This window comes from Rhizobacter terrae (assembly GCF_003852895.1).
In the GTDB taxonomy this organism is placed as follows: Bacteria; Pseudomonadota; Gammaproteobacteria; order Burkholderiales; family Burkholderiaceae_C; genus Albitalea; species Albitalea terrae.
The window spans coordinates 112,700-168,952 of the sequence record NZ_QUSW01000003.1; the positions used below are offsets into that span (position 1 = coordinate 112,700).

Consider the following 56,253-nt stretch of genomic DNA (forward strand, 5'->3'; position numbering starts at 1 on the left):
TAGGCGCCCCAGGCCCAGGCGGCGATCATCAGGTGGATCTTGTTGCCCTTGGGGCTCACGCCCAGCTTCTCGGAGCCGATCCAGGTCAGCGGGCGCAGGTAGCAGCTTTCGAGCTTGTTCTCGCGCACCACTTGACGCTGCGCCTCCATCACCTGTTCCAAGGTGAAGGGAATCTTCATGCGCAGGATCTTGGCGCTGTTGAAGAGCCGCTCGGTGTGTTCGCGCAGGCGAAAGATGGCTGTACCGCCGGCCGTGTTGTAGGCCCGCACGCCTTCGAAGGCGCCGCAGCCATAGTGCAGGGTGTGAGTGAGAACGTGGATCTTCGCGTCTCGCCAGTCGACGAGTTCGCCATCCATCCAGATCTTGCCGTCGCGGTCGGCCATGGACATGGCTTGCCCCTTGAATTTATTCCGAAGGGGGCGATTTTACGGCGCGGGGACGGCGAGCCCGGGTTCAGGGCGCTCCAGCGTCCAGCGCTGCAAGCGGCCGTTGTCGAACACCAGCGCGACGCCCGCGCCTTGCGGGTCGGTCCAGCGGTAGGTCTCGGGCACGTCGCGCACCTTCACGCCCAGGCTCCTGGTGATGGTGAGCACCTGCATGAGCGTCATGCCGACCTTCAGCCGGGCATTGAACGCATCGGTATCTTCCAGGTCGCCCATGGGCGCGCCGGCGGCGTTCTTCATCACGCGCATGGACCGGTTGAACTGCAGCAGCAGCCAGAACACGACCAGGCTGATCGCGAAGAACACGCCCTGCCAGCCATAGGCCTGCCAGGCGGTGATCACGATGAGGACCGCGAGGATCCAGCCGATGGTCGGGTTCATGCGGCGGATGTTATGCGGACGGGTCGGCGAGACAGATGCGCAGTTCCCACATCCGGCGCGGTCTCGTCTCAGGCGAAGAAACCGGTACGCAGCGCGCGGGCCCATTCAGGCCGCCCGCCATCGTCCGCCCGCCGCGCGGCGCTCTCGTGGTCGTAGGGCACGCGGCGCAGCTCGACCTGCCAACCCGCGGGCTTGCGGGTGAGCACGGCATAGCTCGCATGGGGCGAGCCGTTCTCCACGATGTGCGGATGCGGATGGTCGTCGTCGTAGGCCTGCAGGCCCACGCTGCCCGGGTTGACCACCAGCCGGCCATCCGGCAGGCGCATCACCCGCGGGATGTGCGTGTGGCCGCAGAGGATCACGCCGTGCGCCACGCCACGCATGGCATCGCCCGCCCGCCCCTCAGCCTCGTCGAGGGTGGCCATGCGCAATCCGGGCGAGGCCGACCCCGTGAAGCCGGGCACCACCGTCTCCAGGAAATAGACGAGGTCGTTGTCCGGCGTGCCGTGGCAGCAGAACACCTCGTCGCTGAGCTGCAAGGTCTTGGGCAGGCCATGCAGCCAGTCGCGATGCACTGGGGTGACGCGCTCCACGGCGAAGGCATCCGACGCGCCCATCTTCTTCCGCGGGAAGGTCATCACCTGCCGCTCATGGTTGCCCGCGATGGTCGGCAGGTCCAGCGCCATCAAGCGGTCGGCCGTCTCGGCGATCCACAAGGGGCCGGAGAGGATGTCGCCCAGGTTCACCGTCACATCCGCGCCCACCGTCGCGATGTCCGCCAGCACGGCGTCGAGCGCGGGCAGGTTGCCGTGGATGTCGGAAATGGCAGCGATCTTCATGGCTCACAGACTCCTGGCGAGGTCGATGGCTTGCTCGATGCGTTCGACCGAATGGATGGTCAACCCCTCGATCGGCTTCTTGGGCGCATTCGCCTTGGGCACCACCGCCACGCTGAAACCGAGCTTGGCGGCTTCCTTCAGCCGTTCCTGCCCGCGCGGGGCGGGCCGCACCTCGCCGGCCAGGCCCACTTCGCCGAAGGCGATGAAGCCGCGCGGCAGGGGCTTGCCGCGCAGGCTGCTCTGGATTGCGAGCATGACGGCCAGGTCGGCCGCCGGCTCGCTGATGCGCACGCCGCCCACGGCGTTCACGAACACGTCCTGGTCGAAGCAGGCGATGCCGGCATGGCGGTGCAGCACGGCCAGCATCATCGCGAGGCGGTCGCGCTCCAGGCCGACGCTCAGCCGCCGCGGGCTCGGACCACCGGAGTCCACCAGCGCCTGGATTTCCACCAGCATCGGCCGCGTGCCCTCCAGCGTGACCAGCACGCAGGAGCCCGCCACCGGATCGCCATGCGTGGACAGGAAGATCGCACTCGGATTGGCCACGCCCTTCAGGCCCTTCTCCGTCATCGCGAACACGCCGATCTCATTCACCGCGCCGAAGCGGTTCTTGATGGCACGCACCAGGCGGAAGCTCGAATGCGTGTCGCCCTCGAAGTACAGCACCGTGTCCACGATGTGCTCCAGCACGCGCGGCCCGGCCAGCGCGCCTTCCTTGGTGACGTGCCCCACCAGCACGATGGTCGTGCCGCTGCCCTTGGCGGTTCGCGTGAGTTGCGCCGCGCACTCGCGCACCTGCGCCACCGAGCCGGGCGCGGAGCTGAGCTCCTCGGAATAGACGGTCTGGATGGAGTCGATCACGCACACCGCCGGCTTCTCCGCATCGATGGTGGCCGTGATCTTCTCCAGGTTGATCTCCGCCAGCACGCGCACCTTGGAGCCGTCCAGGCCCAGGCGGCGCGAGCGCAAGGCCACCTGCGCCCCCGACTCCTCGCCGGTCACGTACAGCGTGGGCATGCTGCGCGACAGCGAGTCCAGCGCCTGCAAGAGCAGCGTGGATTTGCCGATGCCCGGATCGCCGCCGATCAGCACCACGCCGCCCGACACGATGCCGCCGCCCAGCACGCGGTCCAGCTCGTCGATGCCCGTGGGCTGGCGGTCCACGTCGGAGGCCTCGATCTCCGACAGCGTGGCCACGGGCTGGCTCTTCGCCAGCGACTGGAAGCGGTTCTTCGACGCCCCCTCGGCCACGGATTCCACCAAGGTGTTCCAGGCTCCGCAGCTCGGGCACTTGCCCAGCCACTTGGGAGACGTGCCGCCGCATTCGCTGCAGGTGTAGATGGATTTCTCTTTCGCCATCGGACCATTGTCGCTGCGGGCAGGCCCGCTCCAATTAGGGATGGGCGACACCCCCAGGCAGGCGTATCACTGCTCTTCTCCAGACAACAACCGAGGAGACCGCGATGCCCTTCACCTGCTTCAACCGGAACATCCCCGACGAGGCGCACGAGAAGATCCAGTCCATGGGGCCCGCGGGCGTGCAGGCCTTCGCCTTCACGCCTTCGGGCGGCTGGGTGATCGTCGTGGAAGGCGGCTACTTTGCGCGCGGCATCCCCGACGAGTGCTTCAACAAGCTGGGCGAGTTCGTCAACGCCGGCCACAAGATCCGCAGCATCGCCTTCCCGCACGAGGGCGGCAACCGCTGGGTCATCGTGACCGACAAGACCTACTACGCCCGCAACATCCCCGACGAGTGCTACGACCGGCTGGGCACGATGTGGAACGCCGGCGCGCGGCCCACCTGCATTGCCTTCCCGCCGGCGGGCGGCAACCGCTGGGCCATCCTGGCGGGCAAGTCGCTGTACTGCCGCGGCATCGACGACGAATGCTTCCAGCTGCTGTGCAACTACGCGCAGGGCCTGCGGCCCGCACAGCGCGTGGCCTTCACGCCCTCGGGCGGCTGGGTCATCCTCGCGCAGGACCGCTACTACGCCCGCCGCATCCCCGACGAGTGCTACGACAAGATGGGCGCGATCGGCGCGAACTACTTCGTCGACCAGGTGAACTTCGCCGCCAGTGGAGGCTGGTCCATCATCTCCAACACGCCCAAGGTGGCCCTGGCTGCCGACCCGCTGCGCAACTTCGAGGGCCACATCCTGCAGGTGGGCGGCCAATGGCAGAGCATCCGCGACCGCATGGCTCACTACAAGGTGCCGGGCGTGAGCCTGGCGATGGTGAAGAACAACCAGGTCGCCTGGGCCACCACCTACGGCCAGGTCGAGGCCGGCAGCAGCGACTGGGTGCATGCGGACACGGTGTTCCAGGCGGCCTCGTGCAGCAAGCCGGTCACGTCGCTGGGCTTCCTGCGGCTGGTGCAGGACGGGATCATCGGCCTCGATGACGACGTGCATCCCAAGCTCGGCTGGACGCTGACCAAGCGGCCCTGCGTGCAGGCGTCGTGGGAGGCCAAGGTCACGCTGAGGCGGCTCTTGCAGCACCGCGGCGGCATCATCGGCCGCGGCGCGACCAACCCGACGAACTCGTGCTCGAACTTCGACGATGGCGGCGGCGGGGGCTTCGGGGGCTACCCCAACGTGTCGGGCGTGGGCGTGCCCACCACCATCGAGGTGCTCGACGGCCATTCCAACCGGGCCGGCGTGACGGTGAACTCGCACAAGGTGCAGCTGGTGTACGAGCCGGGCTCGATGTCCGCCTATTCCGGCGAAGGCTTCGTGCTGATGCAGCAGCTGCTGGAGCACCAGCGCGGCGTGGCGCTGCGCGACTGGATGGGCGCGCACGTGCTGGCGCCGGCGGGCATGACGCGATCCTCCTACTCGCTCATCGCACCGGCCTACAGCGGGCCGCCGGCCGCGGGTCATGGGTCCAACGGCGAGGTCATCAACGGCAAGCGCAACCGCTACCCGGAGAGCTCGGCCGCGGGCCTGTACACCACCGCCAGCGACCTGTGCCGCTACGTCATCGCCATCAACCAGGGCGGCACCATCGGCGGCCAGGATCTGATCGACAGCACCCGCTACCAGGCGATGATGAACGACTCGCTGGGCATGCCCACGGGCAACATCGGCGCCGACAGCGAATGGTTCACCCACAACGGGGCGAACGCCGGCTTCCGCTGCATGTTCAAGGGCTACCCGAAGAAGAAGGCGGGCTTTGCGATCCTGACCAATGGGGACGCGGGCGACACGCTGTACGGCGAGATCGTGGCGGCACTGGTCAGTGCCTATTCGTTGGAGTGAGCGTTGGAGTGAGGCTCACTCGGCCGGCTTGCCGCGCAGGGCCTTGACCTCGCTGCGCCGGCTCTTGCCTTCGAGCCGGCGCTTCTTGGAGCCGAGCGTGGGTCGGGTTGCCCGGCGCGCCTTGGGCGGCCGGGCGAACTGGTCCACGATCTCCTGCAGCCGGCGCAAGGCGTCGGCGCGGTTCATGTCCTGGGTGCGGTGAGTCTGCGCCTTGAGCACCAGCACGCCTTCGTCGGTGATGCGCTGGTCGTTCGAGGCCAGCAGCCGGGCCTTCACGTCTTCGGGCAGGGACGACGCGGCGATGTCAAAGCGCAGGTGGATGGCGCTGGACACCTTGTTGACGTTCTGCCCGCCCGCGCCCTGGGCGCGGATGGCCGTCAGCTCGACCTCGGCGGGATCGATGGTGGGCATGGATTCACGGTTCGCCGACAACCTGTGTCGGCACCCGCAGCGCGAGCGCGCACATCAGCTCGTAGCCCACCGTGCCGGCGGCATGCGCCACCTCGTCGATGGACAGCACGCTGCCGTTGGGCCCGCGGCCCCACAGCGTGGCCAGGCTGCCGATGCGGGCCTGGGGCACAGGCGTCAGGTCCACCGTCACCATGTCCATGGACACCCGTCCGACCAGACGCGTGCGAATACCGTCCACCAGCACCGGAGTGCCGGTGGGCGCCAGGCGGGGGTAGCCGTCTGCATAGCCGCAGGCCACGACGCCGATGCGCATGGGCCGGTCGGCGGTGAAGGCGCTGCCGTAGCCCACGGTGCTGCCGGCGTTCAGCGCCTGGATGCCGATGAGCTCGGCCTGCAAGGTCATGGTGGGCTGCAAGTCCCAGTGCGCGATGTCGTGCACCGGGAAGTCGGGCGAGGAGCCGTAGCTCATGATGCCCGGGCGGATCCAGTCGCCGCGCACCTCGGCCGATTCGCCCGCGAAGCGCAGCGTGGCCGCGCTGTTGCACAGCGAGCGCTCGCCCGGCAGGTCGCGCGTGGCCGCCTCGAAGGCAGCGAGCGCTTCGTGAACGCCGCGTTCGCCGTCGGCATCCGCGAAATGGGTCATGAGGGTGATGCCGTCCACCTGCGTGAGGCCTGACAGCCGCAGCCACGCCGCGCGGTAGGCCGCGGGCGGGAATCCCAGGCGGTTCATGCCGCTGTTGAGCTTGAGGAAGACCTGGTGCGGCCACTGGGTCTTGTGGGCGGCCAGCCAGTCGATCTGCTCCTCGCGGTGCACGGTGTGCCACAGGTTCAGCCGGGAGCAGGTCTCCAGGTCGCGGGCGTCGAAGCAGCCTTCCAGCATCAGGATGGGCCCGCGCCAGCCCAGGGCCCGGATCCGCTCGGCCTCGGCGAAGTCCAGCAGCGCGAAGCCGTCGGCGCCTTGCAGCCCGGCGTAGGCACGCTCGATGCCATGGCCATAGGCATTGGCCTTGACCACCGCCCAGACCTTCGCGTCGGGGGCAGCCCGGCGTGCCCGGGCAATGTTGTGCGCAAGCGCGTCGGTGTGGATCAGGGCTTCGATCGGGCGGGGCATGAGCAATTCTGACGCACCCGCGTCCGCGGGGGTATGACTTGCCAGGGAGCTGCCATGACCCGCATGCTATAACCCGCGCCGCGGGGAGACATACCGGCGACCCGGGAGACATCGTTTGTTGAAGCGGCAGTTGGCGTTGGAAAACAGTCCGGGATCGGGACGCAGAGTCGGGAAGAAGGCTGAACCGGCCAAGCGCGGTCCAGCCCGTGGGGCGCCAGGAGTCGAATGAAAAAAGGCTTCTACACCATCATGTCAGCGCAGTTCTTCAGCTCGCTGGCAGACAACGCGTTGTTCGTCGCGGCGGTGGAGCTGCTGCGCTCGTCCCACCAGCCCGAGTGGCAGCGTGCGGCCCTCGTGCCGATGTTCGCACTGTTCTACGTGATCCTCGCCCCCTTCGTCGGCGCCTTCGCCGACGCCGTACCCAAGGGCAAGGTGATGTTCTTCTCCAACCTCATCAAGGTGGTGGGCTGCCTGATGATGCTGTTCGGCACGCATCCGCTGCTGTCCTACGCCATCGTGGGGCTGGGCGCGGCGGCCTACTCGCCGGCCAAGTACGGCATCCTGACCGAATTGCTGCCCAACTCGCAGCTGGTGAAGGCCAACGGCTGGATCGAGGGCCTGACCATCAGCTCCATCATCCTGGGCGTGGTGCTGGGCGGGCAACTGATGAAGCCGGTCATGGCCTCGCACCTGCTGGCGCTGGACCTGCCGTGGGTCGACACCGGCATCGACACCCCGCCCGAGGCAGCCATTGCGTCGATGATCGCGCTGTACGTCATCGCGGCGCTGTTCAACCTCAAGATTCCCCGCACCTCCGCACCGCTGCAGCCGCTGGCGCACTCGGCCAGCGCCCTGGTGCGCGACTTCTCCAACTGCAACGCCCGGCTGTGGAACGACAAGCTCGGGCAGATCTCGCTGGCCACCACCACCTTGTTCTGGGGCGTGTCAGGCAACCTGCGCTACATCGTGCTGGCCTGGGCGCTGGCCGCCCTGGGCTACACCACGTCGGACGCCTCCACGCTGGTCGGCGTGGTGGCGGTGGGAACGGCCTTCGGCGCCATCATCGCCTCCATGCGCATGCGGCTGGACCAGGCCACCGGCGTGATCCCGCTGGGCATCGCCATGGGGCTGGTGGTGATCGTCATGAACGTCATCACCAACGTCTACGTCGCGGCGCCCTTCCTCGTCGCCCTGGGTGCCATCGGCGGATACCTCGTGGTACCGATGAACGCCCTGCTGCAGCACCGCGGTCACAACCTGATGGGCGCGGGCCGCTCCATCGCCGTGCAGAACTTCAACGAGCAGGCCTGCATCCTCGGCCTGGGCGCGTTCTACACCGGCATGACCAAGCTGGGCATGTCAGCCTTCGGCGCCATCACCGTGTTCGGCCTGACGGTGGCGTTCACGATGTGGCTGATCCGCCGCTGGCACCTCAACAACTGCATCAAGCACAAGGACGAGGTCGACCACTTGCTGGCACTGGCACGCCACGACAGGCACTGACTACGCTTCCACCTTCTTGCGCTGCGCCTTGGCCTGGGGCTCCGGCGTGTCGCCGTCCAGGGTGCCCTCGATCTGCGAGGCCCAGGTGACGCCCACCTTGCGGTAGCCGGTGCGGGTGAGGTGGATCTCGTTGATCCAGTCGCCGCTCTGGCCGGTGGTGTTCGGCTCGGCCGCATCCACGGGCACCGTCAGCGAGTTGAAGAAGTGCACGTTCGGGAAACGGGCCGGGTCTTCCGCGATCTCGCCCAGCAGCGTGCCCAGGCGGGTCAGCAGTTCCTTGGCCAGGGCCGGGCCATCGGCCGAGGGGATCTGGAACTTCTGCAGCGAAGGCAGCAGCCACGGCCCCATGCCGAAGCCCGCGCCCGCCGGGCGTGGGGTGGGCACGGCGTAGCCATGCATGAACACCGGCGCGCCGCGCGACAGGCCCTGGTCGCGCAGGCCCAGCAGGTGCTCGAAGTTGGCCCGCAGGTAGCCGCAGAAGGTGTCCCAGCCTTCGTCGCTGAGGAAGCGGCTGGCGCCCTGCTCCGCCGGGCCCCATTCATCAGGTGTCAGCAGCAGCCGCAGGTGTCGCGGCACGGGCTGGCCGGCATCGTCCAGGGCGGGAGAGCCCACCGCTTCGATCAGGTCGTTGCCGCCGCAGGACAGGAGCAGGCCGTCCCAGATGCGCTGGCGGTGGCCACACAGCAGGTCCACGAAATTCGGGTCGGTGTTGATCTGGGACATGCGCTTGAGCGTGTCGCCCGGCTTGGCGCAGTTCACCGCGCAGGCGCTGCGCAGGAACACCATCTCGAACAGCAGGTTGGAATTGGCCACCGGGTTGAGCGTGCCGATGGAGAACCAGGAGTCGCCTTCGGCCAGGAAGCGGAAGCCGAATTCCGAGAACGGGGGCGGCTCGCTGGAGAACGCCTGGGCGGGCTGGAAGATGTCGAGCTTGGGCATCGCAAACTCCTCGTCGCTGGGACTCGCAACTTACTCCCCTGCCATGCCCCGCGCAATCCGGCGAATTAGGGCTGCATGGACAATGCCGCCCGTGCCGACCTCCCGCCCTACCTCCCACCCGATCGTCCCCGTCCTCGCCCTGATGTTCAACGCCCTGGTCTGGGGCTGTTCGTGGTGGCCGTTCCGCCAGCTGCAGGCCCAGGGGCTGCACCCGCTGTGGGCCACGGTGATGGTGTACGTGGTGGCGGTGACGAGCATCGGCCTGGTCCGGCCGCAGGCCTTCAGCCAGCTGGCACGCACGCCGACGCTGTGGATCCTGGTGGTGGCCTCGGGCTGCACCAATGCGGCCTTCAACTGGGCGGTGTCCATCGGCGACGTGGTGCGGGTGGTGCTGCTGTTCTACCTCATGCCCCTGTGGACGGTGCTGCTCGCCCGGGTGCTGCTGCATGAGCCGCTGACGCCGATGGCTGGCATCCGCGTGGTCGGGGCGCTGGTGGGCGCGGGCATCGTGCTGTGGCCCGAGGGACGCGGCCTGAGCTGGGACGCCCTGCCCTACCCGCGGGCGCTGCCGGACTGGCTGGGCGTGGCCGGAGGCTTCTCATTCGCGCTGAACAACGTGATGCTGCGGCGTGAAGCGGCCCGGCCGCAGGAAGGCCGGGCGCTGGCGATGTTCACCGGCGGGGTGGTCGTGTCGGCGACCTTGGCGGCCACGCTCTCCAGCCAGGGCATGGCCCCGTGGCCACCGGCCTTGACCGGCTGGTGGGCGATGGTTGCCCTGGTGCTGGCAGCGGTGTTCATCCTGAGCAACCTGTCGCTGCAGTACGGCGCGGCCCGGCTGCCGGCCAACGTGACCTCGGTGGTGATGCTCAGCGAGGTGGTGTTCGCGTCGGTTTCGGCAGTGGCGCTGGGCGGCGGGCGGCTGACGGTGCCGCTCGTGATGGGTGGGGCGCTGATCATCGGGGCGGCGCTGCTGGCAGCGTCGCAGGGCGGCAATCACTAGGGACCCTACAAACCCCTTGCCCTGCGTTTCTCAAGTCGGCGCGACACCGGCGACTCGGGGTCGCGCCCGGCAAACCCCGGATCCAGCGTGCGCAGTGCGTTCAACAGCTCCGCCTCCACCACCGGCTTGGTCAGGTAGGCATCACAACCGGCGAGTGAGCCGCGCACCTTGTCCATCGCACCGCTCAGGCCGGTGACCATGACCACCTTCGGCGCCACGCCCGCGAATTCCGCGTTGTGCTTGAGCATCTGGCAGATGCGCAGGCCATCCAGCCCCGAGGGCGGACCCAGCACGATGTCCAGGAAGGCCAGCACGAAGCGCTCGCGGCGCAGCAGGGTCATCGCCTCTTCGCCGTCGTGGGCGAGGTGCACGCGGTAGCCCAATTGCTGCAGCCTCACCTGCAAGAAGCGGCGGGCGATGGCGCTGTCCTCGGCCACCAGCACGTCGGGGCCGGAGCCTGTTTCCCCGGAATCAAAGGCGCCGAAGCTGGAGGCGCTCGCATCCACCACGATGCCGCCCAGCTCGTGCGTGGCGGCAATATCGTCGGCGATGGCGGCGCGCAGCTCACCGGGCGCGGACTGGCGGTGCTCCACCAGCGAGTCGAGTTCGCGCAGGATGTGCACCGGATCGATCGGCCGCTGCAGCCAGGCCATCGCACCCTGCGGCGCGTGGGCGCCGACGAAGACGGTCTCGCGGGTGCGGCCGGACTCGATCACGTCCTGCAGCGAGGCAGCGCTGTCGGCATCGGCCACCACGAAATCGCTGCGGATGAGGTCGTCGGCCTGCACGTAGGCCGGCGTGCGGTTGGCGGCCAGGCGAAAGAAGGACGCGAGCGTCTCGCGCTCGAACGCACTGAACCCCTGGAGAGCGACGGTGTAGCGCTCGCTGGTCGGCGCTGTCATGTTGTTATGTCCTCCGGACTGCACCGCTGTCAGCGGCCCGCGAATGGTCGGCGCTGGGCCTTGCCGGGTCAAGCATGAAAGCTAGGGAGTGCCGCGCTACCATGACAAAGTTTGCTCACCCACCCAAGGACACCCCATGGCCGGCAGCGTCTACGACTTCGAAGCGATCTCCATCGAGGGGAAACCCGCTCACCTTTCCACCCAGCGAGGCAAGGTGCTGCTCATCGTCAACACCGCCAGCGCCTGCGGCTTCACGCCCCAGTTCGCCGGCCTGGAAAGCCTGTGGGAGACCTACCGCGACCAGGGCCTCGTGGTGCTAGGGTTCCCCAGCAACGAGTTCGGCAGCCAGGACCCCGGCAGCAACGACGAGATCGCCTCGTTCTGCTCGCTGAACTACGGCGTGAGCTTCCCGATGATGAGCAAGGTCGAGGTGAACGGCGCCAAGGCGCACCCGCTGTGGAAGTGGCTCACCGCCGAGGCGCGCGGCGTGCTGGGCACCCAGTCCATCAAGTGGAACTTCACCAAGTTCCTCGTCGGCCGCGACGGCCATGTCATCAAGCGCTACGCGCCCACCGACACGCCGGAATCGATCAAGAAGGACATCGAGGCCGCCCTCGCCAAGGCCGCCTGAAGCCGCCACGTTTCACTTTTCACCCTTCACGCTTCACACCACCACATGTTTCAGCATCTCGACCCCTACGCCGGCGACCCCATCCTCTCGCTCAACGAGGCCTACGGCAACGACCCACGCCCGCACAAGATCAACCTGTCCATCGGCATCTACTTCGACGATGCCAACCACATCCCCGTGCTGGGGTGCGTGAAGGAAGCCGAGGCGCAGCTGCTGGCCGAGGGCGCGGCCAAGCCCTACCTGCCCATCGAAGGTGCGCCGGCCTGCCGCCGCGAAGTGCAGAAGCTGCTGTTCGGCGCCGAGCACGAGGCGGTGAAGAGCGGACGCATTGCCACGCTGCAGACGGTGGGCTCCAGCGGCGGCCTGAAAGTGGGCGCCGATTTCCTCAAGCGCTGGTTCCCGGCCAGCCAGGTGTGGGTGAGCGACCCGACCTGGGACAACCACCGCGCGATGTTCGAAGGCTCCGGCCTCACGGTGAACACCTACCCGTACTACGACGCGGCCACCGGCGGCCTGAAGTTCGACGCCATGCTCGCCGCGCTGCGCACGCTGCCGGCCAGGAGCATCGTGCTGCTGCACGCCTGCTGCCACAACCCGACGGGCGTGGACCTCACGCCTGAGCAGTGGAAGGCGCTCATCCCCGTGCTGCGCGAGCGCGAGCTGCTGCCCTACCTGGACCTGGCCTACCAGGGCTACGGCGACGGCATCGACGAAGACGCCTTCGCGGTGCGCGAGCTGGCCAGTTCCGGGCTGTCGTTCTTCATCGCGAATTCCTTCTCCAAGAGCATGAGCCTGTACGGCGAGCGCGCCGGCGCCCTGAGCGTGGTGTGCCCGAGCGCGGCCGAAGCCGAGCTGGTGCTGGGCCAGCTCAAGGCCACCGTGCGCCGCAACTATTCGAGCCCGCCCATCCACGCCGGCCTGGTGGTGGCCAAGGTGCTGTCCGAACCCAAGCTGCGTGCGGCCTGGGAGGCGGACGTGGCCGCGATGCGCGAGCGCATCCTCGCGATGCGCAAGGCCCTGCACGGCGTGCTGAGCAAGAAGCTGCCGGGCCGCAACTTCGACTACTTCCTGACCCAGCGCGGCATGTTCAGCTACACCGGGCTGACGGCCGCCCAGGTGGACCGCCTGCGCGAGGAGCATGCGGTCTACCTCGTGCGCTCGGGACGGATGTGCGTGGCGGGACTGAATACCCGCAATGTGGAAGCCACGGCTGTGGCAATGGCGGCGGTGCTGGCCTGACGGGTGCCCGGTTGCAGCCGGCTACAAACCGGCTGCCCCTCTTGCATCCAGTTGGACGCCCCCGGCGTATCTTTCGCCGCGAGCCGAGATTTCTCGCAGGTGCCGTGTAAGAAGTCCGCGGCCCCGGCGACATAACACTCGCAAGCTCCAAGGTGACATTCATCGAACCGGTGCCTGCAACCTTGCTGAATCAAGCGTCCAACCAACTTTTCAAGAGGAAATCATCATGCTGAACCAACTCAAGTCGGGCGTTGCCCTCGCCTCCGCCGCTGCCGCCCTGTTCGCCGTGACCGCCAGCGTGTCCACGCAAGTCCAGGCTGCCGACGAAGCCACCGTGAAGTGCGCCGGCGTCAACACCTGCAAGGGCACCTCCGAGTGCGCCACCGCCAAGAGCGGCTGCAAGGGCCAGAACGGCTGCAAGGGCCAAGGCTGGGTCAGCAAGACCGCCACCGAGTGCAAGGCCGCCGGCGGCACCGTCCTGAAGTAATCCTGGTTTCAGCCAGGGAAGTCTCCAAGAGCGACCAGAAGTTCCGGCGCGTGGCCCAGTCCCGCGCCGGCTTTTTGCATTTCAACTGACACTTCCGAGATGAGCGCCCTCACCGGTTTCGGCCTCGGGCTTCGCACCGAGCATTACGCCGACTTCGTGGACCACAAGCCGCGCGTGGACTGGCTGGAGGTCATCTCCGAGAACTACATGGTGCCCGGCGGCAAGCCGCTGCACTACCTGGACACCATCCGCCGCGATCACCCGATGGTGATGCACGGCGTGTCGCTGTCCATCGGCTCATCCGATGAGCTGAACCTCGGCTACCTGCGCGACCTGAAGGCGCTGGCCGACCGCATCCAGCCGGCGTGGATCTCCGACCACCTGTGTTGGACCGGCGTGGACCACCACAACCTGCATGACCTGCTGCCCATGCCCTACACCGAGGAAGCCTTGCAGCACCTCGTGCGGCGGGTGTCGCAGGTGCAGGACGTCCTCGGCCGCCGGCTGCTGCTGGAGAACGTGTCCAGCTACGTGGCATTTGCCGGCGACGAGATGAGCGAGTGGGAATTCATTGCCGAGCTCGCGAAGCGCGCCGACTGCGAGCTGCTGCTGGACGTGAACAACGTCTACGTGTCCAGCCGCAACCACGGCTTCGACCCGAAGCGCTTCATCGACGCGATGCCGCGCGAGCGGGTGCGGCAGATCCACCTCGCCGGCCACGAGGACAACGGCACCCACGTGATCGACACCCACGACCACCCGGTGTGCGATGCGGTGTGGGACCTGTACGGCCACACCGTACGCCGGCTGGGCGCGGTGCCGACGATGATCGAACGCGACGACAACATCCCGTCGCTGGATGAACTGCTGGCCGAGCTGGACGTGGCACGGCGCATCCAGGCCGAGGCCTTGGCTGCCGAGGTCACGGCATGAACACCCTGGCCGAACAGCAGCGCGCGATGCAGCGCGCCATCACCACCCGGCAGGACGCAGGCGGCCTGCTTCGCGGCCTGCGCGGCGAGCCGCCGATGCTGCGCATCTACCAGCATGCCTACGAGGTGCGCCTCGTGGCGGCATTGCGCGACAACTTCGGCGTGCTGCCGCAGGTGATGGGCGACGAGGCTTTCGACACATTGGCCCGCGCCTACGTCGAGGCCCACCCCTCGCAGTTCCCGTCGATCCGCTGGTTCGGCGACGAGCTGCCGGCTTTCATGGCCGCGCACGAGGACCTGGTGCCGCACCCGGCGCTGGTCGACCTGGCCCGCATGGAGTGGGCGCTGCGTGGCGCCTTCGACGCCGCCGACGGCACGCCCATCGATGCGGGTGCACTGGCTGCGATCGCACCTGAGCAGTGGGCGGACCTGGTGTTCACTGCGCTGCCCAGCGTCCATTTGCTTCCCATGCACTGGGCGGTGGAGCCGGTGTGGCGCGCCCTGCAATCCGTGGACGAGGGCGAGGAGCCCGAGCTGCCCGAGCCTGTCGAACATGCCCACGCCCTGCTCGTGTGGCGACAAGGTTTGGAGAACCGCTGGCGTTCGCTGGAGGTCGCCCAGGCCGACCTGCTGCAGGCGGCGCTGGACGGCGCGGACTTCGGCCGCCTGTGCGAGCTGGCCGCGACGCAGGCGGGCGACGACCAGGCCGCTCAGGTGGCCGTCCAGGCCTTGCAATCGTGGCTGGCGGACGGATTGCTGCTCGGCACGCGCGTGGCCGACTGACCCCGACGTCACGCCGCCAGCTCGATGTGGCCGGCGATGGCAATCCCCTCGCCCAGGGCTTCATGGGTGGCGACGATCCAGACGCGCAGGCCCTCGCTCGCGTGCCGGGCCAGGCTGGACCGCAGGTGCATCAACGAGGCCGCGTCCAAGGCATTCAGCGGCTCGTCCAGCAGCGTGACCGGCGTGCCGGCGCACAGCGCCGCCGTCAGCCAGGTCTTGCGCTGCGTGCCGGTGGACAGCGTACGCAGCGGCGAATGCAGGTGCGGCGCCAGCCCGAAGCCGGCGATGTGATGCGCCATCGCCGCGTCGTCCCAGCCCGCATACAGCCCTCGGATGAACGCGAAATACTCCTGCGGCGAGAGATGGTCGAAGGCCACCGGCCCCGGCCCGCACCAGAAGACGCGCCGGCGGTAGTCCATCGGTTGCGTTTCCTGCACCACGCCCTCCACGGCCACCTGCCCGGCCGCCGGGCGCAAGGCGCCGGCCAGGAGCTTGAGCAGCGTCGACTTCCCGCTGCCGTTGCCGCCGCGCAGCCAGGTGAGCCCGCTGCCGAATGCCGCGGACCAGCCGTCGAACATCGGCCGGTCGCCGTACGAGAAGCTCAGGTCGCGCACCTGCAGTTCGGTCATGCCAGGATCACCTCGGAAGCCAGGGACAGGATCAGCACCAGCGTGAACAGCCATTGGCTGACGCGGTGCGCGGGGTCGGTGGGGCGGTGACCGGACGGCTGCGTCGTGAGCAGCACCTGGACGGCCGAGCCGGCCAGAAGCACGGACATGAACGCCGCAAGCACACCGGGGCGCAAGGCGCGCGGCTGGTTCATCAGCGCGGCCGTGCACAGCGCCTGCGCCATCAGTTGCGGAACCACCACCGCCAACCGCCGCGCGAGCAGCAGGCGGCGCGGCGAGACCGGCAGCGCAGCAGCGTGCAGGTGCAAGGGCGCCAGCTCCTGGCTGGCCAACACGCTGAGCCGCGAGGTGAGCATGAAGGCCGCGGCGCCGAAGCCCGCCAGCCACCAGGACGCCCAGCCCGGCCATGCCACCATCGCCAGGCAAGGAACGCCGAGCGCGATCAGCACCAGGACCATCATCCGCCCGGTGCGTTGAGCGGGTCCGCGCCACAAGGGCAGCATGGCCAGCGCCGTGAGCGGCGTCATGGCGCGGCGCCATCCACGCCGGCTGCGCCGCGTGCCAGCCGGCCTGGCAGGCGACACCCGGCGCATCGCGCCCAGGATGAGCACGCCCCAGGCCACCGACAAGCCCATGGACAGGCCCAGCCCGGCAAGCGCCTCCACCCAGCCGTGGTGCATCCACGCCGGCGAGCGAGCCAGCCACACCAGCACGCCCGCTGCGTAGATGGCGAACAGCGGCGCCAGTCCCAGCACGACCACCAGCAGATCGGCACGGCGCCGCTCACGCGGTGCGATGGGCAGGGCGTTCTCCGACTCCATCCATGCGCGCTGCCAAAGTACCGGCCGCAGGCCCCAGATCGCCACCGCACCCACCATCGAATGCGCGAGACCGGTGAGCAGCACCGATGCCATGCTGACCTGCGTCGCCTGCAACAGCGGAAACACCGACCACGCCGTCATGGCAGACATCGCCGCCAGCGCACCATTGCCTGCGCTGCCCAGCACCAGCAGGCCCACGACGATGTAGACCTGCCAGCGCTTGAGCAGCTCCACGAGCGCGCGCAGGCTGGCCTGCAGCCGCACCTGCACGTAGCCGCGAGGCGGCGCCAGGGCACTCAGATGCATCGTCCGCCGTCGACTTCCATCGCCACGCCGGTGATCATCGACGCTTCGTCGCTGCACAGGAAGCAGGCGGCGTTGCCCAGGTCTTCCGGCGTGGAGAAGCGGCCGATGGGAATGGTCGAGAGGAACTTCGCGCGCATCTGCGGCGTGTCCTCGCCCATGAAGGTCTTGAGCAGCGGCGTCTCGCCCGCCACCGGGTTCAGCGCATTCACGCGGATGCCGAAGGGCGCGAGCTCCACCGCCATCGCCCGCGTGGCGGTGATGACCCAGCCCTTGCTCGCGTTGTACCAGGCCAGCCGCGGCCGCGGACTCACGCCGGCGGTGCTCGCGATGTTGAGGATGACGCCCTTCTTCGCCGCCTTGAAGCGCGGCACCGCCTCGCGCGCAGCGAGGTAGATGGATTTCACGTTGACGGCGAGGATCTTGTCGAACTCGTCCTCGGGCAGGCCTTCCAGCGCCTGCGGCAGATGGCCGATGCCGGCGTTGTTGACGAGGATGTCCAGCGTGCCGAAGCGCTCGTGAGCGGCATCGACCATGGCCTTCACGTCAGCGGAGAGGGTCACGTCGCAGCGCAGCCACTGCGCGCCGGTGGCCTCGGCCACGCGCCTCGCGTTGGCTTCGTCGCAGTCGGCGATCAGCACCTTCGCGCCCTCGGCAGCGAACTTGCGCACGATGCCTTCGCCGAAACCGGAACCGCCGCCGGTGACGATGGCGGCCTTGCCGGCGAGTCTGGATGTCATGGGATGTGTCTCCTGCATCAGCCGTGGTGGATGGCCACGGTCTTCAAGCTCGAAAAGCCGTACAGCGCCTCGAAGCCTTTCTCGCGGCCGTGCCCCGAGCGCTTCACGCCGCCGAAGGGCAGCTCCACGCCGCCGCCCGCACCGTAGTTGTTGATGAAGACCTGCCCGCACTTCAGCGCACGCGCCATGCGCAGCTGCCGGCCGCCGTCGCGCGTCCACACGGCGGCCACGAGGCCGTAGTCGGTGCCGTTGGCGATGCGCACGGCATCGGCCTCGGCGTCGAAGGGGATCAGCACCTGCACCGGGCCGAAGATCTCTTCCTGGGCGAGGCCATGCGACTCGGGCACGTCGGCCACCAGCGTGGGCCGCACGTAGTAGCCGCCGGCCGGTGCATCGGGCACGAGTTCCGCCTGTGCCGCGATGGGCAGCCCGCTGTCGCGCGCCACCGCGAGGTAATGCGACACGATGCCGTGCTGGCGCCGGGAGATGACCGGCCCCACGTCCAGGTCGGACAGCGCCGGCCCGACGCGCAGCGCACGATAGCGCTCGGCCATGCGACGCATCACCTCGTCGTACACGCCGCGCTGCACCACGATGCGCGACGCCGCCGAACAGGTCTGCCCCGCGTTCTGGATGCCCGCGTTCACGAGGTAGGGCAAGGCGGCATCGAGGTCCGCATCGTCGAACACGATCTGCGGGCTCTTGCCGCCCAGCTCCAGCGTCACGGGAATGGTGTGCTTCGCGGCGGCTGCCTGCACCAGCGATCCGGTCGCCACCGAGCCGGTGAACGAGATGTGGTCGATGCCGCCATGCGCCGACAAGGCCGCGCCGGCTTCCTCACCCAGGCCCGTCACCACGTTGAGCGCACCCGGCGGCAAGCCGGCCTGCTGCGCGATGCGTGCGAAGGCCAGCACGGTCAGGCAGGCCTCCTCCGCCGGCTTGAGCACGCAGGCATTGCCCATGGCCAGCGCCGCACCCACGCTGCGGCCGACGATCTGCATCGGGTAGTTCCACGGCACGATGTGCGCCGTGACGCCATGGGGCTCGCGCCAGGTGAGCGCGGTGAAGCCGGCCTGGTAGGGCAGCGTGTCGCCATGCACCTTGTCGGCCGCGCCGCCGTAGAACTCCAGGTAGCGCGCAAGGGCCAGCGCATCGCCGCGGCCTTGCCTGAGCGGCTTGCCGACGTCCAGTGCCTCGAGCCTGGCGAGTTCGTCGGCATGCTCGATGACGGCACGGCCCACGGCACTGAGCACGCGGCCGCGCTCCGTGGCCGTCATGCGGCCCCAGGCACCGTGGTCCAGCGCGTGGCGGGCGGCAGCCACGGCGGCATCGACGTCCTCGGCGCCGCCGCGTGCGATGTTCGCCAGCACGCTGCCGTCCGACGGGTTGCTCAGGGGCAGCGTGTCACCGCCAGCCGCATCGCGCCAGGCGTCGCCGATGAGCATCAGCCGCGGGTCGAAGGGAATGTTCGAGATCATCGACGGGCTCCCGCGCGGCAGACGTCGCCGCGTTTTGAGACATGATATTCACACCTCACCGGGGATGCCGCCATCAGCCTCTTCCTCATCAAACGCCTGCTCACCTTCGTGCTGACGCTGTTGGCCGCGTCGGTGGTGATCTTCGCGGTGCTGGACGTGCTGCCGGGCAACGTCGCCGAGGTGATGCTGGGCGAGAGCGCGACCCCGGAGTCACTGAAGGCCCTGAGCGCCAAGCTGGGCCTGGACCGGCCGCCCACCGAACGCTACGCCGCCTGGATGCGCGGACTCGCCCACGGCGACATGGGCAACAGCCAGTCCTACGACTCGCCGGTGGCCGATCTGGTCAAGGAACGCGCGCTCGTCACCGTGCCGCTGGCGGTGATGGCCATGGCGCTGACCACCGTGATCGCGCTCGCCCTGGGCCTGTACGCCGCATCGCGCCACAACCGGTTGGGCGACGTGTCGGTGATGGTCGCCAGCCAGGTGGGCATCGCGTTGCCGAATTTCTGGTTCGGCATCCTGCTGAGCCTGGTCTTCGCGGTGCAGCTGCGCTGGTTCTCCGCCGGCGGCTTCCCAGGGTGGGAGGACAGCGTGCTCGATGCATTGAAGGCGCTGGTGCTGCCTGCCGTCGCGCTGGCTGCGGTGCAGGCGGCCATCCTCGCTCGCATCACGCGGTCTGCCGTGCTGGACGTGCTGCGCGAAGACTTCGTGCGCACTGCCCGCGCCAAGGGCCTGAGCCGCCGCCAGGTGCTGTGGGGCCACGTGCTGCGCAATGCCTTCGTGCCGGTGCTGACGGTGATGGGTCTGCAGTTCGCCAACCTGCTGACGGGCACGGTCATCATCGAGCGGGTGTTCAGCCTGCCGGGCCTGGGGCGGCTGGTGTTCGAAGCCATCGCCAACCGCGACCTGATCGTCGTGCGCAACGTGGTGATGCTGTTCGCGGGCGCGGTGATCCTCATCAACTTCGTGGTGGACGTGCTGTATGCCGTCGTCGATCCGCGGCTGAGGAGGCACGCATGACCTTCAGCGACCGCGCCATGCGGCATGCGAGCTTCGTCATCGGGTCGGTCCTCGTGGCCCTGCTGCTGTTCACGGCCGCGTTGTCCTTCGTGTGGACACCCCACGTCGCCTCGGACATCGACGTGGCCTCCAAGCTGCAAGGCCCCTCGTGGTCGCACTGGCTGGGCACCGACAGCCTCGGGCGGGACATCGTGTCGCAGCTCATCGTCGGCTCGCAGAACTCCATCGCCGTGGGCCTCATCGCCGTGGGCATCGGCATGGGCTTGGGCGTGGCGCTGGGCCTGCTGGCCTCGGCGCGGCGCGGCTGGGTGGAGGAGCTGGTGATGCGCCTGTCGGACTTCACCTTCGCCTTCCCCGCGCTGCTCAGCGCCATCATGCTCACCGCCATCTACGGGCCGGGCCTGGTGACCAGCATCGTCGCCATCGGCATCTTCAACATCCCGGTGTTCGCGCGCATCACGCGGGCCGCGGCCAACGGCGTGTGGGCACGCGACTTCGTGCTGGCTTCGCGCGCCTGCGGCAAGGGCGCGTGGCACATCACCTTCTCGCACGTGCTGCCCAACATCGCCAGCGGGCTCATCGTGCAGGCCACCATCCAGTTCGCGACTGCCATCCTGGCCGAGGCGGCGCTGAGCTACCTGGGCCTGGGCACGCAGCCGCCGCAACCGTCATGGGGACGCATGCTCAACGAGGCGCAGAGCATGATGTTCCAGGCACCGCAACTGGCGGTGTGGCCGGGTCTCGCGATCGCACTGAGCGTGCTGGGCCTGAACCTGATGGGCGACGGCCTGCGCGACCTGCTGGACCCACGGCTGGCGAGGGCACGATGAGCACACTGCTGGCGATCAAGCAACTGCGCGTGCGCCTGAACACCGCCCGCGGCCCGGCCGATGCGCTGCGCGGCATCGACCTCGCGCTGGACCGCGGCGAAACCCTGGGCCTGATCGGCGAGAGCGGATGCGGCAAGTCGATGACCGCGCTGGCGCTGATGGGCCTGCTGCCCGAGGGTGCGCAGGTCAGCGGCAGCATCCGCTTCGATGGGCAGGAGCTGGCGAATGCCGATGAGGCGGCGATGTGCGCCCTGCGCGGCAGGCGCATCGGCATGATCTTCCAGGAGCCCATGACCGCGCTGAACCCGCTGCACACCGTGGGCGCACAGGTGGCCGAGCCGCTGCGGCACCACCTGGGCCTCAGTCGGCAAGAGGCGCGCAAGGAAGCGCTGCAGCTGCTTGAACGCGTGAAGCTGCCGCAGGCAGCGCAGCGGCTCGACGCCTACCCGCACCAGCTCTCGGGCGGGCAACGCCAGCGGGTGATGATCGCCGCGGCACTGGCCTGCGGGCCGGACCTGCTCATCGCCGACGAACCCACCACCGCGCTGGACGTGTCCATCCAGCGCGACATCCTCGACCTGATCGGCGAGCTGGTGGCCGAGTCGGGCATGGCGCTGCTGCTCATCAGCCACGACCTGGGCGTGATGGCACGCACCGTGCAGCGCGTGATGGTGATGTACGGCGGCACCGTGGCCGAGAGCGGCCCCACGCAGGCGGTGTTCGAGCGGCTGGCGCATCCGTACACGCGGGGGCTGTTCCGCGCCCGGCCGCAGCTGGGCCTGGGCCGCGGGCAGCCGCTGGCGACCATCCCCGGCCGCGTGCCGGAGCTGGTGGACATGCCGCGCGGCTGTCCGTTCATGGACCGCTGCCAGCGTGCCGTCGATGCCTGCCGCGAACCGCCGCCGGCTTTCGCCGTGGCGCCGGCGCACGAGGCGCGCTGCTTCAACATGGAGCCGGGCCATGGCTGAGGCGCTGCTGGAAGTCACCGACCTCACCAAGGACTACCGCCTGCCGCGCGACAGCCTCTTCTCGCCCGCGCCGGTGGTGCGTGCACTGCAAGGTGTCAGCCTCACGCTGGAGCGCGGCAGGAGCCTGGGCATCGTGGGCGAATCCGGCTCGGGCAAGTCCACGCTGGCACGGCTGGTGATGGCCCTGGAAGCACCGACCTCGGGCACGGTGACGCTGCTGGGCCGCGACCTGCATGCCCTGCTGCCTCACGAACTGCGCGAAGCCCGCCGCGATTTCCAGATGGTGTTCCAGGACCCCTACGGCTCGCTGGACCCGCGCCAGCGCGTGGGCCGCATCGTGGCCGAGCCCTTGCCCGCCATGTCCGCCAGTGAACGCCACCAGCGCGTGGCCGAATCGCTGGACGCGGTGGGCCTGCGCGCCACCGATGCCGACAAGTTCCCGCACGAGTTCTCCGGCGGCCAGCGCCAGCGCATCGCCATCGCGCGGGCGCTCATCACGCGGCCCCAGCTCATCGTGGCCGACGAACCGGTGAGCGCGCTGGACGTGTCCGTGCAGGCGCAGGTTCTCAACCTGCTGCAGGACCTGCGGGCCCGCTTCAGCATGGCCTACCTCTTCATCAGCCACGACCTCGCGGTGGTCGACCACGTCTGCGACGAGGTGGCGGTGATGCAGCATGGCCGCATCGTCGAGCGCGGTGCGCCCGAGCGGCTGTTTGCGCAGGCCGAACATCCGTACACGCGATCGCTGATTGATGCTGCGCCGCACGCGCGCTTCCAGTAGAGTCGCCGCAGGCCGGCCCACCGGTTCTTCACCAGGAGCACGCAGAAGATGATGACCACCGCCTCTCGCCTGATCGCCTCGCTCGTCCTCGTGACCGCCGCCTTCGGCGCCGTCCAGCCCGCCGCCGCCCAGGCCCGCAAGGACAGCGTGATCCTCGGCATGGTGCTGGAGCCGCCGGGCCTGGACCCGACCGCCTCCTCGGCCGCGGCCATCGGTGAGATCGTGCACTACAACGTGCTGGAAGGCCTCACCAAGATCAACATGGACGGCTCGGTCGTGCCGCTGCTGGCCGAGAGCTGGACCATCGACCCTGACGGCAAGGTCTACACCTTCAAGCTGCGCAAAGGTGTCAAGTTCCACGATGGCGAGGCCTTCGATTCGAGCGACGTGAAGTTCAGCTTCGAGCGCGCCAAGGCCGAGGGCTCGACCAACAAGGCCAAGAAGGCGGTGTTCGACAACGTGAGCCGCGTGGACACGCCCGACCCCTACACCGTCATCCTGGTGCTCAACCAGGCCGACGGCAACTTCCTCTTCCGCATGGGCGAGAACACCGCCGTCATCCTCGACCCCAAAAGCGCGGGCACCACGGCGAGCAAGCCCATCGGCACGGGGCCCTTCAAGTTCGACAGCTGGTCCAAGGGCTCGTCGGTGACGATGAGCCGCTTCGACGGCTACCGCGACGCGGCCAAGGTGAAGCTCAAGAAGGTGACCTTCCGCTTCATCAACGACCCGGCCGCGCAGGTGGCTGCGCTGCTGGCCGGGGACATCGACGGCATGCCGCGCTTCGGCGCACCGCAGAACCTCAAGCAGTTCCAGGGCGATGCGCGCTTCACCGTGGCCATCGGCGGCACCGAGGGCAAGACCATCGTCAGCATCAACAACAAGAAGAAGCCCTTCGACGACGTGCGCGTGCGCCGCGCCATCGCCGCGGCCATCGACCGCAAGGCGGTGATCGACGGCGCGCAGGAAGGCTTCGGCGCGCCCATCGGCAGCCACCTGGTGCCGAGCGACGCGGGGTACATCGACCTGACCGGCGTGAACCCGTACAACCCCGAGAAGGCCAAGGCCCTGCTCAAGGAAGCGGGCGTGGCTGTGCCGCTGAACGTGACGCTCACACTGCCGCCGCCGCAGTACGCGCGCAAGGGCGGCGAGATCATCGCCTCGCAGCTCGCCAAGGTGGGCATCAACGCGAAGATCGAGAACGTGGAGTGGGCGCAGTGGCTGTCGGGCGCGTTCAAGGGCAACTACGACCTGACGGTGATCAGCCACGTGGAGCCGCTGGACTTCGACCGCTACGCCGACCCCAACTACTACTGGGGTTACGACAGCAAGGCCTACAAGGACCTGTTCGCGAAGTACAACGGCACGACGGCGCCCAAGGAGCGGCTGAAGGTCATCGGCGACATCCAGAAGCAGCTGGCCAACGATTCGGTGAACGCCTACCTGTTCCAGTTGCCGCAGTTCATGGTGAGCAACAAGAAGCTCAAGGGCCTGTGGAGCAGCTCGCCGATCTTCGCCAACGACATGGCGAGCGTGAGCTGGCAGTGAAGCTGCACGAGCTCAGCGCCGCCGAGCTGCTGCGGCACTACGCGGCGAAAACGTTGTCGCCGGTGGAAGTAACGCGCGCCGTCATCGCCCACATCGGGCGATGGGAGCCGCACCTGCATGCCACCTATGCCTTCGATGGCGAGGCCGCCCTGAAGCAGGCCGCGGACTCGGAAGCACGGTGGCTGAAGGGCCAGCCTCAAGGCGCTCTCGACGGCGTGCCGGCGATGATCAAGGAGAACATCGCCACCCAAGGCACGCCCACGCCTTTGGGCACGGCGGCCACGGAGCTGAAGCCGGCCGATCGCGATGCACCGCCCGCGGCGCGGCTGCGCGAGGCGGGCGCGGTCATCCTCGGCAAGACGACCATGCCCGACTACGGGATGCTGTCGTCGGGGCTGTCGAGCTTTCATCCGCTCACTCGCAACCCGTGGGACCTGAGCAAGAACCCCGGCGGCAGCAGCTCGGGTGCAGGCGCCGGCGTGGCCGCCGGCTACGGACCGCTGCACGTGGGCACCGACATCGGCGGCTCGGTGCGGCTGCCGGCAGGCTGGTGCGGCATCTTCACGCTCAAGCCGAGCCTGGGGCGCATTCCGATCTATCCACCCTACGCCGGGCGCGTCGCCGGTCCGATGACACGCACCGTGGAGGACGCCGCGCTGATGATGGGCGTGCTCAGCCTGCCCGATGCGCGCGACACCATGAGCCTGCCTTACCAGGACATCGCCTGGTCGTCGCTGGACCGCGACCTGCGCGGGTTGAAGATCGGCCTGCTGATGGACGCCGGCTGGGGTTTCCCGGTCGAGCCGCAGGTGCGTGATGCGGTGGAAGCCGCCGCCCGCGCCTTCGAGGCCGAGGGCGCCATCGTCACGTCCATGAAGCCCTTCATGACCCGCGAGATGGCCGACGGCATGGACCGCTTCTGGCGCACGCGCTCGTGGATCGACATCTGCGCCCTGCCCGCGGAGCGCCGCGCCAAGGTGCTGCCCTTCATCGTCGAATGGGCCCGCGGCGGCGAAGGCCAGTCCGGCGAGGCGGTGTTCAAGGGCTACAGCCAGATGGCCGCGATGCGCGAAGCCGCGGTGGCCGCCTGCGCGCCTTTCGACGTGGTGTTCTCGCCGACCTGCCCCATTCCGGCCTTCGCCGCCGGGCTGCCGTGCCCGACCAACGACCCCTCGCGGCCCTTCGAGCACATCGCCTTCACGCTGCCGTACAACATGAGCGAGCAGCCGGCCGCGTCCATCAACTGCGGCTACACATCGAGCGGATTGCCGATCGGGCTGCAGATCATCGGCCACCGCTTCGACGACCTGGGCGTGCTGCAGGTGTCTCGCGCCTGGGAGCGCCTGCGGCCGGCGCAGCGAGACTGGCCCACGCCGCCATGAAGGACCGGCGCGGCAACCCCGTCTCCACACGGTCGGGCCAGGCGCTCGACCATGCGGAGATGGCCTTGTGGCGCATGATGTCCTTCTTCGATGCGCCGCTGGGCGACATCGACGCCGCCATCGCGCAGGACCCGGACTGGATGCTCCCGCACGTCATGCGTGCGGCCTTCATGCTCACGCTGACCGAGCCCTCGCTGATGGCGCAGGTGCACGCCGCCCTGGACCGGGCGCAGGCCCTGGCGACGCATGCGAGCGAGCGCGAGCGCGCCCACCTCACCGCGGCCAGGCAATGTGCTGCCGGTGATTGGCACGGCGCCTGCGGGGCCTGGGGCCGCATCCTCGAAGCCCATCCGCGCGACCTGTACGCGCTGCAATGGGCGCACCTGTTCGACTTCTACCGCGGCGATGCCGCCCAGCTCGAACATCGTCCGCACACCGCCTTGCGGCATCTCGATGCCGACGACCCGCTGCGCCCCTACGTGCAGGGCATGCAGGCCTTCGGACTGGAGGAAAGCGGCTGCCACGACCACGCGGAATCCCTCGGCCGCCAGGCCTGCGCGACGCTGGCCAAGGTGCCCTGGGCCACCCATGCCGTGGCCCACGTGATGGAGATGCAGGGCCGCTTCGCCGACGGCCTGCAGTGGCTGTCTGACACCGAGCCGGTCTGGTCGGAGGGCAACGGCTTCTCGGGCCATCACTGGTGGCATCGCGCGCTCTTCCACCTCGAAGGACTGGACATCGGCTCGGCCCTCGCGCTGTACGACGCCCACCTCGCCGGCAACGAGGACCTCATCACCCTGCAACGCCTGGACGGCGCGGCCCTGCTGTGGCGTGTGCACCTGCTGGGCGGCGATGTGGGCACGCGCTGGGGCGGGCTGGCCCAAGGCTGGGACTTGTCCGCCGCGCCCGTGGGGCATTCATGCTTCAACGACCTGCATGCGCTGATGGTGCTGCTCGGGCAGGACCGCATGCACGACGCGCAGCAGTTGATCGAAGCCGCCCAGGCGCGGGTCGACTCGGCCGGCGACGACAACGCCGCGATGGCCCGCGACGTCGGCCTGCCGCTCATGCGCGGCTTGCTCGCGCAGGCGCAAGGCCGCCTGGACGACGCCGTGCAGCTCATCGCCCCCGTCCGCCCCATCGCCCACCGCTTCGGCGGCAGCCATGCGCAGCGCGACCTCATCACCCAGACCCTGCTGGCCTGCGGCGCCGGCCGGGCCGTGCTGGACGAACGTCCGCAGACACAGGCGCAAACACCCCTGACGCAGCACTGGTCACGCCTGAACGCTTGACCTCGAGTGCACTCCAGGTGCTCCAATGGCGTGCATGACCATGCCCATGCTCCACATCGGCGAACTGTCGCGCCGCACCGGCCGCTCGGTCCACACCATCCGCTGGTACGAGCAGCAAAAGCTCGTGCCCGGCGTGCGCCGCGACGATGCCGGCCGGCGCATCTACCGCGAGCAGCACGTGATGTGGCTGGACCTGCTGGACCGGCTGCGCAAGAGCGGCATGTCCATCCGGCAGATGCGCGAGTACGCGGTGCTGGTCAAGCGCGGCGACTCGACCCTGGCGCAGCGGCGCGAGATGCTCATCGAGCACCGCCGGCGGGTGGACGCGCAGATGGCCGAGCTGGCCGCCTCGCGCGAGGTGGTGGACCGCAAGATCGAGTTCTACGGGGAGTGGATCCAGACCGGGGTGAGGCCGCCGGGCTACTGACGGGCGTGACGAAGCTCACGCCCTGAGCCACCGGCGCCGCGGGCCACGCCGGGCTGTCCCGCGCCAATGCAGCCTGTCCGACCCGCCGCGCAGTCCGTCACCCACCCGTGGAACGGGGCCGGACCGGGCCTTACAGTGGCCCCCATGGTTTCCGATCCGTCTTCTTCCGCAGTGCACAACGCCCAGAGCAGCGTGGGCGCGTTCTTCTCCAGCGTCCGGCGTGGCTTCATCGCCTACGCGCGCTGGCTGGACAGCATCACCTGGACACGCTTCTTCCTGTACGCCCTGCTGGCGATGATCATGACCGGCATCGCCTCCGAGCTGCCGCCGTTCAGCCTGAAGTGGGGCGACGACATCGTGGTCTACGACCCGCCCAAGGCGCCGAAGGCCGCCAAGCCGGTGAAGATGCCCCCCGTGCCGCCGTCGCCCTCCGCCTCGGGCAGCGCCACCCCGCCCATGCCTCCCAGCTCCGAGAAAACTCCCAAGGACAAGCACAAGCAGCGCTACGACATCTCCATCGACAAGGACGGCGTGCACATCACGCCCGTTCCCGAGTCGGGCGCCAGTGCGCCGGCCGGCAAGACGCTGCCCAGCGTGTCCATCGACAAGGACGGCGTGCGCGCCCCGGGCGTGCTGATCGACAAGCATGGCGTACGCATCGGTCCGTCGGCACGGGCGGCTGCATCCGCCGCATCGGCAGCCGCGTCGGCCGATGCCGGCAAGACCCAGGTGTCCGAGACGCAGTCCGGCACCCGCGTGGACGTGCACCTGCCGCCCAACGCGACCACCGACGAGATCCGCGACGCGATCGAGGAAGCCAAGGACGCCATCCGCGAGGCGATCGAGCAGGCGGCCGAGGACGAGGCCGAGGCGGCGAAAGACGCAGCCCGTGCCGCGGAGGACGCCGCTGTCGCCGCCGAGGACGGCCGCGGACGCCGCCGCGTGATCTCGGCCTTCCGCCCCGGCGACCACATGCCCGGCTTCATGATGCTCATCATCGTGATGTCCATGGTCATCAAGATCATGGCCGCGGGCCGCTTCAAGGCCGAGGCGCAGGCGGTGGAAGCCACCGAGATGGCCGAGTCCGAGGCGCTCAAGCGCCAGGTGGTGGAGGCCCGCATGGCCGCCATGCAGGCGCAGGTGGAGCCGCACTTCCTGTTCAACACGCTGGCCAGCATCGACCACCTCATCGAGACCGACCCGCCGCGCGCCTCCAAGATGCAGAAGAACCTCATCGCCTTGCTGCGCGCTTCCATGCCCACCATGCGCGAGGCCAATGCGCAGGGCACGCGCGACCTGGGCCGCGAGCTGGCCGTCATCCGCCCGTACCTGGAGATCCTCAAGGTGCGCATGGAAGAACGGCTGCAGACCGAGATCAACGTGCCCGACGGGCTGCTCTCGGCCGACTTCCCGCCGATGATGCTGCAAGGCCTGGTGGAGAACGCCATCAAGCACGGGCTGGAGCCCAAGGCCGAGGGTGGCAGGCTGACGGTGAAGGCCGAGATCGTGCACGGCAAGCTGCAGGTCACCGTGGCCGACACGGGCCTGGGCTTCGGCAAGGCCGCCACCGCGGGCACCGGCATCGGGCTGAACAACATCCGCGAACGCCTGCAGCTGTTGTACGGCCGCAAGGCCAGCCTCGTGATCTCCGAGCCCGAAGGCGGCGGGACCGCCGTGTCCATCACCGTGCCCTACGCCACCAGCAACCACCCGGGAGCCGACGCATGATCCAGCCCATTCCCACCGTGAGCCGCCGCCGCACCAGCATCTGGCTGTGGGTGCTGCTGACGCTTCTGGCCCTGTCCGTCCTGGTGGTGATGACCGCCTTCCAGTGGGTGGGTTCGCTGGAGGCGCTGCCCGCGCATGTCGTCATCGACGGGCGGGAGATCAGCATCGACCCGGCGCTGTTCGGCGGCTGGACCGCCACGGTGCTGTTCATCCCCGCGGTGATGGTGGTGTTCTGCGTCCTGGTCATCGTGCCGCTGGTGCTGCTGTTCGCGCTGGCCTGCGCGCTCATCGGCGTGGTGCTGGGCGTGGCGCTGCCGATCATCGCGGTGGTGGTGGCGCTGTCGCCGATCTGGCTGATGGGCATGTTCTTCTGGTGGCTGGCGCGGCGTGCCGTGCCGCGCACCGCGCAGGCCGCGTGAGCCCCGCCCGGCCGCCCGAAGGGGTTCGCACCGCAGTGCGCAGCACGGAGGTTTCCCAATGACCGTGCAATGGCACAACGCAAGCTCTAAGATCGCGCGATGACACGAGCACTCCTGGCCGACGACGAACGCCTGATGCGCGAGCAGCTTCGCGCACGACTCACCGAGGTCTGGCCCGACCTCGACATCGTGGCCGAAGCCAAGAACGGCATCGAGGCGGTGGAACTCACGCGCGAGCACCGGCCCGACATCGTCTTCCTGGACATCCGCATGCCCGGCATGACCGGCGTGGACGCGGCGAGGCAGATCGCGCAGTTGCCCACGCATGACGAGGCCGAGGGCTGGCCCGGCTGCGAGATCGTGTTCATCACCGCCTACGACCAGTACGCGGTCGAAGCCTTCGAGCAGGGCGTGGTCGACTACGTGCTCAAGCCCGCCGAACGCGAGCGGCTCGTGCTGACGGTGGAGCGCATCAAGAAGCGCATGGCGCAGCGCGAGGCCCAGCAGGACAAGCCCGATGCCGCGCCGCTGCCCGCCCACACGCCCGACATGCAGGCCCTGCTGCAGAAGCTGGCCTCGCAGCTCAACCCGAATGCGCCGCCCAAGCTGAAGTGGATCCAGGCCACGGTGGGCCAGCAGATCCAGATGATCCCGGTGGAGGATGTGCTGTTCTTCATCTCCGACGAGAAGTACACGCGGGTGCAGACGGCCACGCTGGAGGCGCTGATCCGCAAGCCGATCAAGGAGCTGATCGAGGAGCTGGACATGGACCTGTTCTGGCAGATCCATCGCTCCACGCTGGTCAACACCAAGGCCATCTCCGGCGTGTCTCGCGACCTGCGCGGACGTCAGCTGGTGGCGGTGAAAGGTCACCCGGAGAAGCTGGAGGTGAGCCGCAGCTTCACGGGGTTGTTCAAGGGCATGTGAACCCGGAGCTACCTATGAGCGTCACCGTGATGTTGGGTCTGGGATTGGCCGCAGGTTTCGTGGCATTGGCGCTGGTGCTGCATCGGCTGTCGAACGCCGCATCGAAGCGCATGCGATGCGTAGACGACGGCAGCACGGTGGCTGTGATCGCGGGTGTCGATGGTGGTGGCGGCGCTGCCGGCTGCGATGGCGGTGGCGCCGCTTGCAACTGACACGTCGGCGAAGCTGAAGGGGCCAGGCCTGATCCGCCGATGTTCTATTGCCCCAACTGCAGTGCAAGGCTGCGCTCTTCCACCGAAACCGAGTGCTGGAACTGCCAGGCTCTTTTCGGTGCAGACAGTGGATGGTCACCCACCCGCAACCCCAAAGCTCCGTTCAGGCGCTTTCATGGCCGTGCCGAGCCCCCGATGCAGGGAGATGGCAATGGCGCAGATGGCCAGAAATCCAAGAGAGACTCCAAGAGCGGGACAGGATGTGGCTGCGCGGTGCTTGTCCTCGCGTTTGTGATCTTCTTTCTCTACAACATCCTGTCGAACCTGTGCCTCATCTGCAAATAGGCCTCGGCCCGGGCGCCGAGATGAGGTCATCGACCATCTACCCGTGAAACTCCCGCGGCCTCAGCCACGACGCGATGCACCACTGCGCGGCCCAGTAGGTCGCGAGGATCCACAGCGATGACAGCGGCAGCGCCATCGCGAACTTGTTGGTTGCCAGCAGCGCATCCGAACACACGAACAGCAAACCACCAAACGCCAGCACGCCGCCCCGCCCGGCATCCGGCCCATGCTGCGATGCCCTCCACACCACCGCCGCCTGCGCAGCCATGCTCGCCAGGCACAGCACGTAGGCCACCACCGGCGCACGCAATGCACCCGGCACACCGGGCCACAGCTGCGAGAGGATGCCGCCGGCCACCAGCGCATAAACCACGAACGGCCAGCGCCGCGACAGGAACGGCGCGGTGCGGGTGAACGCAAAGAGATAGCTCAGGTGGGCCAGCAGGAAGCACACCAGCCCCGGCACAAAGCCCTGCTGCGGCCACAGCAGCGCCACGTCGCCGCCCAGCGAGAGCAGGAGCCCGATCAGGATCCATCGCCGCACGGTCGGTGACCCGCCGTCGCGCCGCAGCGCATGCACGATCACCAGCACGGTGGTCAGCGGCTTGAACACGAAGAGCCAGTCCGCCGGCAGCCAGCCCACCCCGGCCCCGATGGCCAGCCAGGCGCAGACCGCCACGGCCAGCGGCAGCAACAGCCGCGTGGCCCTCACTTGACGGAACCCGCTTCGGCGGGAGCAGGAATCAGCGGTGCGATGCGCATGGGCAGTCCGGAATCGAGCAGCTTGATGAATTGGTCGGGCGCGATGGCCTTGCTGAAATGGTAGCCCTGCGCCGCCTCGCAGCCGTGCGACTTGAGGAACAGCGCCTGCTCGGCCGTCTCCACGCCTTCGGCCACCACGTGCAGGCGCAGGCTGTGCGCCATCGCGATGATGGCGGTGACGATGGCCGTGTCGCCCGCATCCGAGCCCAGCCCGTCGGTGAAGCTGCGGTCGATCTTCAGCACGTTGATCGGGAAGCGCTGCAGGTAGGCAAGGCTCGAATAACCGGTGCCGAAGTCATCGATCGCGAGGCCAATGCCCATGGCCGCCAGTGAATCGAGCGCGCTGGCGTTCTCCGCCGTCTTGGCCATCAGCACGCCTTCGGTGATCTCCAGCTCCAGCGACTGCGGCGGCAGCCCCGTCTCGGCCAGCACGCGCTGCGCCATCTCCGGGAAGCCGGGCCGCAGCAGCTGCTGGGGCGAGAGGTTCACCGCCACCGTCACGCCCTCATGGCCGCGCGCATGCCAGCGCGCCGCCTCGGCGCAGCTCTCGCGAAGAATCCACTCGCCCAGCGGAGCGATGAGGCCGGTCTCCTCGGCCACCCTGATGAACTCGTTGGGCCCGATGAAGCCGCCGCCCGGCTGCGGCCAGCGGATGAGCGCCTCCGCGCCGAAGATGCGGCCGGTGCTCAGCTCGATCTTGGGCTGGTAGTGCATGACGAACTCGCCGCGCTGCAGCGCTTCGTACAGGCGGTTGGCCACCTCCAGCCGGCGCTGTGCCGCCTGGTTCAGCTCGGCGGTGAAGAAGCGGAAGCTGTCGCGGCCCTTCTCCTTGGCGTGGTACATGGCCGCGTCGGCCGCGCGCATGAGGCTGTCGGCATCGATGCCGTCGCCCGGGTACAGGCTGATGCCCAGGCTGCCGCGCACGTGCAGCTCGTTGCCGTCCAGCGAGAAGGGCTGGCGCAGCGCATCCAGCACTTTCTCGGCGATGCTGATGGCGTGCTGGGCTTCGCTGAGCGTGGGCAGGCAGATCACGAACTCGTCGCCGCCCAGCCGCGCCGCGGTGTCGCCGGCGCGCAGGCAGTTGCGCAAGCGCTGCGCCGCGGACTTCAGCAGCTCGTCGCCGGTCTCGTGGCCCAGCGAATCGTTGACGTTCTTGAAATGGTCCAGGTCCAGGAACATCACCGCCACCTGCGCACCGCTGCGCTGGGCCTGGGCGATGGCCTGCGAGACGCGGTCGCGGAACACCGTGCGGTTGGGCAAACCGGTGAGCACGTCGTACTGCGCGAGGTAGCGGATGCGCTCCTCGCTGGCCTTGCGCTCGGTGATGTCGGTGGCCACGCAGCCCACGGCGAACATCTCGCCGTCGCTGCGCTTGAGCGGGAAGCGCTGGGCCATGTAGGCGCGCAGGCCCTGCGCGTTCGTCACCTCGACTTCGGTCTGCACGTAGCTGTCGGCCCGCAGCGTGCGCTGGTCGGCCAGCAGGTAGCTCTCGGCCTGGTCGTGCGGGAAGACCTCTTCCAGCGTCTTGCCCACCACGTCCACGCCACCGGTGAAGAATTCGCGGTAGCTGCGGTTCACCAGCAGGAAGCGCGATTCATGGTCGCGCACGAAGATGGCCGCGGGCGTGTTGTCGATGATGGCCTGCAGCAGCCAGCGGTTGTGCTCGTAGGCGGCGAACAGCCGCTCGCGCTCGGCATCGGCCGCCGTGCGGCGTGCCAGCTCGCGGCCCAGCTCGCGGCTCATGTCGTTCAGGGCGGCGGCCACCTGGTCGAGTTCATCGCCGCGGCGGCCGGTGCGCTGAAGCCGCAGCGGCTCGCGCCCGAGGCGGTCCAGGCTCATCTCGCGGGTGTAGCCCGCCATGGTCTCCAGGTGCCGGGTGATCCAGCGGTTGACCAGCACGAGGATGACCAGCGCAATCAGGAAGGCCTTGGCCGATTCGGCCGCGAGGATGACCAGCCCGCGATCCAGCAGCCGCCGGTAGACGCCGTCCAGGCTCGCCTCCACCGTCAGCGTGCCGATGGACAGCGCCGGGCGGCTGGGCTCGTGCAGCTCGAAGCCGCGGCGGATGGCGCGCTCCTTGACCCGCTGGCCCGCCTCGAAGCGCTCGCTGTTGGCCTTGACCTCCACATGCGCCACGTCGCGCAGCTGCATCAGGCCGTTCAGCGTCAGGCGGATCTGCGTCTCGTTGTACGACCACACGCTGTTGGCCAGCGCATCCAGCGTGGTGCGCTCGATCTGCGCGAATTCCTCGTCGATGGTGCGCAGCTCGCTGCGGTAGTCGCCGTACAGCTGCAAGGCGGTGGACAGCAGCGCCAGGGCCACGCCGACCAGCACCACCGCCGCAATGAGGCGCGGGGCCAAGCGACGGGGACGAGCCCGTGCCAGCCAGCGCTTCCATGCAAGCAGCGATGTGTTCAACGCGTGTTTCCCGACCGGGCACCCCGGCATGACCACGGGGCGCAATTCATCGTCGGGGCGGCAAGACACCTGCCGCCCGGGGTGACGCAGGCAGTATGGCAGCCGCGGCCGGCGCCAGTGGGGATTTTGGCGGCCCGGCGTCCGGGAAACTCGCATTGCCTGCCAAGTGCATCACGGGAAAAATCCTCTGCACAAGAACAGCCCCGGGGGTCGGCATGAAACGCGTCGTCGTGTGCTGCATTCTGGTGGTCGCCGGCTGGGTGTCCCTGGCAGCGGCGGCCGCCGAGAGCACGGTGCTGGTCTACCCCCGTTCGGAGTCGGCGTCCGACTCGCAGGTGGTCTACGACTACGAGCTGCTGCGCCAGGCGCTGGAGGCGACCGTCGCCACCCACGGGCCCTACGAACTGCGGCCCCCCGCCGCGGCGATGAACCAGGCCCGCGCCGCCGACGAGATCGCCACAGGCAGCGGGCTGGTCAACGTGCTGGCGCGCTCGACGACGCAGGAGCAGGAGCAGCGCCTGCTGCCGGTGCGCATCCCCATCGACAAGGGGCTCATCAGCTACCGCGTCTTCCTCATCCGTTCCGACATGCAGGACAGGTTCGCCGCGGTGAACACGCTGGACGACCTGCGCGGCTACAGCGTGGGCTCCTACCCCACCTGGGCGGACACGCGCATCCTGCGCGAGGCGGGCTTCAAGGTGGTGACGGGCGACAGCTACGAGGGCCTGTTCCGCATGCTGGTCGCCCGCCGCTTCGACTTCTTCTCGCGCAGCGCCGACGAGGCCTACCGCGAGTACGATGAACGACGGGAGCTGCTGCCCGAGATGCGCGTGGAAGACCACCTGCTGCTGCACTTCCCGACCACGCGCTTCTTCTTCGTGCGACGCAGCGATGAAGGCACGAAGCTGGCCGCGCGCATCGAGGCCGGGCTGAACCGGATGATCAAGGACGGCAGCTTCGACGCGCTGTTCGTGAAGTACAAGGGGCCGCTGATCGAACGGGCACACCTGAGGACGCGGCGCACCTTCAACATCGAGAATCCGGCACTGTCGCCCGAGACATTGGCCGCGCGCAAGGCGCGACCCGAGCTGTGGTTCGATCCGGCGCGGGGGCGGTAGTCAAGCCAGCTTGCGCTTGCTCGGCGGGATGCCGCCGGCGAACTCCCAGCAATCGATGCCCCACAGCGCAGCCAGTGCACGCGCAAAATCGTGGGCCTCGGATTCCTGATCGGCCGAATGGATGATGTTCAGGCAGCCCGGGACGTCACGCTCGGACGCCTTCAACTCGCTGAGCTTGCACAGCCCCACGTCGTAGGAATCGCTGTGCTCCCACTGCTGCACGAAGCAAAGGAGCACCAGTTCATCCATGGGCACAGTGGCCCTCTGTTCGGGCAGGCGGCCATCCAGGAAGGACCTTCTGGCTTCCCAGGTGCGGGCCTCGAAGTCCAGCCAGTGAACGCGTTCCCAGGCCTTTTCCGGATCGCGGATGACCTTCCAGTAGCCCTTCATCATCAAGCCGATCATCACGGCCACGAAGCAAGTCCCGGCGAAGCCCCTGGAGGCGCCCATGTACTGGACCAGGAACCCCAGCGCGAAAAGGACCGGAAACACACCAAGCAAGGCGTACAGCCACGCTTGGGCCATCGCTGACTTCTTCCTGTCCTGCAGGGTCTGGATGGCATGAGACAGGAGCAGTCGTGCAGGCAAGGGTGTGCAGGCGGCCAGCAATTCGCCGGACCGCAGGCCACCGAGCACGGATGTGCCGCCATGGACCTGCGACAGGATGGCGCCGGCCCCACGTCCCTGGACAAAGGCGTCATCCAGCCTGCCGTCCTTGCCGACGGGCGGAAGCGCCGTCGGTCCTCCGCTCAAGTCGCTCACCGCTGGGTATCGGCCTGCGCTGCCGAATCCGCCGCCCGCTTGGCTGCCGCCTCGCGCAGCGCCTTCAGCTTCTCGCGCGGGTCTTCCTTGACCGTCACCTCGTGCAGCTTCATCTCCTTGATGAAGCGGCTGGGAATGGCCTGCACCGTGTCGCGGCCCTTCTTGCGGCGGCGCAGCGTGTTCACCGCCAGCGTCTGGCGTGCACGGGTGATGCCCACGTACATGAGGCGACGCTCCTCCTCCAGGCGCTGAGGCGTCATCTCCTCATCGTCGCTCTTGAAGGGCAGCAGGCCCTCGTTCACGCCGGCCAGCACCACATGCGGCCACTCCAGGCCCTTGGAGGCATGCAGCGTGGACAGGGTGATCACGTTCTGATCGTCACCGCGTTCGGCCAGGCTGATGATGACCGAGATGGTCTGCGCGACTTCGAGCACGCTCTTCTTCTCGGTCTCCACCGTGAGGCCGCCGTCGTTCTCGATCTCGCCGCCGCATCGCTTGGCGATCCAGTCGACGAAGTCCAGCACGTTGCTCCAGCGCGATGCGGCGAGCTTCTCGCTGTCCTCGCCTTCGTAGAGGTGCTTCTCGTAGTCGATGTCCTTGAGCCAACCCATGAGCAGGGCCTTGGCGTCTTCGGAGCCGGTGGTGTTGCGCGCACGGTATTCGAGGTCGTTCACGTAGCGACCGAACTCGTGCAGCGACCCGATGGCGCGCGCGCTGATGGCCGTGCCCAGGCTCTCGGCGAAGAGTGCCTCGTACAGGCTCACCTTCCACTTGCCGGCGAACTCGCCCAGGTTGCCCAGCGTCTGGTGGCCGATGCCGCGCTTGGGCGTGGTCACGGCGCGCAGGAACGCGGGGTCGTCGTCGTTGTTCACCAGCAGGCGCAGCCAGCCGCACAGGTCCTTGATCTCGGCGCGGTCGAAGAAGCTCTGGCCGCCCGAGACCTTGTAGGGCATCTCGGCCTTGCGCAAGGCCTTCTCGAACACGCGCGCCTGGTGGTTGGCGCGGTAGAGGATGGCGAAGTCCTTGAACTGCACGTCGCCGCCCTGCGCGCGCAGCGACTGGATGCGCGCCACCGCCCGCTCGGCCTCGTGCTCCTCGCCGTCGCACTCGATGACGCGCACCGGCTCGCCGTCGCCGAAGTCGCTCCACAGCTTCTTCTCGAACAGCTTGGGGTTGTTGGCGATGACGCAGTTGGCCGCGCGCAGGATGGAGCCGGTGGAGCGGTAGTTCTGCTCCAGCGGAATCACCTTGAGCTGCGGATATTCCTCGGGCAGCCGGCGCAGGTTCTCGATGGTCGCGCCGCGCCAGCCGTAGATGCTCTGGTCATCGTCGCCCACCGCGGTGAACATGGCGCGGTCGCCCACCAGCGACTTCAGCAGCTCGTACTGGATGGCGTTGGTGTCCTGGTATTCGTCGACCAGCACGTAGCGCAGCGTGTTCTGCCACTTGGTGCGGCACTCTTCGTCGCGCAGCAGCAACTGGTGCGGCAGGCCGATGAGGTCGTCGAAGTCGACCGCCTGGTAGGCCGACAGGCGTTCCTCGTAGCGCTTCATCACGCGGGCCGCGACGCGCTCGTTGTCGTTGCACGCCGCGGCTTCGGCGCCGTCGCTGTTCAGGCCCTGGTTCTTCCACAGGCTGATGGTCCATTGCCAGCTTCGCGCCAGTGCGTTGTCGCTGGAGCCGCCCGCGTCCTTGAGGATGCCCAGCACGTCGTCGCTGTCGAGGATGCTGAACTGCTCCTTCAGCCCCAGCCGCGCGCCTTCACTGCGCAGGAAGCGCACGCCCAGCGAGTGAAACGTGCTGATGGCCAGGTGCTTGGCCGCCTTGGGGCCCACGAGCTGCTTGGCCCGCTCACGCATTTCCGCCGCGGCCTTGTTCGTGAAGGTGATGGCCGCGATCTGCGCAGGCTCATACCCGGCCTGCAGGAGCCGCGCGATCTTGTGCGTGATGACGCGCGTCTTGCCCGAGCCCGCGCCGGCGAGGACGAGGCAGGGGCCGCCCAGGTAGTGGACGGCTTCAAGCTGGGCGGGATTGAGGGAAGGGGGCGCAGAGGACACGGAAAAGGGACGGCAGGTACTGCGGCAGGGCGCGCCATCATAGCCAAGCGCCGAACCGGAGCACCCCGCCGGCCAGGACTTCCTTCACACGGACACGGCCTGGCCGGGTTCTGCCCCTCAAACAGGGACGGTGACTACAAAAAATTGTACTCATCAGCCAGCGTGGCCTGCCGATAACGCAAGCACGGGTCCGCTGGCTTCCCCGGACCTTTTGCGCTGCAACAAGGAGCGGTCCATGCGAGTCTCGAATCTGAAAATCGGCGTGCGCCTGTGGTTGGGCTTCGGCCTGGTGATCGGGCTGATGGCCGGCATCGTCGCCATGTCCCTGAGCCGCATGGGCCTGGCGGAACAGCGGGTCGACAACATCCTCAACGACCGCTACCGAAAGATCGCTCTGGCCACCGAGGTCAAGTACAACGTCGCGCTCATTCACCAGCACATGCGCGGCGCGCTCATTGACAGCGACCCGGAAGGCATCAAGAGACACACCGATGCCATGGGCGCCTTGCGTGCGACGAACAGGGAATTGCTGGACACCTTCGACAAGATCATCAACGTGCCTCGGGCACGGGAGATCTTCGACGCGATCATGGCGGCGCGCAAGCAGGACCTGGCCGCACAGACGGAGCTGCTCGCCGTGATCGCCAGTGGCGACCGGGCGAGTGCGCAGCAATTGCTCAACACTCGGGTACAGGACACCGAGCGCGCCTATGTGAAGCTGCTCAACGACATGACGCAGCTGCAAAAGGGCAAGATGGACGAGGAGTCGCGCAACCTGACCGCCGAGTTCGGTTTCGGCCGCACGATGATGCTGGCCCTGGCGGCCGGGGCGCTCGCGCTGGGCATGTTCGCCGCCTGGTACGCCACGCGCAGCATCACCCGTCCCATGGGCCATGCACTGGTGATGGCGCGCCGCGTCGCCGATGGCGACCTCACGGCGCGCATCGACATCACGTCACAGGACGAGACGGGCCAGCTCATGCAGGCCTTGAAGGACATGAATGCCAGCCTGGCCAGGATCGTCAGCCAGGTGCGCGACGGCACCGACCAGATCGCCACGGCATCGAGCCAGATCGCCGCGGGCAACATGGACTTGTCTTCACGCACGGAACAGCAGGCGAGTTCCCTGCAGGAGACGGCGTCGTCCATGGAGGAACTGACGGGTACCGTCCGGCAGAACGCCGACAACGCGCGGCAGGCGAGCCAGCTCGCCGCATCCGCCTCGCAGGTGGCGGTCAAGGGTGGCGCGGTCGTCTCGCAGGTCGTCGACACCATGGGCTCCATCAACGACTCTGCCCGCCGGATCGCGGAGATCACCAGCGTGATCGACGGCATCGCGTTCCAGACCAACATCCTTGCCTTGAATGCCGCAGTGGAAGCCGCCCGTGCCGGCGAGCAGGGCCGCGGCTTCGCGGTGGTGGCCTCCGAGGTGCGAAACCTGGCCCAGCGCTCCGCGCAAGCTGCCAAGGAAATCAAGACCCTGATCGGCGACTCGGTGGACAAGGTCGAGGTCGGCAGCAAGCTGGTGAACGAGGCGGGCGCGACGATGCAGGAAGTGGTTCAGAGCTTCAAGCGCGTGACCGACATCATCGGAGAGATCAGCCACGCCAGCGAAGAACAGACCAGCGGCATCAGCCAGATCAACCAGGCCATCAACCAGATGGATGGCGTGACGCAACAGAACGCCTCGCTGGTCGAGGAGGCGGCGGCAGCGTCGCAGTCTCTCAACCACCAGGTGGCCGGCCTGGTCCAGGTCGTGGGGGTCTTCAAGTTGTCGAAGGAGCCCGGCGCGTTGGCTCCGGTTGCTGCGTGAGCCTCGCACCGGAGTTCAAGCCTCTCAGGCCCTGCTGATTTCCTCCGCCACGAGCCGCGCGATCCAGCCCATGAAAACCTGCACACGTTGCGGCAGGTGGCGGCGGTTGGCGTAGACGATGTTCACGGGCAGGTCGGGCGCTCGATGCCTGGGCAGCACTTCCTTGAGCAGACCCTGTTTGACGAGCGGCCTCACGCCCACTGCGGGCGCCTGGATGATGCCCAGCCCTGCCAGGCAGGCCGACTGGTAGGACTCCGCGTTGTTGACGGTCAGTGCGCCGGCCATCGCGATGCGGCGCAGGCCGCCGGTGTCGGCCACCTCGAAGCCGCCGGACTTCGCGCCCAGCGTGCTCACGTAGTGCACGAGGCGGTGCCTGGACAGGTCTTCCAGCGAACGCGGCGTGCCGTGCTCGCGCAGGTAGGCGGGACTGGCGATGTTGATCTGGCGGAACACGCCCAGCGGCCTCGCGATGAGGCCCGAATCGCCCAGCGCGCCCACGCGCACCACGCAATCGAAGCCCTCGCGCACGAGGTCGACCCGGCGATCGGTACTGCTCAGTTCCAGCTCGATGCGCGGGTGCGCGCGCAGGAACTCGTCCAGCCGCGGGATCACCATGTCGCGCGCCATGCCGGTGGACATGTCCACGCGCAATCGGCCCCGCAGCGTCTGCTCGCCCTGCTGGAACATGGACTGCAGTTCCTCCATGTCGGCCAGCAGGTCCTTGCATCGCTCGTAGAAGGCCTGGCCGTCCTGCGTCATCTGCACGCGGCGCGTGGTGCGGTGGAGCAGCCGCGTGCCCAGCAGCGCCTCGAGCGTGGCCACTGCGGTGGAAACGCTGGCCTTGGGCAGACTCATCTGGTCGGCGGCCTGGGTGAAGCTGCTGAGTTCGGCCACGCGCACGAAGATGTGCAAAGCGTCCAACCGCTGCAGAGGAATGGTGTCGTTCATTGTTCTTCCAATCCGAACAAACAAATCGCTTTCAGGCAATTTATCTGCAATCGACCGATCAATAAAGTGCCCTCCATCGCAACTCATTTCACGGAGCGCACCATGACCACCACCCCCATCGCACTCATCACCGGCGGCAGCCGCGGCCTGGGCCGCAATGCCGCGATCCGCCTGGCCGAAGGCGGCAGCGACGTCATCCTCACCTACCGCGGCAACGCGGCCGAAGCGCAGGCCGTGGTCGGGCAGATCGACAGGCTCGGCCGACGCGCCGCGGCCCTGCAGCTGGACGTGAGCGACAGCGGCAGCTTCGCCGCCTTTGCGCAATCGGTGCGCGACACGCTGGCCCAGGTGTGGAAGCGCGAGCAGTTCAACCACCTGGTGAACAACGCCGGCGTGGGGGCCCATGCCGGCTTCGCGCAGACCACGCCGCAGCAGTTCGACGAGATGATGAACGTGCACCTGAAGGGTCCGTTCTTCCTCACGCAGGCGCTGCTGCCGCTCATCGCCGACGGCGGGCGCATCCTCAACGTGTCCAGCGGTCTCACGCGCTTTTCCATCCCGGGCTACGCGGTCTACGCGACGATGAAGGGCGGCATCGAGGTGATGACGCGCTACCTCGCCCGCGAGCTGGGCGCGCGCGGCATCGCGGTGAACACGCTGGCACCGGGCGCCATCGAGACCGACTTCAGCGGCGGCGCCGTGCGCGACAACGCGCAGCTCAACGCCTTCCTCGCGTCGCAGACGGCCCTGGGCCGCGTGGGCCTGCCCGATGACATCGGCGGCGTGGTCGCCTCGCTGCTGTCGCCGGCCAACGGCTGGATCACGGCACAGCGCATCGAGGCCTCGGGCGGCATGTTCCTGTAAGCCCGATCAGCGCACGACCAAGGCGCGATGGGGAAGGGTGGCGGCGATACTTCGGTCTGCATGGAAGCGATCCTCGCCGTCACCATTCCGTTTTTTGCGCTTGTGCTTTGCGGCTACCTCGCTGCCTGGCGGGGCGTGCTACCGGAGATGGCGATCCCCGGGCTCAACATCTTCGTGCTCTTCTTCGCGCTGCCGTGCATGCTGTTCCGCTTCGGGTCCAGCATGCCGTTTGCGCAGCTCATCGATCCCACGCTGATCGGCATCTACGCACTCAGCGCGCTGATGATGGTCTTCGTCACCGTGGCCGCCACCTGGCGTCGCCACGACGACGGCCACGGCGTGGACCTGAAGAACGCCGCCTTCGGTGCGCTGGTGGCCGCGTTTCCCAACAGCGGCTTCATGGGCGTGCCGCTGCTGGCGGCCCTGTTCGGCGACCGCGCCGCCGGCCCGGTCATCGGCACGGTGCTGATCGACCTCATCTTCACCAGCACGCTGTGCCTGGCCATCGCGCAGTCGCACCTGGCCGTGGGCGGCACGGCGCCGGCGCATCCCATCGCGGGAGCCCTGCGCTCGATGCGGGGCGCCATGACGAATCCCCTGCCCTGGGCCATCGCGCTGGGCGCGGTGTTCGCGGCCACGGGGCTGCAACTGCCTGGGCCCGTTGCGCAGATCATCAAGATGTTGGCCGATGCCGCGACGCCCGTGGCGCTGTTCACCATCGGCGCCGTGCTGTGGCGCGCCGGGCAGCATGCACACACCCGCACGCCGGTCATCAACTACCTGCCGGTGGCGCTCATCAAGCTGCTCATCCACCCGCTGCTGGTGTGGAGCCTGGGCATGCTGGCGCGCAAGGCGGGGCTGCCGGTCCCGCCCTTCGGCCTGGCCATGCTGGTGCTGGCCGCCGCCCTGCCCAGCGCCAGCAACGTCTCGCTGCTGGCCGAGCGCTACGGGGCGGACAACGGACGCATCGCCCGCATCATCATGGCCAGCACGACGCTGGCGTTCGTGAGCTTCTCGCTGCTGGCCTGGGCCTTCCGATAGGCGCATTAAAATCTATCGATATCATTTGTTTGATTGAATTTACACATCAAACAGGCATCCGCAGAATTCTCTCCATCGCAGTGAATTGCAACGGAGAAACCCATGAGCAGCCCCTTCCACAACCCCGAGTCGGTCACCATCAAGAACCTCGAATCGGCCTTCGCCGGCGAGTCGATGGCGCACATCAAGTACCGCTACTTCGCCAAGCTGTGCCGCGAGATGGGCGACGAAGCCACGGCCAAGGTGTTCGAGGACACGGCCGAGCAGGAGATCCTGCATGCCTTCGGCCACGCCGACCTGCTGTTCCCCAAGGCCAACATGACGCCGGCCAAGGCGCTGCAGTTCGCCATCGAGGGCGAGACCTACGAGTACACCGAGATGTACCCGAGCTTTCGCAATGCCGCGGTGGCTGAAGGCAACGACGCGGCGGTGAAGGAGATCGACGAGCAGATCGCCGAATCCAAGGAACACGCGCAGATGTTCAAGGCCGTGCTCGAGAAGGCCGCCAAGCGCTTCGCCGCGCTGGCCAAGGTGGAAGAGCGCCACGCGAAGCACTACCAGAACACCCTCGACAAGATCGCCGCCTGAACCGCGCCTGCCACTTTTTTTGATCCAATCCGAACCATGAAGACTTTCCAATGCATCGTGTGCGGTTTCATCTATGACGAAGCTGCCGGCCTTCCCGACGAAGGCATCGCCCCCGGCACCCGCTGGGATGACATCCCCGCGGACTGGGAATGCCCGGACTGCGGCGTGGCCAAGTCCGACTTCGAGATGGTCGAGATCTGATGCCACTGCCTGTCGTCATCCTGGGCAGCGGACTCGCGGGCTACACCGTCGCGCGCGAGTTCCGCAAGCTCGACAAGGACACGCCGCTCGTGGTGGTCAGCCGCGACGGCGCGGGCTTCTATTCCAAGCCCATGCTGTCCAACGCGCTGGCCAGCAAGAAGACCGCCGCGGCGCTGGTGATGAAGCCGGCCGACAAGATGGCCGCGGAGCTGAATGCCACGGTCAAGGCGCGCACCCGCGTGCTGCGCATCGACACGGCCGCACGGCATGTGGTGCTCGACAGCGGCGAGGTCATCGAATACCGCGACCTCGTACTGGCGGTGGGAGCCGATCCCATCCGGCTGCCGCTGGACGGCGATGCGGCGGGCGAGGTGTTATCGGTCAACGACCTGGACGACTACGCCGTGTTCGCCGAACGGCTCGAAGGCGCGAAGACGGTGGCCATCCTCGGCGCCGGGCTGATCGGCTGCGAGTTCGCCAACGACCTGCTGGCGCGCGAGATCCGGCCAGTGGTGATCGATCTCGCCGAGCGCGCATTGCCGCGGCTCCTGCCGCCGCAGGCCTCGGCTCGGCTGCAATCCAGCTTCGAAGCGCTGGGCGTGCAGTTCCACTTCGGCACGGCCGCAACGCGTGTGGACCGGCAAGGCGCCGGCGTCCGCGTCACGCTGGCCAACGGACAGACCGTCGATGCCGACCTCGTGCTTTCCGCCATCGGCTTGAAGCCGCGCACGCAGTTGGCACTCGATGCCGGCCTGGCGGTGAACCGCGGCGTGGTGGTGGATCGGCTGCTGGAGACCTCGTCGCCCCACGTCTACGCCGTGGGGGACTGCGCCGAAGTCGAAGGCCACACCCTGCCCTTCGTGATGCCGCTGATGCAGCAAGGGCGCGCCCTCGGCGCGAGCCTGGCGGGAACACCCACCCCCGTGTCCTACCCGGCGATGCCCGTGGTCGTGAAGACACCCGCCTGTCCGACCGCGGTGTGCCCGCCGCCGATGAACGCCACCGGCGAATGGGTCAGCGAGGTCACCGAGGAGGCTTGCGTGTCGCTGTTCAGTGCGGCCGACGGCACCTTGCTGGGGTTTGCTGTGATGGGGACGGCCACCACGCAGCGGCAGGCCCTGGCGACCAAGATCGCAGGCTGGTTGGTCTAACCCAGAAGGACTCGCGGCCGAAGTTCATCCGGTGGCAAGCGTGGTGATGAACCACTGGCTCACTGGATTCATGCCCGGCCTTCCACCAGCCGCGCCAGCTTGTCCAGCGCCATGCGCCAGCCCGTGTCGTTGTCGGCAAGCGAAATGCCCGGCGGCACGTTCAAATGCTCGCCCACCACATCGGTACCGCCGGCCGCGTCGGCCAGCGTGAACTTCACGGTCATCTCGCCTTGCATCGCCGGGTCATCGGTCTCGAAAGCCATCATCTGCACGACCTGGCGATCGGGCACGAGGCGCACGAAGTGGCCGTGGTAGGTGTCGGTGCGATCGTCCGTCTTGCCGCGCCCATCGCCGTGGTAGGTCAGCGAGATGCGGAAGTGCCCACCTTCACGCGCATCGAACTCGTGGACCTGGCTGCTCATGCCGTCGGGCACCATCCAGGCCGCGACGGCGTGGGGATCGATCAGTGCCTGGTACACCCGGTGGCGCGGCGCGTTCACATGCCGGGTCATGCGCGTGACGCCTGGGGCGGTTGCAGCCAGCGGTGGCATGGAGTCTCTCCCTGGGACGGGACCGCAGATTGTGGACGCGTTTCAGAGCAAGCGCTCTGAAATCACCTTGAAGGGGACCTTGTCTACTGCGAAGCACAGCGGCGGCGGCGAGACGCCCAAGGCTTCCACGAAGGGGCAGGCCAGGCTGTCGGCGACGAGCACCAACGGCCGGACAGTTTGCGTCTCGATGGGCAAGTCGATCTCCGCGAAGGCGAGCCGGTCCAGGCCGTCCACGGCGGCGACTGCGGCGTCCTGCAGGCACAGGAAATCGATGGCGTTGTCCCAGCTGGCGAACATCGTCTTGAACGCCCCGGGCAGTTCCTTCGTGGCCGTGGACTCCAGCGTGCAGCGCAGGTCGGGCGCACTGCCCTGGCCACCGGCGATGTGGGTCACCTGCAGATCGCCATGCCGCGCATGGGAGAAGCGCAGCGGCAGGTGCGTGGGCAATGCATCACTGAACAAGCGCGTGCCGATGGCATACAGCGTGCTGCTCATGATGTTCTTGATGAACAGCACCACCCGCTGCCCCGGCCGGTTCTGTGGCAGCGGCTCCAGGTACAGCCGCCAGTTGCTTTGCAGCGGCGAGGGGAACACCGAGCGCAGCGCACCGATGCCGGCCGGGCCGAAATGGCCGTGGGCGTAGGTGAGGATGGTGAAGGGCGTGAGCCCGTCGCGCTGCCACAGCGTCACGCCGGGTGGCACGAGGTGCTTCACCGCATCGGCCTTCACGAGCCAGGTGAGGTAGACCACATCGCGCACGTCGCTTTGCAACTTGAGGAATGGCAGCACCGACATCAACCGGCGCCTGGCCCCCAGCAACAGCCGCGAGTTGGCGATGGCGCCCAGCAGCCGGCCGACCAAGCCAGGGCGCGGGTGGACGTATCGGTTGGAATTCATGGGTCAGATTGACAGCGGGTCCACATCCACCGCCCAGCGCAGCACACGCTGCTCGGGCGCCTTGCGCTGCAGGCGCAGCTCATGCAGGGTGGGCATCCACAGCGACAGGAAGCGCTGCAGTGCGACTCGCGAGGACGACTCCACCAGCATCTGCATGCGTTCGACATCGGCCACGCGCGCAACGTGCAAGGGCACGGGCGGGTAGACCATCACCGCGTCGGCGCCGGGAAGCTCGCTGGCGACTTCGGCCGCGGCCTGCAGGAAGCCTCGTGCGGCCTCCACCGTCTTGGCGTCGGCGCGCAGCATGGCCAGGTGCGCATAGGGCGGCAGGCCGGCCATCTCGCGCTCCTTGGCCTGGCTTTGCGCGAAGGCCTCGAAGTCGTGGCGGCGCAATGCGGCGTACAGCGGATGCGTCGGGTACCAGGTCTGCACCCACATCTCGCTGCGCTCGGCCTGCGCGGCATCGCGGCCGGCGCGGCCCGCTGCCTGCATCAGCAATGCGAACAGCCGCTCGGGCGCACGGAAATCGCTGCTGAACAGGGAGCTGTCGGGGTTCACCGCGGCCACCAGCGTGATGCGCCGGAAGTCGTGGCCCTTGGTCACCATCTGCGTACCGACGAGCACGTCGACATCGCCCGCGTGCACGGCACCCAGCTGCGCCTCCAGCGTGCCCTTGAGCCGTGTCGAATCCGCATCGATGCGTGCGATGCGTGCCGCACTGCCATCGGGCGTCTGCAGCATGCCGGCGAGCTGCTCCTCCAACCGCTCGGTGCCGCGGCCAATGGGCGCGATGTCCAGGTTGCCGCACTCCGGGCAGGCGCGCGGCACGCGCTCGGTGAAGCCGCAATGGTGGCAGCGCAGCGTGCGGTCGAGCTTGTGGAAGACGCGCCAGGCACTGCAATGCGGGCAGCCGCTCTTCCAGGCACAGTCGCCGCAATGCAGCACGGGCGCGTAGCCTCGGCGGTTGAGGAACACGAGGCTCTGCTCGCCGCGCGCGATGCGCTCCTGGATGGCGGCCACCAGCGGCGGCGCCATCGCGGTGGTCACGCCGCGGGTCTTGGGCAGCAGGTTCATGTCCACCAGCCGCACCCGAGGCAGCGCGCCGCCGCCGATGCGCGAGGACAGCGACAGCCGCACGTAGCGGCCTTCGTTGGCGCGGTGCCAGGTCTCCAGCGACGGCGTGGCCGAGCCCAGCAGCACCGGCGCACCCTCGCGCTTGCCGCGGTACACCGCGAGGTCGCGTGCCGAGTAGCGGGCGCCTTCCTGCTGCTTGTACGAAGGGTCGTGCTCCTCGTCGACCACGATCAGCCCGAGCCGCGGCATGGAGGCGAACACCGCCAGCCGCGTGCCCAGCACCAGGTCCGCCAGCCCCAGGTGCGCCGCCAGCCAGTTGCGCAGACGCTGGGCCGGCGTCAGGCCGCTGTGCAGCGAGACGATGCTGCGGCCAACGAAGCGTTCGGCAAATCGCGCTTCGAGCTGCGGCGTGAGGTTGATCTCCGGCACCAGCACCAGCGCCTGCTTGCCGGCCGCCAGCGCCTGCTCGGCGGCACGCAGGTAGACCTCGGTCTTGCCGCTGCCGGTCACGCCGTGCAGCAGCGCGGTGGGGGCCGAATCGCTATTCAGCTGGGCCAGTCGGTCCAGTGCCGCGGACTGCTCGGGGCTGAGCGGCGGCGTCTGCGGCCGGGCTGCCTGCGGGTCCGGCTGGGGCCACTTCCTGTGCAGCTTGGCGATGCGGTTGGCGACCTGTTCGTCGTCCAGCTTGCGCAATTCGGGCGGCAGTACCGACAAGGCCACCTCGCCCACGCCGCGCTGGTAGTACGCGGCTGTAAATTCGACAAGCTCGCACCAGGCGCGTGGCAGCGGCGGCAGCGCGGACAGCACGCGCGACACCGGCTTGAGCACCACGTCCGCCGCGTCTTCCGGTTCGCCCGGCCACACGACACCGGTGACCTCACGGCGCCCCAGAGGCACATGCACCAACGTTCCAGGCGCAAGCTCACGCTCACTTTCATAGGACAGTGGTGCCCCCAGGCCGGTGTGCTGGGGGGTTTCGACCGCGACCCGGATGCGCACCGTCACCGCGGACCGATCCACGGTTCAGGGTTGCCGGCAAAAGCTACAAGCCTCATGAAGGATCCGTCCTAAGTCGTTGATTCGGCTTGTCTTTCGATTCTGTCCACGGCAACTGTGGATAACTTTGTGGGCAAGCTGGCAACAGCGGCGCTAAATGCTTGATTCACGGGCGTTGCGCTTGGACTGCCCAGTTTCGCAGCAATGACCCGCTCCTAGGAAAATCAACAACTTAGCAGCGATTGGTAGAAACCTCATGCTGCACTGCAGCTAGACTTTTCGGTCCACCCCCACCTATCGGGTTTTGGGGATAAGTCAAGCCCCGTGTGCGGATTCAAAGAAAAAAATCACACATCGGGACTTCCCGGGCGATTGACGTTCAGGCCGTCTTGCGCAGACGCCTGGAATGGGCGTGAACCGTGTTAACGAGCACCGTCACGCTCTCCGGCGGCGTGTGCTGGCTGATGCCGTGGCCCAGGTTGAAGATGTGCCCATGGCCAGGCGCACCGAAGCTGTCCAGGGCACGGATGGCTTCGGCCTCGACCGCCTCCGGCGGCGCGAACAGCACGTTCGGATCGAGGTTGCCTTGCAGCGCCACACGGTCGCCGACGCGGCGGCGGGCAGCACCCAGGTTCATCGTCCAGTCCAGTCCGAGCACGTCGGGACCGATCGCGGCCATCTCTTCCAGCCACAGTCCGCCGCCCTTGGTGAACACGATGCGCGGGATGCGAACACCCTCATGCTCCGTCTTCACCTGCTGCAGCACGCGCTGGGTGTAGGCCAGGCTGAACTGCTGGAACACGCCGTCGGCCAGCACGCCGCCCCAGCTGTCGAAGACCATCACCGCCTGCGCGCCGGCGTCGATCTGGGCGTTGAGGTAGGCGGCCACCGCATCGGCGTTGATCGCGAGGATGCGGTGCATCAAGTCGGGCCGGCCGTAGAGCATGCTCTTGACCAGCCGGTAGTCGTCCGAGCCGCCGCCTTCGACCATGTAGCAGGCCAGCGTCCAGGGGCTGCCGGAAAAGCCGATCAGCGGCACCCGGCCATCGAGCGCGCGGCGGATGGAGGCGACCGCGTCGAACACGTAGCGCAGCTTGGCCATGTCCGGCACTTCGAGCTTGGCCACGTCGGCCTCGCTGCGCACGGGCGAGGCGAACTTCGGGCCTTCGCCCATCGCAAAGCTCAGGCCCAGGCCCATCGCGTCGGGCACGGTGAGGATGTCGGAAAACAGGATGGCCGCGTCCAGCGCGTAGCGCTCCAGCGGCTGCAAGGTGACTTCGGTGGCGAAGTCGGTGTTGGTGGCCAGGCCCATGAAGCTGCCGGCGCGCTCGCGCGTCGCACGGTATTCGGGCAGGTAGCGGCCGGCCTGGCGCATGAGCCACACGGGGGTGTAGTCCGTGGGTTGGCGCAGGCAGGCGCGCAAGAAGGTGTCGTTCTTCAGGGGCGCGTGCATCCGCGGGATTATCGCGCCCCATAATGACCGCACCCTGCCGGCGCCGGCCATCGGCATCGGGGCAGTCCATGGAGACAAACGAATGCTCGCCAACGACATCCTGCACACCATCGGCAACACCCCGCACATCCGCGTGAACCGGCTGTTCGGCAACAAGCACACGGTCTACATCAAGAACGAGCGCAGCAACCCGGGCGGTTCCATCAAGGACCGCATCGCGATGGCGATGATCGAGGCCGCCGAGGCCTCGGGCGCGCTCAAGCCGGGCTCGACGATCGTGGAGCCGACCTCGGGCAACACCGGCGTGGGGCTGGCGATGGTGGCCGCCGTGAAGGGCTACCGGCTCATTCTCGTGATGCCCGAGAGCATGAGCATCGAGCGCCGCCGCTTGATGCTCGCCTACGGCGCGAAGTTCGTCCTGACGCCGCGCGAGAAGGGCATGAACGGCGCGATGGCCAAGGCGCAGGAGATCGTGGCCGAGACGCCCGGGGCATGGATGCCTCAGCAGTTCGAGAATCCGGCCAACATCGACGTGCATGCACGCACCACCGCCGAGGAGATCGCGGCGGACTTCCCGAGCGGCATCGATGCGCTCATCACCGGCGTGGGCACCGGCGGCCACATCACCGGCTGCGCGCAGGTGCTCAAGAAGCTGTGGCCCAAGCTGCGGGTGTTCGCGGTGGAGCCGTCGGCCTCGCCGGTCATCAGCGGCGGCAAGCCCAGCCCGCACCCCATCCAGGGCATCGGCGCGGGCTTCATCCCGAAGAACCTTCACACGCAGTTGCTGGACGGCGTGATCCAGGTCGAGGCGGAAGCCGCCAAGGAGATGGCCCGCCGCGCGGCACGCGAGGAAGGCATGCTGGTGGGCATCTCCTCGGGCGCGACGCTCGCGGCCATCGCGCAGAAGCTGCCCGACCTCCCCCCGGGCGCCACCGTGCTGGGCTTCAACTACGACACCGGAGAGCGCTACCTTTCCATCGAAGGCTTCCTGCCGAACGACCAGTGAGACCCGCAAGAGCACTGCAACGCCCATGAAGCCGCGCATCCTGATCGTCGAAGACGAACCCGGCATCGCCGACACCCTGCAGTACGCGCTGCGCACCGATGGCTTCGAGCCGGTATGGGCCGCCACCGGCGAGGAAGCCCTCGCGAAGATGGCCGCCCAGGCACCCGCGCTTGTCGTGCTGGACGTGGGTCTGCCCGACATCAACGGCTTCGAGCTGTTCAAGAAGCTGCGCGAGATCGGCGACGTGCCGGTGATGTTCCTCACCGCGCGCAGCGACGAGATCGACCGCGTGGTCGGGCTGGAGCTGGGCGCGGACGACTACGTGCCCAAGCCCTTCTCGCCGCGCGAGCTGGTGGCACGCGTGCGCACCATCCTGCGCCGCGCGGCGAAGACGCAACCCGCGCCGCTGCAGGCGGCCACTGCCGCGCCGACGCCGACCCCCATCGCCATCGACGACGGCCGCCGGCAGATCCGCTTCTACGGCAAGCTTCTGGAGCTGTCGCGCTACGAATACGGCCTGCTCAAGACGCTGGCCGCGCGGCCAGGGCATGTGTTCACGCGCGACATCCTGCTCGAACAGGTGTGGGACGACCCCGGTGAAAGCCTGGACCGCACGGTCGATGCGCACGTGAAGACGCTGCGCGCGAAGATGAAGCTGATCGCGCCCACGCTGGACCCGATCCGCACACACCGCGGCACCGGCTACGCGCTGGCCGAAGACCTGCCCGCGCAACTGCCGCAGGCGGGCAGCGGCGGCGCTTGAAGCGGCTATCCTTGCGCGACCACAACAGGCGCCAAGCGCCAAGCCCACGGGAGTCCCAGACATGAATGCCACCTTGCCGCGGATCGGCCGCGCCTTCGCGCTCGCCCTCGCCGGCCTGATGCTCCAGGCGGCCGTGTACGCCGAGCCTCGCCTCTTCGCGGTGCTGTCGCTGACCGGCGACACCTTCACCCTCGTTCAGCCGCAGATGACCACCGGAAGTTCGCTGGACCGCAACCAGCGCACCATCGTGAAGGTGCCCAACGACAGCCTGGACATCGCTGCCGTGCAGGCCGCCGAGGTCGCACTGAAGACCGCGGACCGCAACACACAGGTCGACCTGTTCGTCACGGCCGACCCCCAGCTCTACGCCCTGCAGACCTTGTCCGATGACTCGCCCGAGACGCTTGCCACGCGTGCGCGGCTGCTCAAGGCGGTGGTGGGCGGCACCCGCGCGAAGCAGCTCATCCTCATCACCAAGCACCGAGGCGATGCCCAGTTTCCGGTGAGCGACGGCATGATCGGCATCGGTCGGGTCGAGGGCCTGGGGTTCTACGTCGACCTGAACTACGAGTTGCACAACAAGGAAACCGGCGTCCAATCCCGCGGCTTCGTGGCGCCCTATGCCTTCGTGCGCATCCACCTCATCGACATCGCCACCATGCGCACCCTTCGCACGGCCAGCATCCACGAGTCCAGTGTGCTGCCGGCGCCGGTTCAGCAGAAGGAAAACGCCTGGGAGCACCTGACACCCCAGCAGAAGATGGACGCGCTGCGGACCGAACTGCAGGCCGCGGTCGACCAGGGCCTGCGGCAGCTGATGGCCGACGCCGCCCACTGAGACCACGGATGCGGTGGGTGTTCCCCCGGCCATGACCCCATGACCAAGCGCACCCGCATCTTCATCGGCATCCTGCTGGCCTATGCGCTGGGCGTGGGCGTGCTCATGTACCGGCTGCTGGGCGACATCGACCCGCGCTATCGCGAGTCGGCCGAAGAGTCGCTGGTGGAGGCGGCCTACCTCATCGCCTCCAGCGTCGAGTCCTCGTCGCGCGACGGCGTGCTGCAGACGGACTCGCTCGGCCCCCTCTTCCAGAACCTCTACGCCCAGCGCTTCAAGGCGGACATCTTCGGCTTCGAGAAGACCCGGGTGGAGTTGCGCGTGACGGTGGTGGACCGCAGCGGCCGCGTGGTGTTCGACTCGCGCGGCAAGAGCGTGGGCGAGGACTTCTCGCAAAAACGCGACGTCGCCCGCACGCTGCGCGGCGAGTACGGCGCCCGCACCACGCCCGACGTGGAAGACCAGCCCAGCACCTCAGTGATGTACGTGGCCGCGCCCATCCGCATCCGCAACGAGATCGCCGGCGCGGTGAGCGTGGGCAAGCCTGTGCAGGCCTTCGGCCAGTTCGTGGACGCCGCGCGTCGCAAGACCATGCTGGTGGGCGCGACCTCGGTGGTGGCGGTGCTGCTGCTGGTGGTCATCGTCTCGATGTGGCTGGTGCGGCCCTTCGGCGTCATCGCCGACTACGTGGCCTACGTGCGGGCGCAGCGCTCGTTCAGCCTGCCGCGGCTGGGGCGTCGCGCACTGGGCGCCATTGGTGCGGCCTACGACGAGATGCGCGATGCGCTGGCCGGCCGCAACTACGTGGCCGACTACGTGCAGACGCTCACGCACGAGGTGAAGAGCCCGCTGTCGGCCATCCGCGGCGCGGCCGAGCTGCTGCAGGAGCCCATGCCCGATGCCGACCGGGCGCGCTTCACCGGCAACATCGTGCGCGAGACGCAGCGCATCCAGGAACTGGTGGACCGCATGATGGAGCTGACGGCGCTGGAGTCGCGCCGCAAGCTGGAGAGCATCGCGCCTGTCGGGCTGCGCACGCTGGTGGATGAAGTCGCCGCCAGCGCCGAGGTCAGCGGCACCGCGCGCGGCATCCGCATCGAGGTGGAGCCCGGGCCTGACGCCATCGTGGATGGCGACGTCTTCCTGTTGCGCAGGGCCATCACCAACCTCGTGGACAACGCCCGCGACTTCTCGCCGCAGAACGGCACCATCACGCTCAGCCTCAAGCGCCACCGCCGCACGGTGGATGTCGTGGTGCGCGACCATGGCCCCGGCATTCCCGACTACGCCGAGGACAAGGTGTTCGAGAAGTTCTATTCCCTGGCCCGGCCTCATTCGAAGAAGCGCAGCACCGGCCTGGGCCTGGCCTTCGTGAAGGAAATCGCCGAGCTGCACCAGGGGCGCGCCTCGCTGGCCAATGCGGCTGACGGCGGTGCCCTGGCCACCCTGTCGCTGCCGCTGGCCGACAACGGTTCCTGATTCAGTTCACGCAGACTTCACACAAGCCTGCGCTTCCCCTTCGAACTGCCTTCTCACACGCGACCGATCCTGCACGCCATGCCGCACCACGCGGCCGGATCCTGGAGAGTCGCATGTTCTTCTTTCGCTACCCGCTTCGCCCGCTGTCCCACCTGGGCCGCGTGATGCTGTGCATCGCCATGTCGCTGATGGCCGCGGTGCTGATGCTCGTCAGCCCGCCGACGCAAGCCGACGATTCCGAGGCCCGCAAGGCCGAGAGCCCGTACTTCGACGTCGCCAGCAGCGACCCGTCCACCGACAGGCTGCCGCTGAAGTCCACCAGCGTGGACGTGCGCATCGCCGGCGTCATTGCCGACGTGACGGTGACCCAGCACTACCGCAACGAAGGCCAGCGCGCCATCGAGGCGCGCTACGTCTTCCCCGGCTCCACCCAATCCGCCGTCTACGCCATGACGGTGCGCCTCGGTGACCGCCTGCTCACCGCGAAGATCAAGGAAAAGCAGCAGGCGCGCATCGAGTACGACAACGCCAAGAAGGAAGGCAAGACCAGCGCCTTGCTGGAGCAGCACCGCCCCAACGTGTTCGAGATGAACGTCGCCAACATCATGCCCGGCGACGACGTGGCGGTGGAGCTGCGCTACACCGAGCTGCTGACGCCCACCGATGCGCAGTACGGCTTCGTGTTCCCGACGGTCGTGGGCCCGCGCTACAACAGCCCGCAAGGTGCGGCCGCCAATGAGAAGTGGGTGGCGACGCCCACGCTGCACGCCGGCACCGCGTCGAACACCTCGTTCGACCTGAAGCTCAGCATCGATTCGCCGCTGGCGGTGAAGGACATCACCTCGCCGTCGCATGCGATCGAGGTCGAAGGCCTGAACGGCAACCGCGCCCGTGTGACGCTGGCCGACAAGACGGCCGTCAACAACAACCGCGACTTCATCCTCGGCTACCGCCTGGCGGGCGACAAGATCGAATCGGGCCTCATAATGTTCCGCGGCGCCGAGGAGAACTTCTTCCTCGCCATGGTCGAGCCGCCCAAGGCCATTCCCACCCAGCAGATCAGCCCGCGCGAATACATCTTCGTCGTGGACATCTCCGGCTCCATGCACGGCTACCCGCTGGAGACGGCCAAGGAGCTGCTGCGCCACCTGATCGGCGGCCTGCGTGCGTCCGACACCTTCAACGTGATGCTCTTTTCCGGCAGCAGCAGCATGCTCGCGCCCACCTCGGTGCCGGCCACGCCCGCCAACATCGAGCAGGCGATGGAGACGATCCGCCGCCAGCGCGGCGGTGGCAGCACAGAGATCGTGCCGGCCTTGAAGCGCGTGGCCGCGCTGCCCAAGAACCCCGACGTGTCGCGCAGCATCATCTTCGTGACCGACGGCTACGTGACGGTCGAGAACGAGGTGTTCCAGCTCATCCGCAAGAACCTCAACCAGTCCAACGTGTTCGCCTTCGGCATCGGTTCCAGCGTGAACCGCCACCTCATCGAGGGCATGGCGCGCGCTGGCCAAGGTGAAGCCTTCATCGTCACCAAGCCGGAGCAGGCCGCCGCGCAGGCCGAGCGCCTGCGCCGCATGATCGACTCGCCGGTGCTCACGCAGGTGAAGGCCCGCTTCGAAGGCATCGATGCCTATGACGTGGAGCCGATGCAACTGCCCGACGTGATGGGCGGCCGGCCGGTCATCCTGTTCGGCAAGTACCGCGCCGATGCCGGTGCGCCGGTGCGCGGCAAGCTCATCGTCGAAGGCCGGGCCGTCGACGGCGCCTTCCGCAGCGAGCTGAGCGCCGACGGCCGCGAGAACCAGACCGCCTCCGCCCTGCGCCTGCTGTGGGCCCGCCAGCGCATCTCCTCGCTGAGCGACCAGGAGGCGCTGGAAGGCGGCGCGCAGCAGAAGGACGCCATCACCAGCCTCGGCCTGCGCTACGGCCTGCTCACGCAGTACACGAGCTTCATCGCAGTGGACCAGGTCGTGCGCAACAGCAACCCGGCGCAGACCGAGACGGTGAAGCAGCCCCTGCCCATGCCCGAAGGCGTGAGCGACCTGGCCGTGGGCGCGGAAGTGCCCAGCACGCCGGAACCTGCCGCGTGGCTCGCGCTGCTGGTGGTGATGGGCATCGTCGTCGCCACCGTGATCACCCAACGCCGCCGCTCCTGATCCGACCATGCATCCGGCAAGAGGCCACACCATGGACCACGTCATCACCACCACCTCCGCTGCGCGATGGGAACGCCGCATCGACGCCGTGCCGCCGCTGGCCTGGCTCGCCGTGCAGGCCGCGGCGCTGTGGACGCACTGGCAATGGGCGGCCTCGCGCATGGCCGACGGCTCGGACGACCCGCTCGGGCTGGCCGCGCTGGCGGTGCTCGCCTGGGCGGTGTGGCGCGTGGCGCCGCAGCTGCGTGGCACGCCGCGCCCGGGCTGGCTCGCAGGCGCGCTGGGCTTGAGCGTGCTGGCCACTGCGTCGGTGTTCTGCGCACCGCCCTTGGCGGGCGCCGTGCTGGCGGCGCTGGCCTTGGCCTGCGGGCTGAGGGCCTTCCTGCCGCATGGGCAGGCATGGCTGCCGCTGTCAGGCCTGATGGTGCTGGCCCTGCCGGTGGTGTCTTCCTTGCAGTTCTACGCCGGCTATCCGCTGCGCGTGGTCGTGGCGCAGGTCAGCACCTGGGCGCTCCAGCTCGCCGGCATGCAGGCCGAGCGTGCCGGTTCGGCCATGTCGGTGGACGGGCACCTCGTCATCGTGGACGCGCCCTGCTCCGGCGTGCA

At 68.2% G+C, this 56,253-nt stretch carries 54 protein-coding genes (2 of these 54 only partly in view); 33 read left to right on the top strand and 21 right to left on the bottom strand.

Annotated features, from left to right (window positions below; genetic code table 11):
• From DZC73_RS12015 to radA, 4 genes are all read right to left on the bottom strand, one after another.
• A protein-coding gene (locus DZC73_RS12015; RefSeq protein WP_124540497.1) for a branched-chain amino acid transaminase crosses the window boundary here: on the bottom strand, positions 1 to 389 show its start. It extends 535 nt beyond the left edge of the window; only the first 389 of its 924 coding nucleotides appear in the window; its start codon is at positions 387 to 389; the stop codon falls past the left edge of the window.
• Positions 390 to 425: 36 nt separating this feature from the next.
• Positions 426 to 824 carry a hypothetical protein gene (locus DZC73_RS12020; protein ID WP_124540498.1) on the bottom strand — a complete coding sequence of 133 codons (399 nt, stop codon included), beginning with the start codon at positions 822 to 824 and terminating at the stop codon, positions 426 to 428.
• Positions 825 to 892: 68 nt separating this feature from the next.
• Positions 893 to 1,663 carry a metallophosphoesterase family protein gene (locus DZC73_RS12025; protein ID WP_124540499.1) on the bottom strand — a complete coding sequence of 257 codons (771 nt, stop codon included), beginning with the start codon at positions 1,661 to 1,663 and terminating at the stop codon, positions 893 to 895.
• A gap of 3 nt (positions 1,664 to 1,666) precedes the next feature.
• Positions 1,667 to 3,022, bottom strand: coding sequence for a DNA repair protein RadA (gene radA, locus DZC73_RS12030; RefSeq protein WP_124540500.1), 1,356 nt, complete (start codon positions 3,020 to 3,022; stop codon positions 1,667 to 1,669).
• 104 nt (positions 3,023 to 3,126) lie between these two features.
• Between radA and DZC73_RS12035 the strand changes: the two genes are divergently transcribed.
• Positions 3,127 to 4,920: a serine hydrolase domain-containing protein gene (locus DZC73_RS12035; protein ID WP_124540501.1), complete on the top strand. Its 1,794-nt coding sequence runs from the start codon at positions 3,127 to 3,129 to the stop codon at positions 4,918 to 4,920.
• A 15-nt stretch (positions 4,921 to 4,935) separates the two neighbouring features.
• Here the strand turns inward: DZC73_RS12035 and arfB are convergent, their stop codons facing one another.
• Together arfB and alr are read right to left on the bottom strand one after the other, a co-directional pair.
• Positions 4,936 to 5,331, bottom strand: coding sequence for an alternative ribosome rescue aminoacyl-tRNA hydrolase ArfB (arfB, locus tag DZC73_RS12040; RefSeq protein ID WP_124540502.1), 396 nt, complete (start codon positions 5,329 to 5,331; stop codon positions 4,936 to 4,938).
• Positions 5,332 to 5,335: 4 nt separating this feature from the next.
• Positions 5,336 to 6,442, bottom strand: a complete 1,107-nt coding sequence (gene alr / locus DZC73_RS12045) for an alanine racemase (RefSeq protein WP_124540503.1) — start codon at positions 6,440 to 6,442, stop codon at positions 5,336 to 5,338.
• Positions 6,443 to 6,667: 225 nt separating this feature from the next.
• On the opposite strand from alr, the gene lplT reads away from it, so the two are divergent.
• Complete coding sequence (gene lplT, locus DZC73_RS12050; protein ID WP_124540504.1) at positions 6,668 to 7,945, top strand: lysophospholipid transporter LplT; 1,278 nt, start codon at positions 6,668 to 6,670, stop codon at positions 7,943 to 7,945.
• Here the strand turns inward: lplT and DZC73_RS12055 are convergent, their stop codons facing one another.
• The gene (locus tag DZC73_RS12055) at positions 7,946 to 8,884 is read right to left on the bottom strand and encodes a hypothetical protein (protein ID WP_124540505.1); all 939 of its coding nucleotides are present in this window, start codon (positions 8,882 to 8,884) and stop codon (positions 7,946 to 7,948) included.
• Between the two features lie 82 nt (positions 8,885 to 8,966).
• On the opposite strand from DZC73_RS12055, the gene DZC73_RS12060 reads away from it, so the two are divergent.
• Entirely contained in the window at positions 8,967 to 9,884 is a 918-nt protein-coding gene (locus tag DZC73_RS12060; protein ID WP_124540506.1) for a DMT family transporter, read from the top strand.
• A 5-nt stretch (positions 9,885 to 9,889) separates the two neighbouring features.
• Here the strand turns inward: DZC73_RS12060 and DZC73_RS12065 are convergent, their stop codons facing one another.
• Positions 9,890 to 10,786 carry a response regulator gene (locus DZC73_RS12065; RefSeq protein ID WP_124540507.1) on the bottom strand — a complete coding sequence of 299 codons (897 nt, stop codon included), beginning with the start codon at positions 10,784 to 10,786 and terminating at the stop codon, positions 9,890 to 9,892.
• Between the two features lie 136 nt (positions 10,787 to 10,922).
• On the opposite strand from DZC73_RS12065, the gene DZC73_RS12070 reads away from it, so the two are divergent.
• From DZC73_RS12070 to DZC73_RS12090, 5 genes are all read left to right on the top strand, one after another.
• A complete protein-coding gene (locus tag DZC73_RS12070) occupies positions 10,923 to 11,417 on the top strand; it encodes a glutathione peroxidase (protein ID WP_124540508.1) in 495 nt (164 codons plus the stop codon).
• A 45-nt stretch (positions 11,418 to 11,462) separates the two neighbouring features.
• Positions 11,463 to 12,656, top strand: a complete 1,194-nt coding sequence (locus DZC73_RS12075) for an amino acid aminotransferase (protein ID WP_124540509.1) — start codon at positions 11,463 to 11,465, stop codon at positions 12,654 to 12,656.
• Positions 12,657 to 12,882: 226 nt separating this feature from the next.
• Positions 12,883 to 13,143, top strand: coding sequence for a BufA2 family periplasmic bufferin-type metallophore (bufA2, locus tag DZC73_RS12080; RefSeq protein WP_198414841.1), 261 nt, complete (start codon positions 12,883 to 12,885; stop codon positions 13,141 to 13,143).
• Positions 13,144 to 13,242: 99 nt separating this feature from the next.
• Entirely contained in the window at positions 13,243 to 14,076 is an 834-nt protein-coding gene (bufB, locus tag DZC73_RS12085; RefSeq protein ID WP_124540510.1) for an MNIO family bufferin maturase, read from the top strand.
• Complete coding sequence (locus DZC73_RS12090) at positions 14,073 to 14,858, top strand: HvfC/BufC N-terminal domain-containing protein (RefSeq protein ID WP_124540511.1); 786 nt, start codon at positions 14,073 to 14,075, stop codon at positions 14,856 to 14,858. The genes bufB and DZC73_RS12090 overlap by 4 nt, the downstream gene beginning before the upstream one ends.
• Positions 14,859 to 14,866: 8 nt before the next feature.
• Here the strand turns inward: DZC73_RS12090 and DZC73_RS12095 are convergent, their stop codons facing one another.
• Genes DZC73_RS12095 through DZC73_RS12110 form a run of 4 tightly spaced genes read right to left on the bottom strand, consistent with a single transcriptional unit; the run spans position 14,867 to position 18,829 of the window.
• The gene (locus tag DZC73_RS12095) at positions 14,867 to 15,487 is read right to left on the bottom strand and encodes an ABC transporter ATP-binding protein (RefSeq protein ID WP_161974551.1); all 621 of its coding nucleotides are present in this window, start codon (positions 15,485 to 15,487) and stop codon (positions 14,867 to 14,869) included.
• A complete protein-coding gene (locus DZC73_RS12100; protein WP_124540513.1) occupies positions 15,484 to 16,614 on the bottom strand; it encodes a hypothetical protein in 1,131 nt (376 codons plus the stop codon). The genes DZC73_RS12095 and DZC73_RS12100 overlap by 4 nt, the downstream gene beginning before the upstream one ends.
• Positions 16,605 to 17,351: a glucose 1-dehydrogenase gene (locus tag DZC73_RS12105; protein WP_124540514.1), complete on the bottom strand. Its 747-nt coding sequence runs from the start codon at positions 17,349 to 17,351 to the stop codon at positions 16,605 to 16,607. Before DZC73_RS12105 ends, DZC73_RS12100 begins: the two co-directional genes overlap by 10 nt.
• Positions 17,352 to 17,368: 17 nt before the next feature.
• Positions 17,369 to 18,829 carry an aldehyde dehydrogenase family protein gene (locus tag DZC73_RS12110; protein ID WP_124540515.1) on the bottom strand — a complete coding sequence of 487 codons (1,461 nt, stop codon included), beginning with the start codon at positions 18,827 to 18,829 and terminating at the stop codon, positions 17,369 to 17,371.
• Positions 18,830 to 18,901: 72 nt separating this feature from the next.
• On the opposite strand from DZC73_RS12110, the gene DZC73_RS12115 reads away from it, so the two are divergent.
• The 12 genes from DZC73_RS12115 to DZC73_RS12170 all read left to right on the top strand — a co-directional run bounded on the left by DZC73_RS12115 (position 18,902) and on the right by DZC73_RS12170 (position 30,363).
• The gene (locus tag DZC73_RS12115; protein WP_124540516.1) at positions 18,902 to 19,849 is read left to right on the top strand and encodes an ABC transporter permease; all 948 of its coding nucleotides are present in this window, start codon (positions 18,902 to 18,904) and stop codon (positions 19,847 to 19,849) included.
• Positions 19,846 to 20,679 carry an ABC transporter permease gene (locus DZC73_RS12120; RefSeq protein WP_235835101.1) on the top strand — a complete coding sequence of 278 codons (834 nt, stop codon included), beginning with the start codon at positions 19,846 to 19,848 and terminating at the stop codon, positions 20,677 to 20,679. Before DZC73_RS12115 ends, DZC73_RS12120 begins: the two co-directional genes overlap by 4 nt.
• Positions 20,676 to 21,647: an ABC transporter ATP-binding protein gene (locus tag DZC73_RS12125; RefSeq protein WP_124540517.1), complete on the top strand. Its 972-nt coding sequence runs from the start codon at positions 20,676 to 20,678 to the stop codon at positions 21,645 to 21,647. The genes DZC73_RS12120 and DZC73_RS12125 overlap by 4 nt, the downstream gene beginning before the upstream one ends.
• Positions 21,640 to 22,428: an ATP-binding cassette domain-containing protein gene (locus tag DZC73_RS12130; protein ID WP_124540518.1), complete on the top strand. Its 789-nt coding sequence runs from the start codon at positions 21,640 to 21,642 to the stop codon at positions 22,426 to 22,428. The genes DZC73_RS12125 and DZC73_RS12130 overlap by 8 nt, the downstream gene beginning before the upstream one ends.
• Before the next feature lie 51 nt (positions 22,429 to 22,479).
• Positions 22,480 to 23,976, top strand: a complete 1,497-nt coding sequence (locus tag DZC73_RS12135) for an ABC transporter substrate-binding protein (RefSeq protein WP_124541120.1) — start codon at positions 22,480 to 22,482, stop codon at positions 23,974 to 23,976.
• Positions 23,973 to 25,358, top strand: coding sequence for an amidase (locus DZC73_RS12140; RefSeq protein WP_124540519.1), 1,386 nt, complete (start codon positions 23,973 to 23,975; stop codon positions 25,356 to 25,358). Before DZC73_RS12135 ends, DZC73_RS12140 begins: the two co-directional genes overlap by 4 nt.
• Positions 25,355 to 26,650 carry a tetratricopeptide repeat protein gene (locus DZC73_RS12145; RefSeq protein ID WP_124540520.1) on the top strand — a complete coding sequence of 432 codons (1,296 nt, stop codon included), beginning with the start codon at positions 25,355 to 25,357 and terminating at the stop codon, positions 26,648 to 26,650. The genes DZC73_RS12140 and DZC73_RS12145 overlap by 4 nt, the downstream gene beginning before the upstream one ends.
• A 40-nt stretch (positions 26,651 to 26,690) precedes the next feature.
• Positions 26,691 to 27,077, top strand: a complete 387-nt coding sequence (locus DZC73_RS12150) for a MerR family transcriptional regulator (protein WP_235835103.1) — start codon at positions 26,691 to 26,693, stop codon at positions 27,075 to 27,077.
• A 144-nt stretch (positions 27,078 to 27,221) separates the two neighbouring features.
• Entirely contained in the window at positions 27,222 to 28,805 is a 1,584-nt protein-coding gene (locus tag DZC73_RS12155) for a sensor histidine kinase (protein ID WP_124540522.1), read from the top strand.
• A complete protein-coding gene (locus tag DZC73_RS12160) occupies positions 28,802 to 29,224 on the top strand; it encodes a hypothetical protein (protein WP_124540523.1) in 423 nt (140 codons plus the stop codon). Before DZC73_RS12155 ends, DZC73_RS12160 begins: the two co-directional genes overlap by 4 nt.
• 99 nt (positions 29,225 to 29,323) lie before the next feature.
• Positions 29,324 to 30,151, top strand: a complete 828-nt coding sequence (locus DZC73_RS12165) for a LytR/AlgR family response regulator transcription factor (protein ID WP_124540524.1) — start codon at positions 29,324 to 29,326, stop codon at positions 30,149 to 30,151.
• A gap of 14 nt (positions 30,152 to 30,165) precedes the next feature.
• Positions 30,166 to 30,363, top strand: a complete 198-nt coding sequence (locus DZC73_RS12170) for a hypothetical protein (protein WP_124540525.1) — start codon at positions 30,166 to 30,168, stop codon at positions 30,361 to 30,363.
• A gap of 382 nt (positions 30,364 to 30,745) precedes the next feature.
• On the opposite strand, the gene DZC73_RS12175 is transcribed toward DZC73_RS12170, so the two are convergent.
• Together DZC73_RS12175 and DZC73_RS12180 are read right to left on the bottom strand one after the other, a co-directional pair.
• A complete protein-coding gene (locus DZC73_RS12175) occupies positions 30,746 to 31,420 on the bottom strand; it encodes a lysoplasmalogenase (RefSeq protein ID WP_161974552.1) in 675 nt (224 codons plus the stop codon).
• A complete protein-coding gene (locus DZC73_RS12180; protein WP_161974553.1) occupies positions 31,417 to 33,888 on the bottom strand; it encodes a bifunctional diguanylate cyclase/phosphodiesterase in 2,472 nt (823 codons plus the stop codon). Before DZC73_RS12180 ends, DZC73_RS12175 begins: the two co-directional genes overlap by 4 nt.
• Positions 33,889 to 34,103: 215 nt before the next feature.
• On the opposite strand from DZC73_RS12180, the gene DZC73_RS12185 reads away from it, so the two are divergent.
• Positions 34,104 to 35,006, top strand: coding sequence for a type 2 periplasmic-binding domain-containing protein (locus tag DZC73_RS12185; protein WP_235835104.1), 903 nt, complete (start codon positions 34,104 to 34,106; stop codon positions 35,004 to 35,006).
• On the opposite strand, the gene DZC73_RS12190 is transcribed toward DZC73_RS12185, so the two are convergent.
• On the bottom strand, positions 35,007 to 35,759 hold the full coding sequence (locus DZC73_RS12190; protein ID WP_124540528.1) for a hypothetical protein: 753 nt from the start codon (positions 35,757 to 35,759) through the stop codon (positions 35,007 to 35,009).
• Positions 35,760 to 35,764: 5 nt separating this feature from the next.
• Complete coding sequence (locus tag DZC73_RS12195; RefSeq protein ID WP_124540529.1) at positions 35,765 to 37,825, bottom strand: ATP-dependent helicase; 2,061 nt, start codon at positions 37,823 to 37,825, stop codon at positions 35,765 to 35,767.
• A gap of 235 nt (positions 37,826 to 38,060) precedes the next feature.
• Here DZC73_RS12195 and DZC73_RS12200 point away from each other — a divergent pair, with 235 nt between their 5' ends.
• Positions 38,061 to 39,638, top strand: a complete 1,578-nt coding sequence (locus DZC73_RS12200) for a methyl-accepting chemotaxis protein (RefSeq protein WP_124540530.1) — start codon at positions 38,061 to 38,063, stop codon at positions 39,636 to 39,638.
• A gap of 24 nt (positions 39,639 to 39,662) precedes the next feature.
• On the opposite strand, the gene DZC73_RS12205 is transcribed toward DZC73_RS12200, so the two are convergent.
• Positions 39,663 to 40,586, bottom strand: coding sequence for a LysR family transcriptional regulator (locus tag DZC73_RS12205; protein ID WP_235835105.1), 924 nt, complete (start codon positions 40,584 to 40,586; stop codon positions 39,663 to 39,665).
• A 102-nt stretch (positions 40,587 to 40,688) separates the two neighbouring features.
• Between DZC73_RS12205 and DZC73_RS12210 the strand changes: the two genes are divergently transcribed.
• From DZC73_RS12210 to DZC73_RS12230, 5 genes are all read left to right on the top strand, one after another.
• The gene (locus tag DZC73_RS12210) at positions 40,689 to 41,450 is read left to right on the top strand and encodes an SDR family NAD(P)-dependent oxidoreductase (protein ID WP_124540531.1); all 762 of its coding nucleotides are present in this window, start codon (positions 40,689 to 40,691) and stop codon (positions 41,448 to 41,450) included.
• Positions 41,451 to 41,510: 60 nt separating this feature from the next.
• On the top strand, positions 41,511 to 42,491 hold the full coding sequence (locus DZC73_RS12215) for an AEC family transporter (RefSeq protein ID WP_124540532.1): 981 nt from the start codon (positions 41,511 to 41,513) through the stop codon (positions 42,489 to 42,491).
• Positions 42,492 to 42,593: 102 nt separating this feature from the next.
• Positions 42,594 to 43,079, top strand: coding sequence for a rubrerythrin family protein (locus tag DZC73_RS12220; protein ID WP_124540533.1), 486 nt, complete (start codon positions 42,594 to 42,596; stop codon positions 43,077 to 43,079).
• 36 nt (positions 43,080 to 43,115) lie between these two features.
• On the top strand, positions 43,116 to 43,280 hold the full coding sequence (locus DZC73_RS12225; protein ID WP_124540534.1) for a rubredoxin: 165 nt from the start codon (positions 43,116 to 43,118) through the stop codon (positions 43,278 to 43,280).
• Entirely contained in the window at positions 43,280 to 44,431 is a 1,152-nt protein-coding gene (locus tag DZC73_RS12230) for an NAD(P)/FAD-dependent oxidoreductase (protein ID WP_124540535.1), read from the top strand. Before DZC73_RS12225 ends, DZC73_RS12230 begins: the two co-directional genes overlap by 1 nt.
• 68 nt (positions 44,432 to 44,499) lie before the next feature.
• On the opposite strand, the gene DZC73_RS12235 is transcribed toward DZC73_RS12230, so the two are convergent.
• From DZC73_RS12235 to hemE, 4 genes are all read right to left on the bottom strand, one after another.
• On the bottom strand, positions 44,500 to 44,982 hold the full coding sequence (locus DZC73_RS12235) for an SRPBCC family protein (protein WP_124540536.1): 483 nt from the start codon (positions 44,980 to 44,982) through the stop codon (positions 44,500 to 44,502).
• A 42-nt stretch (positions 44,983 to 45,024) separates the two neighbouring features.
• Complete coding sequence (locus DZC73_RS12240; RefSeq protein ID WP_124540537.1) at positions 45,025 to 45,879, bottom strand: DUF2071 domain-containing protein; 855 nt, start codon at positions 45,877 to 45,879, stop codon at positions 45,025 to 45,027.
• Between the two features lie 3 nt (positions 45,880 to 45,882).
• Positions 45,883 to 47,958 carry a primosomal protein N' gene (locus DZC73_RS12245; protein ID WP_124540538.1) on the bottom strand — a complete coding sequence of 692 codons (2,076 nt, stop codon included), beginning with the start codon at positions 47,956 to 47,958 and terminating at the stop codon, positions 45,883 to 45,885.
• A gap of 370 nt (positions 47,959 to 48,328) precedes the next feature.
• Positions 48,329 to 49,402 carry a uroporphyrinogen decarboxylase gene (gene hemE, locus DZC73_RS12250; protein WP_124540539.1) on the bottom strand — a complete coding sequence of 358 codons (1,074 nt, stop codon included), beginning with the start codon at positions 49,400 to 49,402 and terminating at the stop codon, positions 48,329 to 48,331.
• A gap of 82 nt (positions 49,403 to 49,484) precedes the next feature.
• On the opposite strand from hemE, the gene cysK reads away from it, so the two are divergent.
• From cysK to xrtQ, 6 genes are all read left to right on the top strand, one after another.
• The gene (gene cysK / locus DZC73_RS12255; protein WP_124540540.1) at positions 49,485 to 50,408 is read left to right on the top strand and encodes a cysteine synthase A; all 924 of its coding nucleotides are present in this window, start codon (positions 49,485 to 49,487) and stop codon (positions 50,406 to 50,408) included.
• Positions 50,409 to 50,433: 25 nt separating this feature from the next.
• Positions 50,434 to 51,171, top strand: a complete 738-nt coding sequence (creB, locus tag DZC73_RS12260) for a two-component system response regulator CreB (RefSeq protein ID WP_124540541.1) — start codon at positions 50,434 to 50,436, stop codon at positions 51,169 to 51,171.
• A gap of 61 nt (positions 51,172 to 51,232) precedes the next feature.
• On the top strand, positions 51,233 to 52,009 hold the full coding sequence (locus tag DZC73_RS12265) for a hypothetical protein (RefSeq protein WP_124540542.1): 777 nt from the start codon (positions 51,233 to 51,235) through the stop codon (positions 52,007 to 52,009).
• Between the two features lie 39 nt (positions 52,010 to 52,048).
• A complete protein-coding gene (gene creC / locus DZC73_RS12270) occupies positions 52,049 to 53,488 on the top strand; it encodes a two-component system sensor histidine kinase CreC (protein ID WP_124540543.1) in 1,440 nt (479 codons plus the stop codon).
• Between the two features lie 113 nt (positions 53,489 to 53,601).
• Positions 53,602 to 55,647 carry a VIT and vWA domain-containing protein gene (locus DZC73_RS12275; RefSeq protein WP_235835106.1) on the top strand — a complete coding sequence of 682 codons (2,046 nt, stop codon included), beginning with the start codon at positions 53,602 to 53,604 and terminating at the stop codon, positions 55,645 to 55,647.
• A gap of 31 nt (positions 55,648 to 55,678) precedes the next feature.
• Positions 55,679 to 56,253, top strand: the 5' portion of a protein-coding gene (xrtQ, locus tag DZC73_RS12280) for an exosortase Q (RefSeq protein WP_161974554.1). The gene runs 265 nt beyond the window's last position; 575 of the gene's 840 nt are visible here — the first part of the coding sequence; it begins with the start codon at positions 55,679 to 55,681; its stop codon lies beyond the right edge, outside the window.

Coding starts and splice junctions, on each gene's coding strand:
- DZC73_RS12020 (WP_124540498.1), bottom strand. CDS start 824: ATGAACCCGACCATCGGCTGGATCCTCGCGGTCCTCATCGTGATCACC.
- DZC73_RS12025 (WP_124540499.1), bottom strand. CDS start 1,663: ATGAAGATCGCTGCCATTTCCGACATCCACGGCAACCTGCCCGCGCTC.
- radA (WP_124540500.1), bottom strand. CDS start 3,022: ATGGCGAAAGAGAAATCCATCTACACCTGCAGCGAATGCGGCGGCACG.
- DZC73_RS12035 (WP_124540501.1), top strand. CDS start 3,127: ATGCCCTTCACCTGCTTCAACCGGAACATCCCCGACGAGGCGCACGAG.
- arfB (WP_124540502.1), bottom strand. CDS start 5,331: ATGCCCACCATCGATCCCGCCGAGGTCGAGCTGACGGCCATCCGCGCC.
- alr (WP_124540503.1), bottom strand. CDS start 6,442: ATGCCCCGCCCGATCGAAGCCCTGATCCACACCGACGCGCTTGCGCAC.
- lplT (WP_124540504.1), top strand. CDS start 6,668: ATGAAAAAAGGCTTCTACACCATCATGTCAGCGCAGTTCTTCAGCTCG.
- DZC73_RS12055 (WP_124540505.1), bottom strand. CDS start 8,884: ATGCCCAAGCTCGACATCTTCCAGCCCGCCCAGGCGTTCTCCAGCGAG.
- DZC73_RS12060 (WP_124540506.1), top strand. CDS start 8,967: ATGCCGCCCGTGCCGACCTCCCGCCCTACCTCCCACCCGATCGTCCCC.
- DZC73_RS12065 (WP_124540507.1), bottom strand. CDS start 10,786: ATGACAGCGCCGACCAGCGAGCGCTACACCGTCGCTCTCCAGGGGTTC.
- DZC73_RS12070 (WP_124540508.1), top strand. CDS start 10,923: ATGGCCGGCAGCGTCTACGACTTCGAAGCGATCTCCATCGAGGGGAAA.
- DZC73_RS12075 (WP_124540509.1), top strand. CDS start 11,463: ATGTTTCAGCATCTCGACCCCTACGCCGGCGACCCCATCCTCTCGCTC.
- bufA2 (WP_198414841.1), top strand. CDS start 12,883: ATGCTGAACCAACTCAAGTCGGGCGTTGCCCTCGCCTCCGCCGCTGCC.
- bufB (WP_124540510.1), top strand. CDS start 13,243: ATGAGCGCCCTCACCGGTTTCGGCCTCGGGCTTCGCACCGAGCATTAC.
- DZC73_RS12090 (WP_124540511.1), top strand. CDS start 14,073: ATGAACACCCTGGCCGAACAGCAGCGCGCGATGCAGCGCGCCATCACC.
- DZC73_RS12095 (WP_161974551.1), bottom strand. CDS start 15,487: ATGACCGAACTGCAGGTGCGCGACCTGAGCTTCTCGTACGGCGACCGG.
- DZC73_RS12100 (WP_124540513.1), bottom strand. CDS start 16,614: ATGCATCTGAGTGCCCTGGCGCCGCCTCGCGGCTACGTGCAGGTGCGG.
- DZC73_RS12105 (WP_124540514.1), bottom strand. CDS start 17,351: ATGACATCCAGACTCGCCGGCAAGGCCGCCATCGTCACCGGCGGCGGT.
- DZC73_RS12110 (WP_124540515.1), bottom strand. CDS start 18,829: ATGATCTCGAACATTCCCTTCGACCCGCGGCTGATGCTCATCGGCGAC.
- DZC73_RS12120 (WP_235835101.1), top strand. CDS start 19,846: ATGACCTTCAGCGACCGCGCCATGCGGCATGCGAGCTTCGTCATCGGG.
- DZC73_RS12125 (WP_124540517.1), top strand. CDS start 20,676: ATGAGCACACTGCTGGCGATCAAGCAACTGCGCGTGCGCCTGAACACC.
- DZC73_RS12130 (WP_124540518.1), top strand. CDS start 21,640: ATGGCTGAGGCGCTGCTGGAAGTCACCGACCTCACCAAGGACTACCGC.
- DZC73_RS12135 (WP_124541120.1), top strand. CDS start 22,480: ATGACCACCGCCTCTCGCCTGATCGCCTCGCTCGTCCTCGTGACCGCC.
- DZC73_RS12145 (WP_124540520.1), top strand. CDS start 25,355: ATGAAGGACCGGCGCGGCAACCCCGTCTCCACACGGTCGGGCCAGGCG.
- DZC73_RS12150 (WP_235835103.1), top strand. CDS start 26,691: ATGCCCATGCTCCACATCGGCGAACTGTCGCGCCGCACCGGCCGCTCG.
- DZC73_RS12155 (WP_124540522.1), top strand. CDS start 27,222: ATGGTTTCCGATCCGTCTTCTTCCGCAGTGCACAACGCCCAGAGCAGC.
- DZC73_RS12160 (WP_124540523.1), top strand. CDS start 28,802: ATGATCCAGCCCATTCCCACCGTGAGCCGCCGCCGCACCAGCATCTGG.
- DZC73_RS12165 (WP_124540524.1), top strand. CDS start 29,324: ATGACACGAGCACTCCTGGCCGACGACGAACGCCTGATGCGCGAGCAG.
- DZC73_RS12170 (WP_124540525.1), top strand. CDS start 30,166: ATGAGCGTCACCGTGATGTTGGGTCTGGGATTGGCCGCAGGTTTCGTG.
- DZC73_RS12185 (WP_235835104.1), top strand. CDS start 34,104: ATGAAACGCGTCGTCGTGTGCTGCATTCTGGTGGTCGCCGGCTGGGTG.
- DZC73_RS12200 (WP_124540530.1), top strand. CDS start 38,061: ATGCGAGTCTCGAATCTGAAAATCGGCGTGCGCCTGTGGTTGGGCTTC.
- DZC73_RS12205 (WP_235835105.1), bottom strand. CDS start 40,586: ATGAACGACACCATTCCTCTGCAGCGGTTGGACGCTTTGCACATCTTC.
- DZC73_RS12210 (WP_124540531.1), top strand. CDS start 40,689: ATGACCACCACCCCCATCGCACTCATCACCGGCGGCAGCCGCGGCCTG.
- DZC73_RS12215 (WP_124540532.1), top strand. CDS start 41,511: ATGGAAGCGATCCTCGCCGTCACCATTCCGTTTTTTGCGCTTGTGCTT.
- DZC73_RS12220 (WP_124540533.1), top strand. CDS start 42,594: ATGAGCAGCCCCTTCCACAACCCCGAGTCGGTCACCATCAAGAACCTC.
- DZC73_RS12225 (WP_124540534.1), top strand. CDS start 43,116: ATGAAGACTTTCCAATGCATCGTGTGCGGTTTCATCTATGACGAAGCT.
- DZC73_RS12230 (WP_124540535.1), top strand. CDS start 43,280: ATGCCACTGCCTGTCGTCATCCTGGGCAGCGGACTCGCGGGCTACACC.
- DZC73_RS12235 (WP_124540536.1), bottom strand. CDS start 44,982: ATGCCACCGCTGGCTGCAACCGCCCCAGGCGTCACGCGCATGACCCGG.
- DZC73_RS12240 (WP_124540537.1), bottom strand. CDS start 45,879: ATGAATTCCAACCGATACGTCCACCCGCGCCCTGGCTTGGTCGGCCGG.
- hemE (WP_124540539.1), bottom strand. CDS start 49,402: ATGCACGCGCCCCTGAAGAACGACACCTTCTTGCGCGCCTGCCTGCGC.
- cysK (WP_124540540.1), top strand. CDS start 49,485: ATGCTCGCCAACGACATCCTGCACACCATCGGCAACACCCCGCACATC.
- creB (WP_124540541.1), top strand. CDS start 50,434: ATGAAGCCGCGCATCCTGATCGTCGAAGACGAACCCGGCATCGCCGAC.
- DZC73_RS12265 (WP_124540542.1), top strand. CDS start 51,233: ATGAATGCCACCTTGCCGCGGATCGGCCGCGCCTTCGCGCTCGCCCTC.
- creC (WP_124540543.1), top strand. CDS start 52,049: ATGACCAAGCGCACCCGCATCTTCATCGGCATCCTGCTGGCCTATGCG.
- DZC73_RS12275 (WP_235835106.1), top strand. CDS start 53,602: ATGTTCTTCTTTCGCTACCCGCTTCGCCCGCTGTCCCACCTGGGCCGC.